We start from the raw sequence: 57,671 nt of genomic DNA, 5'->3' as shown, positions 1-57,671 counted from the left end.
CCGCGCCGAAGTCCTCGGCCAGCTCCACCGCGGTCGGCGCGCGCAGCGGCACGACGATCGGTTCCCACCGCTGCCGCGCATACGCAGTGAGCAGCTCGCCGGAATTCCACCGCCGGCGCACCTTCGCCAGCAGGTCCGTCGGGGTGGACCAGCGCGACGCCGGCACTGTCACTCCCCGACGGTGATCAGGCGGGCGAGCTGATGCGTTTCACGCTGCTGGTGGTACTCCTCGATGCTGAGACTGCGCAGCCGCGAGTTGCTGCCGGTGGGGTTGTCGACGAAGCCGACGGCGGAGACGTACGGCTCGATCACGTGGATCTTCTGTAGCGGGGTGACGATGAGCAGTTGCAGCCCGAGCCGCTGGAACAGCGCCAGCGCGAACCGTGTCGACTCGTCGGAGCCCCGGCCGAACGCCTCGTCGATGACCACGAAGCGGAAGGTCTGGCCGGAGTCGGTGGTCAGGTCGAGCTTGAACTGGTACGCCAGCGATGCGGCGAGGATGGTGTAGGCGAGCTTCTCCTTCTGCCCGCCCGACTTGCCGCCGGAGTCGCTGTAGGTTTCGTGCTCACTGTCGTCCTCCCGCCACCGCTCGGAGGCTGAGAAGACGAACCAGTTGCGCACATCGGTCACCCGCCGCGCCCACGCCTTGTCGATGTCGGTGAACCCCGGTCGGCCGCGGAACCGTTCGATGAGCTGCTTGACCTGCAGGAACTTCTGCTCGGAGTACTGGTCGCCGTCGTCTCTGGCGAGCGAGTTCTCGGTGCAGGCGCGCAGGTCGTTGATGAAGTCGCGGATCTCCACGTTGGGTGTGCGGTTGCCCTCCAGCCGGATGTACCGGCCGTCGTTGTAGTCGATGCCCACCAGCGACCGGTTGATCGTGTCGATCCGTTTCCGGATGAGGTCGGCCTGCTTGTGCAGCTGGGAGTGGAACCCGGCGATGTCGCGGATCGTGTTGGTGTTGAGATACGTCTTGAACTCATTTTCGAAGCGCGGCAGGTCGTCGCGGACCAGCCGCTCGTGCATCGTCCGGTACTCCGGCGCGGAGTGGATCGAGCTGTCCAGCTCGGCGGCCTCCACCGGGTAGGTGTTGCGGAAATCCTCCATCGCACGCACTGCCCGGTTGCTGGCCAGAGCCTGCCGGTGGGCAGCGTCGTTCCGGTCCTTGGTCAGCCGGTCCTCGGTGACGCTTCGCAGCCGGTCGTAGTCCTCTGGGCTGAACAGCGGCGTGTCGCCGGCGAGCTCGGCGATCGCCGCGTACCAGCGCTCCGCGTCCCGCGCCGCCGGCTCGCGCAGCAGCGCCTCCGCGTCGCGCCGGCCGTGCTCGGCCTGTTCCAGATGTAGCTCGGTCTGGGCGATCCGGCGCTGCAGATCGTCGCGCTCGGCGCCGCCGCTGTCAATCGCTTCGAGCACCGTCTTGAGCTGGGCGGTGACCCGCTCCAGCTCCCGGGAGGAGCGTTCGAGCTGCTGCTTCTCCTGGCGCAGCCGCCGCACTCGCTGCGCGGAGGACTGCCAGTCGATGTCGGTGAAATCGGTGAACTCGACGAGCTTGCTCAGCACGTCGAGTCGGCGGTTGAGCGCGCCGAGCCGGTCGACGACCGCGTCCCGGGCCTTCGCTGCCTGAGCCTTGTCGGTGGTGAGTACGCCCGCCTTGGCCAGCAGCGCATCGATCTTCAGCTCGATGCTCCAGCCCAGCACGTAGGTGCTGCGGTCGTCGATGCGGCTGCGGTCGTCCTTCTCGTGCCGGCCGCCGGTGTCCTTGACCTGGCCGGCCCGCGTGATCGCCCGTTCGGCGCGGCGGAACTCCTCGACCGTCTGCACACACTCGTAGCCGGCGCGGCGGCGCAGCTGGCGTTCCAGCCAGGGCCGGAATGGTGATTCCTTCAACTCCAGCTTGGCGAAGAGCTGCCGGCCGGCGTCGGCGGGCAGCGGCTCCGCCTGCCGGGGGAGGGTCGCCGGAACCCGGTAGTAGACGAGCCGGCCGCCGAGATGGTGGCGGTCGACCCAGCCGGCCACGGTCGGGTAATGCTCGTCCGGCACCAGGATCGACAGCGCGAAGCCGCGCAGCAGCCGCTCCGCCGCCCCTTCCCAGTCGGCGGCGTCGGCCCGGACCTGGATCAGCTCGCCCGCGAACGGCAGCGCCGCCTCGGGCAGCTCCAGCTCGGCGCAGATGCGCGCCCGCAGGTCCAGGTTGCGCCGGGGGATGTTGCTGCGCCGTTCCTGCAAGCTGCGCAGCTCGGCGTTCACCTCGGTCTCCTGCTGCTCCAGCTCCCGCACCCGCACCGCGGCGTCGGTCAGGTCGTTCTGCAGGGCGGCGCGCTGTTCCTCGGCGCCGGTCAGTTCGTCTGTGATCTCGCGTTGCCGGGCGGTGAACTGCTCGATCGTCTCCACCGGCGGGAGGTTCGCGTCGGTTAGCAGCCCGCTGAACCGCTCGAACCGGCGCCACCGTTCGTCGCGGGTGCCCTCGGCCTCGGTGATCTGCCGTTCCAGGTCGGCGATCCGGTCACCGCCGTGCCCGGCGCGCTCCAGCTCCAGGCGCTGCCGCTCGGTGTCGAGCTCGGCCAGCCGGGCCCGGGTGGCGGACAACTGCGCGCGCAGCTCCGCGAGCTCGACGGTGTGCGCGGCGACCCGGGCTGCGAACAACTCGGCTTTGCCCCGGGCACAGAAGTACGGCAGCGCCGCCCGCTTGGCGTCCAGCTCGCCGATCGCCTGCCCGTATGCGGCGTAGGCGTCGCAGGCGTCGAGCAGCGGCTTCAGCACGGCCAACTGCTGGCGGGCCTTGACCACCGCCTCGTGCGCCTTGGTCAGATCCTGGAAGTGCTCGACGAGGCGCCGGATCCAGCCGCCGGTGTCGAACGGCTCCAGCATGTGGTGGCGGACGAAGTCGTTGAGGTCGCCGACCGCCTTCATCGAGACGGTCTGGTGGAACAGCTCCATCGCCTGGTCCGAGGCGATGCCGAGGCGGCGCCGGAAGTCCTTGCCGTACTCCGGGAAGTGGTCGTACACCTTGGCGCCGGACTGGCGCAGCCGCCGCTTCAGCTGGCCGATCTCCGAGCCGAAGTCGGCGAAGTCGCCGGCGATCGTGAACTCCCGATCGGAGGTCACGTAGAAACGCTCCGGCTGGCCCGGGTTGCCGTCGTGCAGCCAGAACACCTGCGCCAGGCTGACCGCCGCCCCGCTGACCGGCTCGGCGAAGACACCGAGCAGCACCGAGTAGCAGGAGCCGCGGCGCAGGCCGACCGGTTCGGAGGCGCCGGTCTTCTCGTTGCGCTCCGACTTGTAGTGGCCCTGCACGTAGGAGCGCAGCGTGCGCTCCCGGGTGTCGGCGCCGGCGGCCTTGTTGTACGAGATCCGGTTGGCCGGCAGCAGCAGCGTGGTGATGGCGTCGACGACGGTGGACTTGCCGGAGCCGATGTCCCCGGTGAGCAGGGCGTTGGCGCCGTCGAGGCGCAGCGTCCAGACCCGGCCGTCGAACGTCCCCCAGTTGTGCAGCTCCAGCCGTTGCAGGCGGAACCCGGCGAGGGCCGAGGGTGTGGTCTCTCCGATCAAGGTGGCGGTCATCGGGTCGCCTCCAGCTCGGCGGCGTACTCGGCCAGCCGCGCGTCGAAGTCCGCCAGCCACTGCGCGTCGACGAAGGCCTTGATGATGCGCCGTACCTCGTACGTCGGCTCGGCGTCGTCGATGCGGCGCAGGAACCCCAGCTCCACCACCTTGCCGATATGCGTGTCGATCTGGTCGATCAGCCGGGCCTCGCTGGTCGACGTGGGCAGGAAGACCGCGCACAGGTCCACGATCTGCTGCCGGGTCAGCACCAGCCGGGTGTCGGCGTTGCTGGCGTCGAACTCGGCGAGTTTCTTACGGAGCAGCGCCAGCAGCAGGCTGACGTGGAACGACAGCGCCCGGCGAGGGATGAGCCGGGGAATCGTCGGCTGCCCGGTGGCGTCCTCGTCGCCGGGCTGGGAGCGCAGGAACGCGTACCCCTCGGCTTCGTCGACGACGACGGTGAGTCCGAGTACGGCGACGTAGTCGCGGACCTGCGCCTGCAACTGCATCAGGTGATGCCACGGCACCGGGTGCGTGTCGCGGTAGATGACCCCTTTCATCAGGTGGGCGGCGGCCACCGACAGGCTCGGTTCGTCGCTCTTGGTCGCAGCCATCACACCCCATCCAATGCCGGCACCCTGCGCACGAACGAGACGGCGGGCAGGAGCGCGGTCCGGGTCCGCCCGTCCGGGTCGTACCACCGCACCTGGTCCCGCCGGTCCTCGTCGAAGACCACGTCGAAACCCGGGTCGCGCAGCGACAGGTACGTCACCAACTCTGCCAGGCCTTGCTCCAGCGGACGGTCGGCGAGAACTTCCGGCAGGGACACCTGCGAGCTGCGGCGCAGTGCGGCGCGTACGGCGTCGGTCAGCCGGACCGGGTCGACGTGCACCTGCTCGAAGAGCCGGGAGACGTCGATGTCGGTCTCGCCGGTGTCGACCGTGCTGTCCAGCGCCTGCTTCGCCCGGGGCCGGTACAGCGGACGTTCCATCGGCAGCACGACCTGCGGTGCCGGCGCGTCGAGCTCGAAGACCAGGCCCTGCGTCGGCTGGTCGCGCAGCGCCAGGGCGTGCGCCTCGATACCGCGCAGCAGGTCCATCACCCGCCGATTCTCGAGCCACACCTGGTCGTCGAGGAACCGGCGCAGCTGCTCCGACAGCAGCCGTACCGTCGCCTGGGTGCGCTCCGCCGCGTCGAGCCAGTCGTAGTGGATGCGCCGCATCCGCGGGTCCACTTCCCCGATGACGTCGAGCGACTGCACCCGGGCGAGCAGGTCGCTGAACTCCTGCTGGCGCTGAGGCGACAGCAGGAAATCGTAGAAGGCGTGGAAGCTGCGCCCCTGGTCGGAGTCGGCGATCGCGTGCCGGCTGCCGACGACCTCGTCGAGCAGCTCACCCTTCGAGCCGCTCCAGGTGGCGATCTTTTCGCGCAGCGCCCGATCGAGGGCCCGGAAGTTCGCCTCGACCTCGCGAAAGTCGCCGAGCAGCCCGCGCGCGGTCGTCACGAACTGCTGGTACCGATCGCGCTGCGCCGCACCGTCGAGCACCTCCACCTGACCGCCGCGCACCTTGGCGATCTCGGCGTCGATCGCGTCGCGGCGCGCCTGCAGCTCCGCCAGTCGGGCGTCCGGGTCGGTCTCGGCGCCGTAGACCATCTGACGCAGCAGCTCTAGCACGATGTTGAGCCGGGACTCGGTGCCGACGAACGACCGGGCCTGCAGCGACTGCACCCACGACAGCGCCCGCTCCACCGCGGGCGTCGCGTCGAAGTGCACCTCGTCCGAATCGGGCGGATAGTACTTCCGCAGCCAGCCGACCTCCGGCTGCGACCAGTCGTCGAGGTAGGCCTTGGCGGCGCGCGGAAAGGTGCCGGCGCCGAGGCGCTCGTTGAGCGCGAACAACTCGTCCTCCAGGCGCGCGGTCAGCTCGACGCCGGAGATGGAGCGCACGTTCTCCTCGACGAACACCCGCCCCAGGAAACTCACGACGAGCGCGGCATGGTCGGCGCGCAACAGCCGCCACGCCGCGTTGTTGCGGCGCAGCCACTCGATCTCGTCGAACTCAGTCGTCACCCCATGCCCGTCCCTGGCCGGTCACCAACCGCCGCCCATGCTAGAGAGCGGGTGGGACATCCGGCCCCAGCCGGTGCTTGTCGTTGACCGACTCAGTCGCCGCCTGACGATGGCGAAGTGGGCGTCCCCTCGTGCGGGAGATTACGCGGCGCGTTCGGCGATGGCCACGACGTCGGCGCTGGGCCGAATGCGCGCCGGCCGGCCCGGACCGCCAGAGTGGCGAGCGCAGCGTTGGCGCCACCGCCGATCAGCGCTCCGATGCCGAACGGTGCCACCCGGCCAAGAACGATGATTCCCTGCTTGGTCCCGTACTTCACGACGAAGTTCCGCCCCAAGATCTTGTTGATCTGTTTGAGCGTCTCGACCGGCACCTTGGCGACTATCTGACGTCCCCAGTGTTGCCCCGTACGCTCGGCGACCTTGGTAATGGTGGCGGAGCCCGACCCGCCGAGCATGATTCCCATCACGATCGTTCTGCGGCGCTCGATCTCGTCGATCGGGACGCCATGGACCTCGGCGATCGAGAGCGCGAAAAGTGCGCTCAGCTCAAGCGAAGACAGAACTTCACCGCCGGACAGGGCCAGTGCGGCTCCCGTGCCGACACCAGGCGCGGCTGCGACTCCGCCAACCGCGGCACCCGTCCCGGTCAGGGCGCTGACATACATCCGCTCCAGAGTGCGAATCACCTCTGCCGGCGTCGCCTCCGGGTTCCGCTGGCGGGCACGGGCAATGTTCTTGCGTACCAGTCGACTCTGGACGTCGATTGCCTTATCCAGGAGGTCCAGGACCTTCTGTCCACGTACTGCTGCTTCCGGAGCGGGTTCGTCGTGGACATCTGTTCCCATGCGTACAACTCCCCCAGTTTGTTGCGTCCGGCTGAGTCTCCAATTCGACCAGTCACGCGGACCTTGCGCTAGATCGTCGAACGGTGGACGCGGCACTGCCCTACTAGCCAGAGGCTCTGGGACTGCGGGGCTTCGGTACCTGCCGGTTGAAACGAGGCTTGAGGGCCAGGACCAGGGCTTCTTTCGTACCCTCCGGGTTGTCGGTCTCCTGCCAGCGGACCTCGCGCTCGCCCAGCCAGCCGGCGATGTCCTGCGCTGTCGCCACCGTGCCCTGCTTGTCGAGGAGCTGGCCGACCTGCTCGTGCAGCACCGACGAGTCGCGGTTGCCGGTCAGGTGTTGCCGCAGGCGGTTGCGCAGGTTTCCGGTGCGGCCGACGTAGATGACCGTGCCGCCTTCGAGGACCACGTGCACGCCGGGCGCGCGGGGAGCGTCGGCGGCGGCCTCCATCGTGTACGGCCGGGGAGGCGTGAAGCCGGCCAGCAGGTCGTCGATCACGGGGTCGGGCATGCCCGGAGGCTACTCCCCCAAGTCTCCGCACGGACCGTCGTGGTCGTTGCGGCGTTGGCAGCGGCCGGCGCCGTCGAGCCGGGCGTCACACCAGATCCGGGTACGCAGGAACTGTCGGTCCTCCTCGCTGAGGGTGGTCTCGCCGAAGTCGATGGCGGTGACGTGGGCGAGTGATTCGCGCAGTGCGGTGGCGAGGATGATGGCGCCGTCGAGGCTGGTCAGCGTGGTCGGCAGGTGGATGACCCAGCGGGGTGCGCTCATCGCGGCCACCTGCTGTTCGGTGGGCCGGGCGTGGTGTGGCGGCAGCCGGTGTGGCGGGACTGCCACTGCCGCAGCGCTTGGCGGATGCGTTCGGCTTCGGTGTTCGCGGTGGCCAGCTCCCGGTGCAGGCGGTCGAGTTCGTCGGCGATCCGGTTGAGGTAGTCGTTGACCTGGTTCGGGTCGAGGCCGCGCCAGCGGGTGTCGAAGGTGGCGGCGCGGACGTGGTGTGCCTGCAGGCGTACCCCAGTCACGTAGATCATCGCTGCGGTGCCTCCTGCTCGGCGATCAACTGTTGGATCTGCCGGTCGGTGAGGCCGCGCTGGTCGAGGACCCGCTGGCCCCAGCGGTGCAGGCGGCACGGATGCGGGGCGCGGTCGTTGCGGCAGCGCAGGCCGTCCGGCCACTGCTCGGCGGCGTGCACGGTCAGCGCCTTGACGGCGAAGCCGACGTCCTCGGCGGTGACGTACGGCGGCAGCGGCAACTCGCCGAGCACCTCGTCTATCGAATCCATGTCCCTCCCTCGCGTCGGTAGGGCGCCGGGGCGGGCGGGGACGGCGCTCGTCGTTCGGGTCGACGCCACCGGAGCCCAGCACCCGCCCCGGGCCTTCATCGGAGGGTTGTGGATCAGTGCGGCGGGCCGTATGACGTGCGCGAGGTAGCCGATATGCACCGTTCGTATGCGGCGGCTCTACCGATCGTTGACGCGTTCCCGGTAGTCCCGCCACTGACGCGCGGCATCGAGCAGTGGCCCGTGGTGGGGACCGAGCGCGGCCTGCTGCTTGCGTTTCCAGAGGCGTACCAGCCCGTCGGCGAAGGCGTTCACCGCCTCGTCGGGCGCGTGCGCCCACGCCGGGACCTGTCGGGCCCACGCCTCGGCGGCGGCCGGTTCGTGGCCGGCGCGGATGAGGCGCACCAGCATGAAGGCGGTGTCGATCCACGCGGCGCCGCGCGCCGGGCTGGACCAGTCGACGAGCCGCAGCCGGTCGCCGAGGAGGAAGTTCCGCAGCGTCAGGTCGGTGTGCAGGAGCGTGTCGCCGTCGACCAGCTCGGGGGCGATGAGGTCCCGCCAACGGTCGGCGAATCGCTGCACCGGGATGGGCGGCGCCGGGGTCAGCTGGCGGCTCACTCCGCTCAGCAGCTGCGCCACCGGACGCAGGTCGGGCGATCCGGGGGCCAGATCGGGGTGGCGGCCGGCGACGTACTCGAACCCGAGGAGCAGCCAGCCCTCCTCCTCGATCGTCCAGCGAAGGCAAGGCACCACGTCGGGCAGGTGTGGATTGACGCGGGCCTCGTTGCGGTAGAGCCAGGCGCTCGGGCCGTCGATCTCGCCGCCCTTGCAGAAGATGCGGCCGGTGTCGGTGTCGATGACGGCCGCAAGGTCGCAGGACGCGCCGGTCGGTATCGAGTACGCGGCGTGGACGGTGCCGCTGTTCTGTTCGACGTGGCGGCGTACCGCGTCGGGAAGCTCGTGCCAGTGGCGACGGCGCGGCATGCGGTGGCCTCCCGACGGCGAGCGGTCCCGGGCAGTGTATGCCCGGGACTGCTGGTGAGCTGCCTATCGAGTGGGGCTGTCGGTGCAGCCGGCGTGGCACTGGCTGCACTTCGAGGTGCAGTCGGCGGCCGAGCCACCCCACAGCTCGTGGTCGAGGGCGAAGCCGGCGGCGGTGATGGCGGCGACCGTACGGGAGATCGGAGCGCCGATCGGGCTCGGGCCCGGAGGGGCGCGGATCGTGCGGGTTAGGTTCGGGCTGGTGGTGGATGAACCGGCCGGCGATGCGCTGGCAGAAGTCGGCGTACTCGCGGGTGTGCAGGATGAACGTGTGCCAGCCGATGTCCACTAGGTCACTCGGGCCGAGCGGCCCGGTGGTGGTGGCGCAGGCGGCGAGTAAGGCGAGCGCCTGGTCCATGATCCGGGCCGGCAGGTCGGGGCCCAGCTCAGGGTGATCGCGGGCGATGCGGGCGGTCAGCTGCGCGAACAGCTCGTCGGAGACGAGCGCTCGGCCGCTGCTGACCCGGTCGATGGTGAGCATCCTGCTCCTTCCGTCGGGTGGTCTTCCGCCAGGCTGCGTCGGACCGACCTCGGCTCCCATGACGCCGCGAGGATCGTCGATATACGTGGCGCGTATACCGCGAGCCCTGGAAACGGTTTGAATGGTTAGGCTCGACAGAGCGCAATGGACACAGCCACCCGCGAACGGCGAGGTTGCCGGTGACACCTGCGAAATGCCCCCGCTGCGGGGGACGCCTGGCCCGTGACAATGACAGCGGGCGCTGCGCACCCTGCCAGGCCGCCGAACGCGACCGGCTGAGCGCACCGCCGGAGGTTCCGGCGTCGTTCTGGTCGCACCCGCCGCTGAGGGCGGCCCTGGCGGAGCGGCATCTCGGGCGGGTAATCCGGGCGTACCGGCACCACCCGTACCACGGACGGGTGGCGTTGCCGCAGGCCGTGGTGGCGGGCTGGCTGGGCATCACGCAGGCGCAGCTCAGCCGGGTCGAGAACGGCCCGCCCATGGTTCACCTCGACCGGCTCACCCACTGGGCACAACTCCTGCGCATCCCGCCGTCAGCGCTGTGGTTCTCTCTCCCGGGCAGTCGTACCGTGGCGACTGTCAGGCCTGTCGACCTGGCCCCGAAGGCTCTCGAGGAAGGTGGCACCACGAAGCGTCGGCAGTTTCATGCCCTGTCCGCACTCGCTGGTCTTCATGCCAGCGGCTGCATCGACCTGCTCACTTCACGGGCCGCTGCACTCGCCAGCATCGGCATGGATCACGTGCGTTACGCCTCCACCCTTGTCGAGGAGTTCCGCAGAGCGGACGCGCAGATGGGCGCTGATGCGCTCTGCGACGTAGCGATCCATGCACACGATCAGTTGTCGTCCTGGGCGGCCAAGGCGTCGTACAGCAGATCGGTCGGCGACGCGCTGCAGAGCGCCCTGGCTGAACTGGCGATCCAGGCAGCCTGGCTCGCCATCGACGCGAACCGCCGGGCAGAAGCTCGGCCCTACCTGCATGAGGCCATCGCCCGGGCCCGGATCGCTGACGACTCCCGAGTCGAGGTACGGGCACTGGCGTGCATGTCGCTGCTCCTGCGGCAGGATCGGCCGAGCGAAGCGGCCCAGTGTGCCGAAGCCGCACTGCGTGCGGCCGCCGGATGGGCGACGCCGAGGCTCCGTACGCTGTTGCACCTCCGTGCCGCGTACGCGCAGGCCACGCTCCAGAACAGCCTCGGCTACGAACACGAGATGACCAGGGCGCGGCGTGCCTTCGACGGCGGTGCGCACGAGAACGACCTGCCGTTCATCTCCTTCGTGACGGCTCAGGAGGTCACCGGCATTCAAGGGCTTTCGTACCTCGTACTTGGCCGCGCCGATCGTGCCGCCAGCTGCTTCAGGTCCGTCACGTCAGCGCCGGCTGAAACCCACCGTCGGAACCAGCTCTACTACACGGTCCAGTTCGCTCGGGCAGCGAACCGGCAGGGTGACTTTGAGAGCGCAGCAGAGGCGGGCCTGAAGGCGCTGCCGGAAGTGGGGCGGGTGCGGTCGGGGCGAGTAAACGCGCTGCTGGCTGAAGTGCGATCCGACCTCGTGAATGCAGGCAGCTCGGTTTCCCGCGTGCGGGAGTTCGTCAGCGCATATGACGGGACGCTGGCTTGATGCGAGATGACCTGAGGCTGCGGCACTACGCGGCTGAGGAAGCTCAGCCGTTGGTTGACCAGCTCGTCGACGTCTACCTGGATGCCCATGCGAACGACGGGCCGCTCTACAACGCGGAGCGGTACCGGAAGCAGCTCGCCGCACACATGCCACGACCTGGCTGGGAGCTGGTGGCGGCGACCGTCGACGACGAGTTGGTGGGATACATCTACGGCTTCCCGTTGGCGCCTAACACCCGTTGGTGGGACGGCATCCAGGAGCCGGTCCCGGCCGGCTTCACCGACGAGACTGGCCGGTTAACTTTCGCCATCAGCGAGTTGCTGGTACGCCGCGCGTGGCAGCGACGGGGCATAGCCCGAGCTCTGCATGACGAGTTGATGAGCAGCCGGACGGAGGAGCGCGCGACCCTGCTCGTACGTCCCGACAACACCATCGCGCGCCATGCCTACACCTCCTGGGGATGGCGAAGCGTTGGGCGGCTTCAGCCGCAGTGGGCGAACGCGCCAACATATCTAATATTCACAAGAGCCACGCGTGGTTAATTCTCCCATGCACGGGCCGTCGTCGCGGCGACGGCAGCGGCCGGCGCCGTCGGCCTTGGCATCACACCAAAGTCGGGTGTCCAGGACTTGGCGGTCCGTCTCACTGGGGAAGTCTCGCCAACGTCGTTGGCGGCGGCGTAACCGAACCATGGGCCCCGAGTCGTCGGCCGGCTGAATCTAGCCCGGAAACTCTATGTTCACACAGGGGGACGATCGCCGCATGACGATACACATGCCACCAGCACTTCCCGTCCTCGTTGCTGGCTACCACGGCGAATATCAGGGGCCAGTCGCGTACATAGTGGCGTCCTGGCAAACTGCTCTCTCTCGCTGGCCCGAGGAAGCGAGCGTTCTCATCGACGATCGATGGACGCGGTCAGCATGCACCTCAGGGCGTCGAATGGTCACCCGGCACGACATCCGTAAGCTGATTGCAGTCACCGACCTCGCCGATCCACTCGGAGTTCGCAAAGCGTTCGTCCTGGTGATGACCTGGGGCTCTGGCGTGACAAACACGCGCAGCTATCGGAATGCGGCCCGAGCACTAGCAGATCAGAACGGCGCCGAGATGTTGGCGGCAACCGCGATGCTCTGCCGGGAAGGCAGGTTAGATGAAGCCTATCGGCGGTTCTCCCTGCCGGGCGTCGGTCGCTCCTTTTTCACAAAGTGGTTCGCATTCGCAGGGCGCACAAAAGAGCGTCCACGACAGCCACTCATTCTCGACGACCGAGTCTTGAGAACGCTCAACCGGACGCTTCGCATCTCAACTGTTGAGCTCGCGAATACTCGGCTCAGAAGTCGCCGATACCAAGCCTACGTCGAGCACCTCTACCTATGGACCCATTCTCTGCGCGAAGCCGGAATTGAGTGCTCAGCAGAACGGCTCGAGTGGATCCTGTTCTCTCACAATGGCGCCGACCTGCCGATTATGTGAGGGCCTCTCTGGGGGCAGGCCGCCGCGACCGGAGTACCTCACGGTGTATCACCCCCTCGCGAGGACCTGTCGAGGATCATCTCATTAGTCCAGTTAGGTCTCCATCGGTGCCTTATCGGCTCGCCATCACTCCGATGCCGTCGAGGCCATTGCGGCGGCGACGAGATCTAGCCCTTCCTGGGTCACCACAGCAAACCACTCGACCTTCTTACGGCGACCACCACCGGCGGTCTCCACGATGGGCTTTTGCCCCCTCAGTGGGTGAACGTTGTCCAGCAACGACGCCGGTACCGTCAGGCGGACCGTGACTGGAATCACCTCACTCAACTCGCCAGTCAACTCTACAAGATCCTCAGCTGCCAGTGCCTTACAATGCTTGACGGAGATTGGGCCGTTGCGATCTGGGGCGGCGGGTCCGCCTCCATGGTCCAAGACCAGTTTCGCTAGGCAGTAGGCTTGTTCAAATGAGAGACGGCGATCGACGACAGCGATCCGATGAGCAGCAACATAGGCGGGTTCGCCACCTGCTCGGGTAGTGGTCATGGCTATCTCTCTGCTCTCTATTTGTTGAATCCCACCGACGTGTCGCCGAAGATAAGCGCTCGATGGGCAGTCAGAGGCGATAGGCTGACTTGGAACTCGGACATGCACGAGCTACTCGCTCGACGTCACTGGGAATCGGCGGCGCACTCCGTCCCATGGCACTGAATCGAGCAGCATGGGAGCCTGCGACAGTGGCTGCGAATCGGCCTTCTCTCGCTCAACCACTAGCTTCCATTCTGAGTCGGTTCCGATGACGAGGAGCGGCCCTAGTTCCACCTCGATCGAGTCGTTCTCGCTGCGGACGGCCAGCTGCTGACCACCAACTTCGAGGTCACCGGAGATACCCAGCTGGGCCTGGCTGATGGCTTCTTCGAACGCATTCGCCGAAAGAAGGACCTGCCAGCGAACATCGTGAGCGTGGGCATCCACGAGCAGCTTCGGCTCATCCCAATCGCTCTCAAAGCGAGCGAATTCGAGGCTGCATCCGTCGATGTCATCGCTCGGCCCGGCCGGCACGGCGTCAAGCCACGCGGGCCTGAACCGGTCGAGCAGCTCAGTCATCGCGGCTGCCATCAAGGACCGGCGCGCGGCGAGGAACCGTGGGTAGGCGTCGGCCGTGCGGAGTTCCTCGTCGAGCGGCACGAAGTGGGCGGTCAACTCATCCGGTTCGAGCGTTGCAAAATAGACAGCAGGCGAGCGGTTGCTGATCTTGCGGTTTGCGGTAGCAGATATGAATGCCAGGTTGGCAAGGTCGTTGATTTCCGCCTTCGTGTACCGGTCCTTCAAGGTCGAGCGCGGGTGGATGTGGTGATACTCCAGCTTATGCCCATCTTCACCGCCAAGGTCGATACCTGAGCCGTGGAACCAGTCCTTCGCGCCGCGGTCCTTTGCGATCAGGAAGCTCAGGAAGAAGTAGGGGCTTGCTGTCGTTCGGCCCGCGATAGCGTGCGCCGGTACCTCGACACGTGCCCCCACAAGCCCGAGGTTACCGAGCAGCTTCTTCACCGGCTCCGACTCGCGCGCAGCCGGAATGTCTTGGCCAAGCAGAGTGTCGGTGGGACCGCTGTAGCGGTTGCGAATCGTGGCGACAAGGAACCAGTACAGGATGCCGTTGGCGGTTTCTTTGTCGAGCGGCTCATTGGGGCGCTCGCCAAGCATTACTACCAGCGGGAGCAGCACCATGATGGACGGCAGGAGACTGCTGTGCGTAACACCGAGGTTGTTCTTGAGCAGTGGCACGAGACCGCGGAGGCCTCGCCGTACGGTCTGCCAGCCCTGCTCCAACTGCTCGTCCGTCGCGGCCACAAGTCGGCTGTGCGACCATGCCGAGAGACCTCGTCCCAGCACTGCACCGGTCAAGGCGCGGGTGAGGAAGGTGACGCCAAGGTCGCCGTATCCGCGCTCCCGCCAGTACGCCGCCTCTGCCTCGAGCTTCGCCAGCACCCCGGGCCATCGAGCGCTGAGGGTGGCGAGCGCCAGGTCCGTGGTCCTCAGCGCCCGCCCACCACTGTTCACTCGCACGAAGATCTGGGCGACCTCCTCGTAGGGAAGATCGGTGATGATCTCCATGTGGTAGCCGTACTTCGGAACTGCCATGAGCCGCTGAAGCCGCTTGCCGACGAGCTTGCGGTCGACCCTGAGTTCTGAGTAGTCGAATCGTTCCAACACCTCGATGAGGTCCACGTCTGGCCGGACCAGGTCGTGCACCTTCACCCAACGTGGGTCGCGTCGGGTGGCCGCGCTCTGGTTCTGAAACTCCTCCTTCTCCACGTTGAAGACGATCTGCGCGTCTGGGTGATCGTTCATCACCCTGTGCAGCGACGTCAGCCGTTGCTGTCCGTCGAGCAAGTACAGCGGCGGGACAGCCGGCTTCGCGGTCGGCGCCTCCGCGGCGACCGCCCGGGTTTCCGGTGTCTCGGAAGTGCGCCAGAAGAGCAGCGAGCCGGACGGATATCCCCGGTACAGAGATTCGATCAGCTTCGCTACCTGTGTCGGCTTCCACACGTAGGCCCGCTGGATCTCCGGCAGCCGAATCTCGCCACTGGATACCTGAGTGACGAGGCTGGCGATGTCTCGCTCTGTCTTCTCGACGGGCATGAGATCAGTCCTTCTCGAAGCCGAACTGCTCGAACTTGAGGGTCTTCGCGTTCTCCGTCACGATGCGGACCTTGTCGTCGGGGAAGCCGTCCGATTTCTCCGCTGTAATCTCCACCCGGACCTGCAATCGGGCGCCCTCAACCGCCGCCAGATGCTGGAGGACCTCCTGCGCGATGCGGTTGAGATCCCGGCCGTACCGCTCGGGGTTGAGCTCCATAACGCCAAAGAAGCGCACGTTGTCCGGTGCCGGCGGCAGCGGCTGCACCGTTCGCTGCGACGGGACCGATGACTCGTCTCCCCCAGACTGCCCGGGTTCGTCGCCGCCATCGCCGCCGCTTACCTCACCGCCCTGCGGCAGTTTCGCCCTATCGGCTTCTTCCTGCTGCCGGGCGATTGTGGGCAACACGAGCAGAGTCGAGTCGGAGATGTGCCCGAAGTTGCCGTTGGGTGGGACCGCGAGGCCCTGGTACCGGGCGCTCTGCTCGTCAAAACTCTGCGCCAGCGCGAACCCTTCGAGGTCCCAGCTGATCTCGTCGAGCGCCGAGCGGACCGCGTCGTCAAGGACAGCCCGGTCGCGAAGACGGGTCAGGTAGGGGTAGCGGCGGTAGTAGGACCAAAGGTCGCCGACCGAAACGTGGCCGCGTTCCCACACTGCCTTTAATGGCCCGTCGAGGTCCATCCGCACGTTGCGGGCGCCGTACTTCGTGGCGAGCAGGCCGCCTTGGCGCAGCTTCGCGGTCGCCCGGTCGGCAAGGCTGGGCTGCGATCCCTCGGCCTTGACGACGTGCCACTCCGACGGACGCGCCGGATCAGGCTGCTCGGGTACGAGGAGCCAGATGTACGCCCCGGCAATGCGCAGGTCGACGGTCTGGTTCGCCGATGCCTTGCGCCGCTCGGCCATGGCCTTCTGCTGGGCGGTCAGGTTCAGCTCGTCAGTTCGCTCGCAGATATACCTCCAGGCCAGGAAGTCCCGCGCGGCGTCGGCCAGCTCTTCCATCCGCCGATCATCGGGAGCCAGGAACACCACGCTGTTGCGATTGACCCGCTGGGCGGTGCCTCGCCTGTCCAGGCACACGGTGGCGAAGCGCAATGCCTCCGAGTCGCTGTTGTCTCTTCGATGGGTGTACTGCGGGTGCAGGATCACCAGCTTCGCCTCTTCGGTGTCAGGCACCCCTCCGCTGTCCTCTGGGCAGGGGTGAACTGCCGCGAAGTCGCCGCGCGACGAGCGTTCCTTGGCCAGGCGAGGCAAGAGCTCCGCCCAAACTTCCTCGGGATGCTCCCGCAGCCGGTCGGCGTGATCCTGGGCCGTCCGTGTTACCGAGACCTGGGTGTCATACCAGTAGCGGGCGCCGTCGACGTAGAAGTAGGTCGCCCGCTGGCTGAGGACTTCAAGCGCGGAGCCGAAGTTGCCGACGGTGTCCCCCGGGACGGCGACACCGAGCCACACGTTCTGCCGCTCAATGCCCTTGTGCGCGGTATGTAAAGTCGGCGCGGCACCAACGAAGACCGTACGCGCGATGCGTCGGGTCAGCGCTCGCTGGCCGAACGTCGCCCGTTCTGCGTCGATGTGGACAGGCGTGGACCCCTCGCCGTCGATGTCGGCATCGATGATCGGCTTCCAGGCGTCGGGCAGGTACTGGGTGAGTTCGCTCGCGACGGTCGCGACGTCGAGTGGCACCGATCCGGCCATGATGAGCGGGCTGGCGTCTTGCCGCGTCCAGAGGGCATGCACGACGGCGCTCATGAGTCGCAGGACGCCCCGCGTGCGCTGGAAACGCTCCAGCGTTGACCAATCCTCGTATAGCCGATCGAACAGCTCCGGGTGTATGGGGTAGGCGGCCTTGATGCGGTCTTCGTATGCGATCTGCCCGCATTCACGCGGGAACTCACCCCGATGCTCGGCATAGAACTGAACGAACTGTCGGGCAACCGCCGCGATGTCCCCCCGCGCCGCGGCATCCGGCGGCTCGAACAGCCGCCGTCGCACGATCTCGAATGACTCGTACGCCGACGCAGGCCGCCACTGGTCGGCAACACGGCGGACGACATTCTGCAGGCGTCGTAGGGCCTCCTGCCCATTGGGACCGCCGACCTCAAGGTCGCTGCTGCCGGTGCCAGCATCTACTCCCGATGCGGTGTCTGATGCCGGAATCGAAATCACCAGGAGGGCACCGGGGATCGACTTGACGACCTCAGTCAGTGTCTGGGCGAACGTGAACTGGGTGTCGAAGGTGCCAGCCGGCAGGTCGTCCTTGCCGTAGAGGCCGCGCGCGTATGCGACCCACTCGTCGATGAGAATGAGGCACGGCGCGTACGCCGCGATCAGCTCGCCGAGAGCAGCGCCGGGGTTGGTAGACGTCTTGTCGGCTTCGGCGATCATCTCGTACGCCTGGCGACCCCCAAGTTGCCAGGCCAGCTCACCCCAAAGGGTCCGGACTTCCGTGCCGTCCTTCTTGACGCTAGACTTTCCGGGCATAAGGTGCGTGCCGACGAGCGCAACACGCTGGATCTTGCCCGGATCTGGCAGCGTGACGTCGCCGATGGCGTCCTGGACCTCCTGCGGGTACTCACTGACCGGTCGCCCCGAGCACAGGTGATACAGCGCCAGCATCGAGTGGGTCTTGCCGCCACCGAAGTTCGTCTGGAGGTTGACGATCGGGCTGGCGTTCATGTCGCCGGCGATACGGCGCGCCGCCCTGCTGAGCAGGTCACGAAGACCTTCGGTGAGGTAGGTGCGCTGGAAGAAGGCGACCGGATCACTGTATTCGCGGCTAACGTCGGAGTTCTCGGTCGCCACGTAGTGCAGGTCGGCGGCGAACTCTGCGGCGTTGTACTGCCCGCTCGCGACATCCGGGTGCGGCTTGATCACCTCACGCCACGGCTTGAGGCCTGTGCCAGGAACATTCGGCGTCGTGGCGGCCTTGACCGCCTTGCGCGTCTCGGCTTCGTACTGCGCCCGCTGATGGTCGAGACGCAGCTTGCGCACCCCTTCCGCTTGGTCGGCGGCGCCAGCAGCGGTCAGCAGCCGCTCCATCGAGTCGAGCGCCCGGTAGGTGTCATCGGGGCTGAACGAATCGTTGTGTGCCCATCGGTTGCGCACGTCGCGCAGCTCCGATGCGAAAGACAGCTCGACCCGGGACAACTGATCCTTGAAGACCCGCCACTCCTCGGTGAGCACCTTGAGCTGTACCTGCGGATCGGTCTTGCTGTAGGTCTTGGCCGAGCCATGCTTCGCTGCGTCCCGCGCCTCCAGGACCTTGATCCATTCCTGCCCGACGGGAACAGCCGCGGTCATCGCGTCATCGACAAACTTGACGAGGCCCGCCGCGAGCAGCTCGAAGCCACGGCCCACTCGGTCACGGTTGCTGATAGCCATGGTCACTCCTCGTCGTTGCTGAAGTCGAACTCGCCTTGAGCAGGCGGCGGGGTGAGCGAGCCACCGGTCCGTGCAGCCGCTGCCAGGTCGGACCAAGAGGTACCAAGCCCGTTGAACAGCAGCGCCGTCTGCGTCCACCCGCGCCTCTCACAGATGGAGAAGAGCAGATATGCGAGCTCCTTGGCGGTGTCCAGGTCGATGCGCCGGCCCGCTTGGGCCATGAGCCGCCCGGCGTCATCGGCACCCTTCTCGTTGAGCGCCTTCGCAAGCCGGACTACGACTTCCCACACGCTGATGCGCTCGTCTGTCGCCGGGTCCCAGTGCCCGGACAGCTCAGCAGGCTCAATCAATCGCGCCCTCCCAGCACGAGCCCGGAACACCCCGCCCCTTTCGAGGCCGGCAACAGACGTGTTAATGGCCCGGGAAAGGGTGTCTGCGGTCCCCGCGTCGCCTTCATCCCAGCCGTACTGCGCAAACCACTTGATGCAGAATCTGGTATCCGCGTCGAAATCCCCCTCCTGCTCGGACAACACCTCATCAAGTACATGGTTGATCAACCCAAGCGCAGTACGCACGCTCATGTCTGATCCGTCAGGCTCAACCACCTTTACGAATCGAGAAAAGACCGCCATACCAGGGCCGATCGCCGCTTGAGCAAGATCCACCGGCGCCAGAGAGCCCTGCTGCAACTCGCGCAACGCGCGAGGCAACTCTGCTTGTAGCGCTTGAATGAACGCCCGGCGGGTGATTGATCCGGCTGCCTCGGGCCGGGGCCTGCAGGCGAGCACGATGGATGACGCAAGGGCGTTGCTTCCCATGCCGCGCATCCTCGTTGCCATCTCGGTTCTGATCGGCCACGTCGCAGTCACGGACCATCCCGCCCTGAGCATTGCAGCTAGGAGCGTCTCCCAGCCAGTGGAGGCAACACCTGTGTCATCACGCTCCGCTTGCTTGAAAGCGTAAAAGACAGTGATTGGCGCTTCGAATGACGCCCCCTGGCGGGCATGAGCAAACACCCGCTCAAACCCGCTCTCGAAAAATCGCTCTGCATTCTCGTAGCCGTTATGGCGGAACGGTTCCGCCACGAGTTCCTCGGCTTTCGGGGTAAGAAGCGTCTGGAACAGTTCCGGGTACACCTCACCAAGCAGCGGCCGCAACCAAACATAGAAGAAGTCAGACAAATCGGCATAGCCGACATTGTCGTAGTAGGGGGGATCCGTAGAAACGAGCAGATTCGAAAAGTCGCGGGTAGCTGCGTCCGCTTGCCTCACCACAGCATCACCGCCAAAGACCGGAGTTCCCTCTACAGCGTTAGCGACCATCTCAAAGGCCGCCCGCACGCTCCCGGTGGCCCTACCAAGAGGATTCGCCTCGGCAAAATCCCAAAGCATCGAGATTGCCTGGCGACCGAACACGTGCTGTACCTTTTCGCCGACAGAGTTCCAGCGGCATAAACTGTTGCCCGACATCGCCACGCGATCCAGAGCCAAGGCGAAGTACAGCGTCAGAGCCTCAGCGTAGGATTTTGCCCCCTTTCCGCCTTCGCGTAATGAATCGCCCAGCGTCATCCCGGCGGCGACCGCATCAGCCTCGATCCGCTTTTGCACCTCCCTGACGACATCCATTAGCGTCTGCAACGCTAGCAGCTGACGGCGGGTGAATAGGTCGATATGCCTCAGCATTCCGTACGCTTGAACACGAAATCCGAGAGCTTGTGCAGGCAGATCTGTGTCGGGCAAGCCGCTTGGGAGAGCCACCTTCGCAGCCGCTTCATCCTCGATTGAAGGAGCGAGGTACTCTCGCCGCCTCGCACCCTCAATAACGACGGCGAGCATCTGCGAGCCAATGCGGCCCGCTTTCCCTTCAGAGCGAATGTAAGCTAAGGGAATTGCCCCGCCACACTTGATGCACACTGCGCCGGAGCGCCCAACGGTTCCGTCGATGACTGGGGCGCCCTGCGCTCTGACTTTCGTTTCTACGGTGAAGGTGACATGGGTGTCGTCGATGCGTGGAACGACAAGAGCTTCTTGGCCGCGCTTTTTTCTCAACCACCAAGAGCGAACGAGCGGCAATCGGATCTTGCATGCCGGATTGGTGCACTCGACAGTTCTCGCCCAGAGCCACGCAACGACCTTTGAAGGCGACTTTCCACCAAGCGGGTCGGGATATGTAGCCGACAGACGCTGCTGCATTTCTCTGACAATGAAATCCCCATACCATCGGATATCCGCAGCAAGTCCGCTGGCGCCAGGCCCCCCGGTAAGGCGAGATGCCGGCGGATTCGGGAAGATCGGATCCCGCCCCAACCAACGGCGCGGCACGTCTAGAAGAGCCCTGTTGATTGCGATGGCCACAGGGTTAAGGTCGCTTGACTCTACCGAAAGGCCGAGGCGTTGAGCCTCTACCGGAATCGATCCCCCCCCAGCAAACGGGTCCACAACTGTTGGTGGGGTTTCCCCACACGACCGCACAATCTCGCGCCAGGCCTCCTCCATGAGCTGGTCATCATGGGTATTCCCCCATACGACCATGCGTTCGATGAGGCGGAACAGCCGCTTTCGCTCGTCCGCTTGTGCTTCATGCGTGGGGAAAAGGTCAGGGCGAGCCGAGGGGTCGTCGACAAGTTGAGCAAAGAGCACGGCCCGGGCGGCCGCCAACGGGCGCCGCGCCCACCAAAGGTGCAGGGTGGAAGGGTGGCGATGCCGAATAGATTTTTCCCGCGCTGACTCACGATTGATTGCTTCAAGGGGAAGCGCAACCTCAATGAGCTTTCGCTTGCGGTGACTGGCGGCTTCGGTCTCCAAGTCAATTCCTCACGGCTGTTGTTCCGCACCTGATCCATGCCATCCTACGGGATAGCACTAGCAGGAAGGCGATTGGGTTACGCGAAGCCATAACTACGGCCCCCACCAGTCCGAGCTACGACACCCCTGCGATGGGTTGATTCGCGCCAAGATTTTGCTAGCTCACTATCACTGTCAGCAACCTCCAGCTGATAAACGCCTTCAAGGTCACCCTTCTGGAAACAGATCGTACGCTGTGGGTACTGCAGGCCACTCTGCGCCAGCGTTGGCAGACTTAGGCGCCAGATTCGAACACCAAAGGTAGTCCGTTTCGGCGTAAGGGGACGATCATTCCACGCACGGCCTCCACGCAGAATCGTTATCAGACGCTGTGCCGGCGATAGGGGGCCGAAGAACGCTGCCAGTTCCTCGCCGAACTCTATCTGATTGCGGGCACCACCCGACATCTCGCCTGCTTCAATCCAAAGCATCCGCGCTGACGCTACGGCCTCTGGCGCTGCGGCAATCGTGCCCAAGATGATGTCCGGATTGCTGCGGAGGAATCGCTCCCGCTCAGAGATGTAGGTGTCAAGGTTGGCCGAGGTAGCACGTAGGGCTTGAGACCAAGCCATGTCCCACCATTGATTGAACGTCTGCGCCTCGGACTTTGGGACCTTCGCCCCCCAGAAAAGGCCTGCCTCGTAATTCCGGGCGCTCGTTCCCATTGCAGACGAGGTGAGGTTGGCCGAGCCCGCAAAGATTGAGGATATCTTTGAAGTTCCGCTAAAACCAACCGCGACCACCTTCGCATGGAAAATGGACCGGCCAATGATGGCGGCCCTTATACTTTCGCCACACACCGCAAGCCGCACCTGACTGTTTGGAAGTGCAGCCAGTGCATCAATTGCTGCGGGTTCCGAGATCGCGTGATGAACCCCGACAAGCCACCTCTTGCGGGCCCCTCGCCACTGTGGTGATAGTTCCATAGCACCAATGAGGTCGGTGGCGCCCGATCGCGTAACGTAAGCGAAGCCCGCACGCACGCATGCTCGGCCGCCAGCGTGCGAAACCAGCGCACCTAACAAGTACTGCTTCAGATCGACCCCATCGCCAGGTCGCCCGATGATTGTGGTGAGCATTCTGCGCCTACCCCTCGTCGCGCTCGCTGCTATTGCCCCCCAATCAGAAGGGCGTTCGGCCTTCGGCCCAAGTTATCTGCCAGTTGACCCTGACTGCTTCGACTTGAAACGTCCCAAAGTCCAATCCTTTATAGGGCTCGTCAAGGTATCGGACACTGTCATGGCCGTTCGATTCTCGATCCACTACCACCAACGCTAATCGGTAGCGGTCGGCGTTCTTTCCGTACAGCACCTCGTTACGCGTCACAATGAAGTCCTCGGCACCTTGGATGCGTCCCTTAACTTCGATGAAGACCCAGTGACCATCCGGGGCTAGCGAGCGGATGTCGTACCCCTTATTGTTGTGCGGCATTTCCGTGGGTTCCCGGCCGAGCCTGCGCTCGGCGGCCATCACGGCAGCGACGGCCCGCCGGTCGACCTCAGCGGTGTCTTTCGCATAGGCGAGCACCGGCTTGTCGCGCCTTCCTGCGAGTCGGTCGATCAGTCCTTGCGGCACCACGAGTGCGCCACCGGCGACGATCGGCGGAAGAGGCCGTAGCGCCTCGTCGGCCTTCAGATCGGCGAGTCGCTTCTCCAGGCGTCGTTCCAGGTCCCGTGCCCGGCGGAACGCGGTCTCCGGACGAATCTTCAATGCCCGCCCGGCGGCCTGCTGGTCCAGTAGATCCGCGTGCCGCGCGTCCCAGTAGTTGATTTCCTGAGTCAAACGCTGGCGGACTTGCCGGCGCGTGCGGTCCACGGTCTCTCGGACCCGCCCCCGCACCTCGGCAAGGTGTCGACTCACACCGTGGTTCACCGCCCAATCGATGGCGAGATTCTCCGCTCCGCCGGCAAGCCAGGGCTCGCCAAGGAGCCTGTCCACCGCCGAATTCTCTTCCTCGCTGGGCGGTCGGTAGTCGAGGTAGGGTGCTGGGCCGGCCGACGACGCGGAGCCATCACGCCGAAGTTCGACGAAGTCAAAGCGCTTCGAGACGGTACGGGCAGGGCTGTGGCTGTCGACAATCTGCTGGGTCAGCGCTACGAGCAACCTCGGTTCCTCGCCGGCGTCCGCGCCATCCACCAGCACCGCGCCTTGTTTGAGCAGCGTGCCATAACGCTCGACCACCAAATCAACCACTGCATCGAGCAGGGGATGTCCCGGCGCGATGAGGTCGGCCTTCGGCTTACCGCCGATCCGCACCTGCTCACGCTCGAAGCACACCCGCTCGTAGCGGCGCAGCACAGGCCCGCCCAGGCCGATAAGCCGATCGCGGTCGCGGATCTCCGCCGGCACATGGGTGATCTCGAACCGGCCAGCTTCCCTCGTGCTCATCCGGCCACCAAGCAGTCGGCATGCCTCCGTGAAGAACGCACGTATGTAGTGCGGCTGCAGCCGGCGGGCGCGCGCCTCTTCCATATGCAGCCGCAGCTCCTGGACATCCGTCTCGGCCAGGACGTCGTGATGCAGTGCGCGCTCGGCGAGGAGCTTGTCCAGTCCTGCACTGACCTCGGCATCGATGACCTGGTTGAGCCGGGCTCGGACGTCGGGCTGGTCCCCATACCGGATCGCCTCGATGAGCAGGTCGCGCAGCGGCCGACCCTCGAACGCCTCGCCGAGCACGTCGAAGATCTTGCCGCGGTAAGCGCGTCGCTGCTGCTCCACCTTGTCGAGCAGGCGCAGGAATACGGCCCCTTCCCGGGTGTCCTCGGCGACCAGGTTCCAAAGCCGGCAGACCTCGGTCTGCCCGATCCGGTGAATACGGCCGAACCGCTGCTCGATCCGGTTGGGGTTCCACGGCAGGTCGTAGTTGACCATCAGGTGCGCCCGCTGAAGGTTGAGGCCTTCCCCTGCGGCGTCGGTCGCGACCAGCACGACCGTGTCCTTGTCCTGCGTGAAGAGCTCCTGCGCGGCCCGGCGTGCTTCCCGGCGCACCCCACCGTGGATCGCCACGACGGCCTCCTCGCGCCCGAGCAGGCCGCGGATCTGGTCTATCAGGTAGTTCAGGGTGTCGCGGTGCTCGGTGAACACAATGATTTTCCGGTGGGAGCCGTCGGCCTCGTACATCGACTGGTCGTCGAGGAGCAACGAGCGCAGCTCGGTCCACTTCCGGTCGTTGCCGGCCCGACGGACGCGGCGAGCCAGCTCCTCCAGGTCGGCCAGGATGCGGATCTCCTTGTCCAGCTCGGCGATCGTCCGCGCCGCTGACGCGGCGTCGACGATGTCATCCTCGAACTCCTCCCGCTCCTCGCCAGTGAGGTCATCCAGGTCGTCGTCGCCGACTGGGCCGCGACCGAGCAAATCGGCGATGCGCCGCTCTAGGCCCGACTCCCCCACGCCTCGTGTGGCCGCCATCTCCTGGCGCAGGACTTCCAGCCGACGGTGGCGGCGCTCAAGGGATCGGAGGATCGCCTCGGGGCTGGACGCCAACCGGCGTTGCAGGACGGTGAGGGCGAAGCCGACCGTGTTGCCCCGGCGTCCCTCGCCAGCCGCCTTGAGCTGCTCGGCACGATTCATTTCCTCGCGCACGTACTGGGTGACCGCCTCGTAAAGGTCGCGCTCGCCGTCGGAGAGCTCGTACTTGACGGTGTCAGCGACCCTTTCCGGGAAGAGCGGCTTGCCCTCGAAGGTGAGCAGCTCCTCCTTGACCATGCGGCGCATGAGCCCGTCGCTGTCGACCGAGTGGACGGCGTCGCGGTAGCGGCCCTCGAACCTGTCGGCGTCGAGCAGCGCCATGAAGAGCTGGAAGTCCTCTTCCTTGCCGGCGTGCGGGGTGGCGGTCATGAGGAGGAAGTGGCGGGCGACCCGGCCGAGGAGGCGACCGAGCTCGTAGCGCTTCGTCGTCTTGAGCTCGGAGCCGAAGTAGTGCGCCGACATGCGGTGGGCCTCGTCGACCACCACGAGGTCCCAGTCGGTCTCTTCCAGCCGCTCCTTGATGTCGTCGGCGCGGGACAGCTGGTCCATGCGGGCGATGAGCAGTGGGTGGTGCTCGAAGACCGAGCCGTCCAACGTTGCGTCGACCATCCCGCGCGTCAGCAGCTCGAAGCGCAGACCGAACTTATCGAGCAGCTCCTCCTGCCACTGATCAACTAGAGCGCCAGGGGCGACGACGAGGCACCGGGCCAGGTCACCGCGGAGCATGAGCTCCTTGATGTAGAGGCCGGCCATGATCGTCTTGCCTGCCCCAGGATCGTCGGCGAGGAGAAATCGCAGCGGGGTGCGCGGCAGAAGCTCACCGTAGACGGCCTTGATCTGGTGGGGCAGCGGGTCGAGGTCGCTGGTGGAGACGGCGAGCATGGGGTCGAACTGCGCCGCCATGCGAATGCGCAGCGCCTCGGCAGCAAGTCGGAACAGCGCCGGGTCGCCGTCGAAGGCGTATGCGCGGGACGACTCTGCCAGCGTCAGGGAGGATTCGTGGTCGCGGTACAGCAGTCGCTCACCTACCCGTCCGGAGTCGTCCCGGTAGGTGAGAGTCAGTGCGGCCGAGCCGTGCCACTTCACTGTCACGACCGTGACCACACCGTTGACGACGCCGCCGACGCGGGCACCCGGCGAAAGCTCCTCTAGCTTGACACCGAGCTGGTGGACGCCGGGCGCGACCGGTCTCCAATGCTTGTCACCCATGCCGTTTCCCTCCCCCACAGACGGCACACTGGCAATTGGTCTTCGATAGCAGCAATTAGGTGCAGACCCGATGGGCTTCGAGTTTGGCCAGGACCGCTTGGTTGGCTTCCCATCCGTCGGGGAACTTGACGGGCACATTGAGGTGGACCGGCTCGGCGGACGGGTGGGCGTCCAGCAGCCCGGCAATCCCCGCTCGGGCCACCACAATGCAGGCCTGCCGGTGCCGGGACGTCAGAACGCAGAGCCGCCCCGACTCCAGGTGGAATGCCGTCGCATCCCGCCGCCCCGAAAGCGGGTGCAGCACGATCGTCACGTCGTACTCCCGACCTTGAAGCCGGTTGGCTGTGTCCACGGTGGCGCCGGATTCGGCCTCGCCGAGATGAGCGCGGATGGCGGCGACCTGGTCCCGATGCGCAGCGCCGATCGCGATCCGATCGGCGGTGACGGGCGCCCCACCGGGCTCGCGCTCGGAGGCGGCGACTGCTCCGCGTTCCAGCAACCGCCGCGCCAAAGCGGCACACGCCGCAGCAGCCTCAGCATCGGTGCGCGGCGTGTGCCGGGCAGGTAACTCATAGAGCGCCCACCCGCTCGCCGACGCAGTCTCCAACGCCGCGTCGACCGGCCCGCCCCCGAACCCGGCCGTACTGAACGACAGCGACCGCTCACCAGGCCTCGTCCCGGCCTGGAACCCGGTGAACGGGTAGAACGCCTCGGCGACCACCGGCGCCGCCGACGGCGGCAGCCGCCATGACACCGGCAGCCGGTGCACCGGCAGGTCCGGGTTGTGCCGGAGCAGCGCGGCGACCGCAGACTGCATCGGGTCCCAGGTGAGGCCGACCCATCGTTCGGTCTCGACGGTGGAGAACGGGTCGAGCTGACCGGGGTCGCCCACGAAGAGCGCCCGCTCGAACCGGCCAGCTACCCGCAACAACGCGTCCGACCGCATCTGGTACGCCTCGTCGACGATCGCCCAGGGCCAGCAGCCCGATGATACCATCGACCACTTCGCGGCCGTACCGATGATGATCGACGGACCGCCGAGATCGGCGACCTTGGCGGCAACCCGGACCGTCGCGTACCGCTTGATCCGCTCGGTGGCGCTGTAGTCGTTCGCGGAGAGGCGGCCGATGTGCAGCTCCGGCGCCTGCTGGGCGAGCCGGTCGGTCAGGTCGTCGACCTGCTCGTTGGTCTGCGCGATGACGATTAGCGGCTCGCCGGCGCGGGCCAGCTCGATGGCGGCACGCACCACCAGGGTCGACTTGCCGGCCCCGGGCGGCGAGTCGACCACGACGCCGCGGTGCTCGCCGGAGTGCAGGTCGGCCAGCACCGCCGTGACCACCCGCTCCGCCTCGTCCCCCGCCGACCACGCCGTGCCTGCGCCGTCGGCGTTGGCGACGAAACGTGCCGCTGGCGGGACCAGGAGATCAGCCATTCGTCACCTCCCAGAGCCCGACATAGCCGTCCACCGTAACCAGGAAGACGTCAATCCGCATGGTCCGGAGAGTGCCGGCCGTCTCCGCCAGCAGCGACCGATAGCGCGGCGCGTCCGGAAAGGCCATCGCGACCTGATCGCCGCTGTGCTTCTCCCGCAGCCGCAGCACCTTCACCAGAGCGTCGGCGTACCAGTGCTTCGCCTGAAGCGTCGGCGGCGTCGGCTTCACCTCGCCGGCACGGCGCGGGTCGGCGTACGCCTTCGACGGGTAGCCCTTAACCTCGACGTGGAGGCGCTGCCCGGCCCGCTCGGCGACGACGTCGGTGCCCTGTTGCTTGGTCGCGGTGTCCGCCACCTGGAGCAGCCGCCACCCCTGCTCCTCAAGCCAACGACACAGCACGGCCTGGACGTTGCCCTCCCAGTCCCAGCTGCGTTCCGAGTTCGGCACGGGACGTGGCAGCACCACCTGGCGAGGCGGCGATGCCTCCTGGCCGCGGAGCCGGTTCACGATGATGCCGCTGCTCCGGTCCCGCGTCAGGACTCCGATCGACTCCATCTGCCGGCACCGCTGGTTGATCTGCTGGTGAAGCTTGCCGGTAGCGATTGCCAGCTCTGCGTCGGTCATTCCGCCGGGCCGAGCGCGGAGTCGAGCGATGATCTCCTCTTTCAGGGTCGGCTGACTCACGACCACTCCTCCCGGGCGTCCTCGGCGTTCGGGGCGCCGTCGTCGAAGGGTGCCGGCCGGCCGCCGTGGGTCCACGGCGTCTCCTCCCGTGACGGGAAGGCGCCCGCCGGGAAGAAGGAGTCGGTCAGCGTGGTGTAGCAGAGCCGCTCCCCCACTTCCGGCACGCTGCCCGGCGGCGGGGTCAGCGACGACCCCATCCCGCCGGTCAGCTCCAGCACCACCTCGGTGGTCCCGTTGTCGTCGCGGGCGACCGAAACGACCTTGGCCTTCTGTTTGCTGGGCCGGTCCGGCGAGTACAGCGTCGTGCCCGGGGTGACCAGCACCGGATCGGCCGTGGTCACCGTGATCCACGGGCGCAGCACGCGGCGCTTACCGCTGCTGTCCACCCGCGTCGGGTCGGCCGCGGTCACTTCGCCGACGAACGCCTCGCCGGTGAGCCGGTAGTCGGCCATCACCATCGGGTCGTCGTAGGCGCGCTGCACGTCGTACGAGGCTTGCGCCCGTTCCAGCCGGTGCAGCCGCTGCGCGGCGGCCACCGCCCCGTCGCGGCGGGGCTGCGGAAGGCCGCCCTCGTCGAGATACGCGCAGAAGTTGGTGTAGGCGTCCCGGTCCTCGGCCCAGCGGCCGGCGACCCGCGACCCGGCCGGCAGGTGGTGCAGCAGCGCGACGGCCTGCCACATCAGCCGCCAGGTTGGCTCGAGCTGCCCACGGAGGATGTCCTCCAGCTCGGCGCGCCGCCGGTTGACCAACGAGTCGACGGCGACCGCCCGGTCGTACGCGGCCATCGCCGGTGCGAGGATCTCGTTGTCGAAGCTCGGGTCGGTGGTCGGGCCGGCCGGCGGCCAGGTGACCGGATCCTCCGCGAGAGCGGCCGCCTCCGGGCCGGTCATCCCGTCCGGCGGGTCGATCCACGCCATAAGAGCGGCGAGCTGGGCGTCCTCGAGGGTGCTCTGGCCGGTGGCCCAGTGCAGGCTGAGCGCCTCGGTCATCGCCAGCAACGCGGACGATCCCGGGTGCTCGGCGCGGTCGGCGAACCAGGTGAGCCAGCGGCCGAGCAGCGGCACCGTCGGGTGCACCGGGTAGTCGCCGTCGGTGCGCCGGAACCGGGTGGAGCGGCCGAAGAGCCGGGTGAACGCGACGCCGCCGGGGTTAGGTACGAGCAGCTGGGGCGCGTTCGTGTACCGGACGCGGATGTCCTTGCCCCGGTTCGCCGCCACCGCCTCCACGTCACCACGGAAGCTCTCGACGTACGGCAGCAACACCGCGGCCAGCGAAGCGGCGAAGGCGAAGCGCTGGTCCCGGTTCCGTGGCTGCGGCACGATCAGCAGCGTCGGGTTGTCCGGGTCGTCGCCGACCATCGCGGCGAGCGGCGCGTTGGCCTCGCCGGCCATGGTGAGCGGGATGAACACCAGCGGCCGGTCAGCGATGTGCAGGTGCCGGACCAGGGTGATCCGCTGCGCGCGTTCCGCGACGACGGCTTCGGCGCGGGCGAGGCTGGTGAGCGCACTCATCCGGCCACCCCGCTGAGCAGCTCGGCCCGCAGCCGGGCGGCGGCGCGCAACAGCTCCGCGGCCTCCTGCTGGTCCTCGGCGGGCGCCCGCTCGTCGCGGGCGATGGCCAGCGCCGTCTCCACCCGCTCGATGCCGCCGAGTTCCTCGCGCACGGACTTGCCGAGGGCGGCGGTGCAGCCGCGGGCTTCGTGCCGGCAGAAGTACGCCAGCTCGCAGGCGGCCAAGCACTCGGGCGAGTACCGCGCTTCGACCTCCTGCAGGGCGGCGATCAGCGACTGCGGGGAGCGGGTGGGTACGCCCGTGTCGTCGGCCGCCAGGTCGAAGCTCAGCGTGGCCGGCAGCTCCGCGAGCAGCGCGTCGATCCGGGTCATCCGGGACAGTTGCCGGCGGAGCACGGCGAGCTGCTTGCGGACGTCGACCAGGACCGCCATCGGCTGGTTGGAGAAGTCGCGGGGGCAGACCAGCACGACGTCGTGCGAGACGACCTCCGGGTCGTGGCCGGCGTCTTCGAGCAGCTTGCGCATGGCCAGCACGTACACGGCGGACTGGATCGCGGCGGCCGCCACCTTGCCGGCGTCGGCCTGGCCGTCGATGACGGCGAAGCTCTTGATCTCGACGACGTGGAACCGGCCGGCGTGCTGGAACGCGATCAGGTCCGGCTCGAGGTAGGCCTGCTGGCCGGCGACGTCGAGCCGCAGCAGCGGGTGGTCGAAGAGCGTGCCGGCCCGGTCGGGTTCGGCGGCGGCACGGGTGAGCAGGGTGCGGGCGCGGGCGTACCGGACGTCGTTGCCCTCCCGGCCGGCCACGGACTCCAGGTCGTCGTAGGCGACCTCCTGGATCTCCAGGTCGAGCAGGTCGCGCAGCAGCCGCAGCAGTTCGGCGCAGCCGTTGGCCTTGACCTGCGCCTCGAAGGCGTTGCCGCGGGTGATGGCGAACCGGGACTGGCCGAACCGGGCCGGGTAGTCGATGTACGCGGCGAGGCGCTGCTTGTCGACGCCGGCGCAGTCCAGCACGGCCCGGCGGGCGCAGCCCGGGTTGCTGGTGAGAGCGGCGATGGTGCGGGCGTTGTGCCGGGCCGGGGCGACGCCGCCGCGGATGGTGGCCAGGCGCTGGGCGAGGTCGGTCATGCCGACCCCCGGATGACGCGCAGCCGGCTGCCGTAGAGCTGCTCCGCCTCGTCCAGCCGGCGGGCGCGGTCGGCCGCCGCGGCGCGGTCGGCCCGGTCGGCGTCGGCGTGGACGGCCAGCTCGGCCTGGGCGGCCTTGATGACGATCGCCGGGTCGACTGCCTCGTAGCCGTCGACGGCTCCGGGAATGCTGGTGGCGAACCGGCGGAGCAGGCGGGCCACCGTGAGGGTCTGCTCCGGCATCCGAGCAGCCTGCTCCGCGACCTTGATGGTGGCTGTCAGAAAGTCGACACGAGGGCTCAGTGGTCCGATGATGCGGTGCTCCAGCGGCCAGGTCGAGACGGCGAGCAGGCCGCGGGCCGGCGCGAGGTGCTCGGCGGTCAGGGCGGAGCAGAGATAGTACGGCCGGGAGTGCGGGGCGGTGCGGAACGAGCGCTCCTCGTCGCGGCGCAGGTGGGTCAGCTTGCCGGCAACGAGGCCGGGGCCGGCGGCGCCGAAGAAGGCGTTGTGCACCTCGGCGATCAGCTTCGGGGCTGCCGGGGCGCTCAGCAGGGTGAGGGCGTGGTGGACCTGGTCGCGCATCGACACCAGGGGCACCTCGACACGTGCGGGCTGGCTGTCGGCCTCCGCGCCGTCGGCGAGCTCGCTGATGGCCTGCTCCCAGTCGCGCTCGGCGGCCCGCAGTTCGGCGCGCAGTGCCTTGACGCGAGCCGTGTCGCGCGCAACCACCGCTCGTCGGACCGCCGCCCGTAGGTCGTCTATCCGACCTTCGAGGTCTTCTATGGACTCCGCCACGACGAGCATGCTACAAGTTCCAGTGTTTCCCAGCAATCCCCCGTAACCAGGATTGTTGATAAGCGGAACACTACTTACGGTGACGCCTGGAAGGGAGACCCGGATGGGCTGGGACCAGTCTCTACTCGACCAGGTTTTCGACCGGTTGGCCGAAGACGACGTGTCCGATGAGGTGGTCGACCTCGTGCTCGCGGCCTACGTCGGCGACGAGGCGCTCAGCGGCGTCCTCGCCGGCGAGCCCGTCGACCTGCCGGAGCGGGACCCGACCCAGCGGCCCCGGCCGCAGCCGCTCTACCTGGAGTCCATCACCGTCGCCGGCTTCCGCGGCGTCGGTCCACAGCAGAGCCTCCGGCTGCAGCCGCACGCCGGCCTCACCCTCGTCGTCGGCCGCAACGGCTCCGGCAAGTCCAGCTTCGCCGAGGCCGTCGAGCTCGCCCTCACGGGCGACAGCGCCCGCTGGGCCGACCGCAACAGCGTCTTCAAGGACGGCTGGCGCAACCTCCACCACGGCTCGCCCTGCGAGATCGAGGTCCAGCTCCGCGCCGAGGGGGCGAGCAAACCCATTCGGGTACGCCGGACCTGGCGCGACGAGCACACCGACACCGGCCAGGGCGTCGGCAGCGTCCTGGCCAGCGACGGTCAGCGCTACCCCGGGACGGCGGAGCTGGGGTGGCGCAAGCCGCTCGACGCGTACCGGCCGTTCCTCACCGCGAGCGACCTTGGCCGGCTCATCACCTCGAAGCCCAGCGGCCTCTTCGACGCGCTGGCGCCGATCCTCGGCATGGACCCGCTCGTCGACGCCGACGGGCGGCTGATGCAGGTCCGCCGGGTGCTGAACGAGCAGATCAACGCCGTCAAGGCTTCCCGCGCCGCTCTGCGTGAGGCGCTGAGCCTCATCGACGACCAGCGGGCCCGGGCGGCGGCCGCGCTGCTGGCGAAGCGGACCGTCGACCTCGACGCTCTCGACCAGCTGCTCGCCGACGCCGGCAGCGACACCACCGACCCGGCGGCGATCGCGGCCCGACGCCTGGTCGCCGCCACCCTCCCCGACGCCGGGTACGCCGCCGAGGTGGCGGACGAGCTCGCCACCGCCACGGCTCAGGTCGCCTGCCTCGCCACCACCCGTGCCGGCACCGCCGAGCAGGCGGCACAGTTGCTGCGGATGGCGGTCGCCTTTCACGACGACCACGGCGATGGCAGCTGCCCGGTGTGCGGCACCGGGACGCTCGACGCCGCGTGGCATGGTCGGGCCGACGAGACCCTGGTCCAGCTGCAGCGCGACACCGTGGCGGTCGAGGAGGCGCACCGGCGGCTGCGGGAGGCGCAGGCCCGGGCCGTACGGCTGCTCGACCTGGACCGGCGGATCAGCGTCCACGACCTGGACGCGATGGCCGGGGTGCTCGACCAGCCGGAGGCGGTGAAGCGGTACCGAGCCAGGGTCGACGACCTGTGTGTCGACGCGGCCTCGCTCCCTCCCGATCAGCTCGCGGCCCGCCTGCGGACCGCGTACCCGCCGCTGCTCGAGGCGTTCACCGAGGTGCAGGAGCTGACGGGTGCGTGGCTGCGGCAGCGGCACGACGCCTGGCGCGAGCACGCGGTCGCGCTGCAGGGCTGGCTCAGCCAGGCGCGGGCCGGCGTCGAGAATGACGCGAGGCTGAAGCTCGTCAACGCCGCCCGCGATTGGCTTCGGACCGCGATGGCCGCGCTGCGCGACCAGCGGTTCGAGCCGTTCGCTCAGCGCTCGCAGGAGATCTGGGAGGAGTTGCGGCAGGAGAGCAACGTCGAGCTGAGCGGGATGCGGCTCGACGGCACCAACACCCGCCGGAAGATCTCCTTCCCGGCCAAGGTCGACGGCACTACGACCTCGGCGATGGCCGTCATGAGCCAGGGCGAACTGCAGGCGCTCGGCCTGTCGGTGTTCCTTCCCCGTGCCTGCGCCGACGACAGCCCGTTCCGGTTCGTCATCATCGACGACCCGGTGCAGAGCATGGACCCGTCGAAGGTCGACGGCCTGGCGCAGGTGCTCGCCGGCCTCGCGGAGACCCGGCAGGTCGTGGTCTTCACTCACGACAACCGGCTGCCCGAGGCGGTACGTCGGCTGCGGATCGAGGCCACCATCTGGGCAGTCACCCGCCGGGACGGGTCGGAGGTCGAGATCCGGAAGAACAGCGACCCGGTCGACCGGTACCTCGCCGACGCCACCGCGATCCTCAGGGCCGAGGAACTGGCCGACAACGCGCGGTATCCCCTGGTGTCCGGCTTCTGCCGGTCGGCCCTGGAGGCCGCCTGCCACGAGCGGATCCGCCGGGAACGCATCGCGCGGGGTGAGCGGCACGGCGACGTCGAGGAACTCATCGAGAAGGCGCTGACGCTCAACCAGGTGACTGCACTGGCCCTGTTCGGGGACCTGCACCAGGGCGGCAAGGTGCTCGGCCGCCTCAACCAGTACGGCCGCTGGGCCGGTGATGCGTTCCGGGCTTGCAAGGAAGGCGTTCACGGCCCGGGCAGGTTCGACCTCGAGGTCCTCGTCCGGGTCTGCCGCCGACTCGCCGAGGAGTTGAGATGACGGCTATCACCTCGCCGCAGGACTGCCTCGACGCCGCCGACAAGCTGCTCACCAGCGTCGTGCGCGGCACCCGCGGTGCGTGGCCGCGGGCCTGCGCCTGGCTGCTGCGGCTCGCGCTCGAGGCCGCTATGGACGACTACTGGCGGCGGTCCCGCCCGGAGGTCGCCTCGATGCGCGCCCGGTCGCCGCAGTTCCTGATTCTCGACCGCGACGCCGGCCGGCAGGTCGCCGCCCGGGCGGGTTACGCGTGGGCGGCGCTGTCGCGGGCGGGGCATCACCACTGCTACGAGCTCGGGCTCACCGCCGGTGAGCTACGACGCCTGCGGGACACGGTGGCGACGGTGATCAGCGACCTCGCTCGTGCCGAGGCAACCGACAGCCGCCAGGCAAGCTAGCTCCGTCAGTCAGAAGGGCGCCACGCCGGCGTTCCATATCTTCGACAAACTGGCCCGGAGGCCGGCCGCGTCCAGATCAGCGACGTCGACGCCGGGGAACGGGTCGGCGACGTACCGCACCTGGTCGTGCTCGGGTCCGACTGTGCTGACGGTGACCAGAGCGAGCCGGTAGTGGGGGGCGGCATTCTTGCCGGTGACGATCTCGTTGTGGGTGACGTGGAAGTCCTCGGCGCCCGCGAGCCGTGCCTTGACCTTGACGCGGATCGAGGGGCCGCCGTCGGCAGGGATGGACAGGACGTCGTAGCCGGGGTTGTGGAAGGCCTGCTCCTGCGGCTCCCGGCCGAGAGAACGCTCGGCGGCGAGGACCAGATCGATACCGCGCCGCTCGACGGCCCTGGCCTCCGTGGCGTGGATCGGGGCGTCTGCCGGGATCTCGCTGCTGACCATGGACAGCGGCAGCACGAGCGCGGCGGTCATGATCCGGGGCGGCTTCGTGGCCAGCTGGGCCTGCCGATCCAGCAGCGCGAGACGGCTGTCCCGGCGGGCCTGCAGGTCCTGCGCCTTGCGCAGGAGGCTGTCGGAACTCTCCTTCGGCTTGATGCCGGCCTGCTCCTTCTCCTGGGCTGCGATGGCCTCGCCGATGAGCCGGTGCGATTCGTGCGCCAACCGCTGGTCGACCCGCGTCCGGGTGCGCTCAATCTCGGCAAGCCGGCGCGGCGAGACCTCGGCAAGGTACTGCTTGAGCTGGTGACCGATGAGCCAGGTCCGTGCCTTGGCCTCGGCGTCACCAAGCCACGCAAGCTTCTTCGCTGCGGCCACCGCGGGGGTCTGCGGGGCGGGCACGCAGTCAAGGTATGGCGCGGGGCCGGCGGGCGTGACCTGTCCGGTGGCGTCGACGTAGGCGTAGCCGAACCGTCGGGCGATCGACTCTCCGGTGCCGTCGACGACCTCCTCCACCACCCCGACCAGCAGCGTCGGCTCCTCGACCTGCGGTGAGACCAGGACAGTGCCGCGTTCGAGCGTGGGCCGGAGCTGGCTGATGGTGAGCTCGGCGACGGCGTCGTGGAGCGGATGGCCGGGGGCGAGCAGGTCGGCGCGCGGCTTGTCCTCGGCGTCGATGCGATCGAGATCGAACGTGACTCGCTCGTACCGGGTGGCGACGGGTCCGTGCTTGGTGACGGCGCGGATGGCCGGGGGCACGTGGCTGATCTCGTAGCGGCCGCGCTCGCGTCTGGTGAGCCGGCCGCCGAGGCGCTGGAACGCGAGGCGGAAGGCCCACTCGATGTAGTGCGGCTGCAGCCGTCGGGTGCGGGCCTCGTCCATGAGCTGCTGCATCTGGGTCAGGTCGGCGTCCGACATGGCGTCGTGGGTCAGTGCGCGTTCCTCGAGGAGCTCTTTTAGACCGTGGGCGACCGAGGCGTCGATGACCTGTTCCATCTTGGCCCTGGTCTCGGGGAGGTCGCCGTAGCGGATGGCTTCGATCAGCAGCTCTCGTAGCGGCGTCTCGTCGAAGGCCGACCCGAGGACGTCGAAGACCTTGCCGCCGTAGGCCTTGCGCTGTTCCTCGACCTTCTGCAGCAGCCGGGTGAACACCTCGCCCTCGCGGGTGTTGGCCGCGACCAGGTTCCACAGGCGGCACACCTCGGTCTGGCCGATGCGGTGGACGCGGCCGAAGCGCTGCTCGACGCGGTTGGGGTTCCACGGTAGGTCGTAGTTGACCATCAGGTGGGCGGCCTGGAGGTTGAGGCCCTCTCCGGCGGCGTCGGTGGCCAGGAGCACCTGGCGGGTCGGGTTCTTGGTGAACTCCTCGGTGATGGCCCGCCGGTCGGCGCGCCGGACACCGCCGTGGATGGCCTGCACCGTCTCCGGCCGGCCGAAGAGCGAGCGGATCTTGCGGGCCAGGTGGTCGAGGGTGTCGCGGTGCTCGGTGAAGATGATCAGCTTGCGGGGCTTCTCCGCGCCCGGGTGGATGAGGTCGTTGTCCTCGAGGATCTTGCGCAGCTCGACCCACTTGCGGTCGGTGTCGAGGTTGCGGACCCAGCGGGCGACGTGAATGAGCTTGTCGAGGTCGGCCAGCTCGGCGTTGAGCTCCTCAATGGTGCGGGCCGCCGTGGCCGCGTCGAGCAGCTCCTCCTCGAGCTGCTCGACCTCTTCGGCGCTGTGCTCGTCGTCGTCCAGGCCGCGCGGGTCGATCGGGAGGGGCTCGTCGACGACGCCGCGGCCGTGGATCAGGTCGTCGCGGCGGCGCTTGAGTCGTTCGGAGCGTCGGACCAGGGACCGGCAGATCGCCTCCGGGCTGGATGCCAGGCGTCGCTGAAGCACCGTGAGCGCGAAGCCGACCGTGTTGCGGCGTTTGTCGTCGAGCCGGGCGGCCCGGTTCATCCCCTCGCGCACATACTCGGTGACCCGCTCGTAGAGGTCCTGCTCGTCAGCGGTCAGCTCGTAGGGCACGGTCTGGGCGATGCGCTCGGGGAAGAGGGGCTTGCCCTCGAAGGTGAGCAGGTCCTCCTTGACCATGCGCCGCATGAGCCCGCTGGTGTCCGGGTTGTGCACGCCGGCCTTGAACCTGCCCTCGAAGCCGTCGCGCTCGAGCAGGGTGAGGAAGAGCTGGAAGTCCTCCTCCTTGCCGGCGTGCGGGGTGGCCGTCATCAGCAGCAGGTGACGGGTGCGGTCGCGTAGCCGCTCGCCGAGCTGGAAGCGCTGGGTCTTGGTCAACTTGCCGCCGAAGTAGTGCGCGCCCATCCGGTGGGCCTCGTCCACGACGACCAGGTCGAACTCGGCGTCGTCGAGCTGGGCCCGCAGGTCCTCGTTGCGCGCGAGCTGGTCCATGCGCGCGATGAGCAACGGGTACTGCGCGAACACGCTCGACCCGAGCGCGGCGTCGACCATAGCCGTGGTCAGGATGTCGAACCGCAGACCGAACTTGAAGAACAGTTCATCCTGCCACTGGTCGACCAGCCCGCCCGGCGCGACGATCAGGCAGTGCTTCACGTCGTCGCGGAGCAAGAGCTCCTTGACGTAGAGGCCAGCCATGATCGTCTTGCCGGCACCAGGGTCATCGGCCAGCAGGAACCGCAGTGGTGTGCGGTCGAGCATCTCGCCGTAGACAGCCCGGATCTGGTGGGGCAACGGCTGCACGTCGCTGGTGGCCACGGCCAACATCGGGTCGAACAACCCCGCCAGGGAGATCCGCTGAGCCTCGGCGACCAGCCGGAACTCGTCGGCATCGGCGTCGAACGGCCGGCTGCCCGCGTCGGAGGCACTGAGCTTGGCCTCGTCAGCCCGGAAGAGCACCTGCTGGCGCAGGCCCCCGCTGAGCGTCTTGAAGGTCAGCTCGAGAGCATCCGGTCCGTGCCACTGCGCGGCGATCACCGAGACCGTCTCGCCGGGCAGCACCCCGGCCACCCGGACACCGGACGCCAGATCCTCAAGCCTCACCGACTACCCCCAGATCAACAGCCTGCAGAGCTTACTGACCAGCACCGACGGCCTGGATCCGTGGAGGTCCCGTCGTGTCGGATGGGTGCCATACCATACGCTCCGCTGACCCACCGACTTCTGGGCGAGGCATGGACAAGACAGAGCGCGAGCAGATCCGCCGCCTCGTGGCGGACTTCAAACAGTGGGGTCTGCAAGCCGCGGATGTGCAGACCTGGCACCAGGCTGTCCGGGACGCCGCCAGCAGCGGCGAGCGGGAGCTGCGATCACGCAGTGTCGGAATCGACCGGGCTGGTCAGCCGACCTGGCGCGCGGTGCCACTCTGGGCCAGCGACACCGACATCGTGAGGCGCCTGCGGGAGCGCGCGAACCTTCCGCAGACGACGGCCGACGACCGGACCTTGCTGCGGCTGCTAACCAAGGACGTGCCGCGCGCCATCGCCGACGTCAGCCCGCTGCTCAACGTGCGTCGCTTTTTCCTCGGGTCGGCGCGGAAGCAGTCGGCGGAGGCCGCAGGTGAGCACCTGCATCGTCACCACTCGGCAATCAGGGAGACCGACGGCCCCGGCCGTCTCGAGCAGCTCGCCGTCTTCACCGCGCCCGTCGACCCAGCACGACTTCGGATCGATGCGCTGCTCGACCCGGCCCTTCGCCTTGATCTCGTCTCCGGGTTGACGGGCCCCGAGCCGGAGATTCTGGACCGGTCGGTTTTCGAGGGCCTGCCGGAGGCACTGGCCGCCATCGACAAGGTCGTCGCCGGCGAGGCGTCGTACCGCTCGGCTGTGCGCGATGCGGGTGAGAAGGTCAGACGTGCCGAGGTCCAACGGATCCTGCAGGAAATGCCGGTGGATGCGTTGAAGACCGCCACCCGCGATCGGCTCCGGCTGGGGCCACTCGTCGAGGCGGGCATCAGCACCGTGCAGGACGTGCTGGAGGTCGGCTCGTCCCTCCAGGCGCTCCCGGGCGTCGGGGAGACGTCAGCGCGGCGCATGGTCGGAGCAGCGCAAGCAATCTGGCAGACCACGTACGACGAGATGCCGGTCCGCATCGACATCAGCAACCGCCACCCGGAGACCACAAATCTCCTGCGTTGCCTCGCCGAATGGGACGCGTACCGGCAGACACGAGGTGCGGCTGCCGACCTCGAACGCGCAGCCGAGCTCGCACCGCTGGGCAAAGCCATCAACCGCAAGACGAGTCACCTTCTCGTGATTCCGACCCGGGCGCTTCCCGCCGCAGCAGTTCGCGAGAGCATCCAGATCGTCAAACGACGGGCCGAGCTGCTCGGCATGTCCTCCGCGTCCGGCCCGAGGAGCGTCAGCGCCGACCCTTGGGACGACTTCCTGGCCCGACCCGCCGACTACTTCGCGATGCTCTCCGAGCTCGGGTTCGTCACCGAGGACGACGACGCGTCGCACGGGGATCTCCCGGAGGAGATCATCCAGGCGGTGCGCGACCAGACCCTCAGCGGCGAACACCTCACGGCGTCGCTGCGCGGCTATCAGAGCTTCGCGGCCCGCTTCGCCCTTGTGCAGCGCAAGGTCATCATCGGGGACGAGATGGGCCTCGGTAAGACGGTCGAGGCCCTCGCCGTCCTCGCCCACCTGCGCAGCCGCGGCGAGACGCACTTCCTGGTGGTGTGCCCGGCGGCGGTGGTGACCAACTGGGTCCGCGAGGTGACCAGCAAGTCGAAGCTGCGCCCGCACCGGGTCCACGGCCCGGGGCGCGACCACGCCGCCCGGACCTGGGTACGTGACGGCGGGGTCGCCATCACCACGTACGAGACCCTCGCCTGGTGGGAGCCGGCCCTGCAGAAGGTCCCCGAGCTGGCGTGCGTCGTCGTCGACGAGGCCCACTACATCAAGAATCCGTACGCGCAACGATCCATGAGGACGCAGGAACTCATCGGTCGCGCGGACCGGGCGATCCTGCTCACCGGCACGCCGCTGGAGAACAAGGTCGACGAGTTCCGAAATCTGGCGTCCTATGTGCGCCCGGACCTCACCGTCGACGCCACGGACCTCTCGCCGAGGATGTTCCGACGGCAGGTCGCGCCCGCCTATCTGCGCCGGAACCAGGAAGACGTCCTGACCGAGCTCCCGGAGCTCATCGAGGTCGAGGAATGGCTTCCGATGTCCGCGGCGGACACCTCCCGCTACCGGGCGGCAGTCGAGCGCGGGAACTTCATGGAGATGCGCCAGGCGGCCATGCTCCAGGGGCCGCAGTCCGCGAAACTGCAACGACTCATCGAGATCGTCCGTGAGGCGGAGGAGAACGAGCGGCGGGTCATCGTCTTCTCCTACTTCAGAGACGTGCTGGATCTGGTGGCCCGATCCCTTCCGGGGCCGGTGTTCGGGCCGCTGACCGGGTCGGTGCCGGCGAGCCACCGTCAGCAGATCGTGGACCGGTTCGCATCGGCCAAGCACGGCGCCGTTCTCGTCGCGCAGATCGTGGCCGGCGGCGTCGGGCTGAACATCCAGTCCGCGTCCGTCGTCGTCATCTGCGAGCCGCAGCTCAAGCCCACCACGGAGGCCCAGGCCATCGCCCGCGCACACCGGATGGGGCAGGTGCAGTCGGTGCAGGTCCACCGGTTGCTGTCCGAAGACAGCGTCGATCAGCGAATCGTGGAACTGCTCGCCGGGAAGAAGCAGCTCTTCGACGACTTTGCCCGGGTCAGCGACCTGGCCGGTTCCACTCCCGAGGCGGTGGACCTGTCCGAGGCTGAACTCGTCCGAGAGGTCGTGGCCGCCGAACGCGAGCGCCTCTTCAACCGTGCCGCTGCCGAGGCTTAGCCTTCGTCTGCTCCTGCGGGGCGTGCGCCGCTGTCATGGACCCGACAGCAAACGCGGACGCGCCGGGTGGGACAGCGCTCAGGAGTGTTGGCGGGCTACCTTGCCGGAGTGACGGATCTTGAGCGGGGCATCTACGAGCACCTGATCACTCGCGAGCTGGCCGGCCGTCTTCAACACGTCGATTCCGCGTTGGTCCAGCGCGCCAAGCTCGATCCCGCCGACGCTCCCGACGCCCTCGCCCGCTACATCGCCACCCTGGCCCACCGTGCACTGCACGCCGTTGCCGCCGGCGACGACAAGCTGTCCCGGCAGGTGCACCTGACCAATCGCATCGCCGAGGCCATCGCCGCGCTCAGCCCGAAGGCAGCGACCGAGCAGGACCAGATAGCCGACGCCAGGAACCTTTTGCACGCCATCGCGGCCCCGCCGACGCCCCCGGCGGCACCCGCCTTTCCGGTGCGCCCCACCACGCCGCTCTCCACGGGCGCGCTGCTGGTCAACGGCCGTCACCAGCCGCGGATTGGTCACGAGGTCACCCACGAGATGACCTCCGCCGACTCCGTCGACCTGCTGTGCGCCTTCATCAAGTGGTACGGCCTGCGCATCGTCGATCCCGCCATCCGCGACCTGATCGCTCGCGGCGGCCGGCTCCGCGTCATCACCACGACCTATCTGGGCGCCACCGACCAACGAGCCCTCGACCGCCTGGCCGAGCTGGGCGCCGAGGTTAAGGTCTCCTACGAGACCCGCACCACCCGCCTGCACGCCAAGGCGTGGCTGTTCCGCCGCAACAACGGCACCAGCACCGCGTACGTCGGCTCGTCCAACCTGTCGAAGACGGCGCTGGTCGACGGCGTGGAGTGGAACGTGCGGATCTCCAACATTGAGCAGCCGCACGTCATCGACACCTTCACCGCCACCTTCGAGGACTACTGGAACGACCCGGCTTTCGAGGCGTACGACCCGACCAAGGACGCGGAGCGGCTCCGGGCGGCGCTCAGCGGGGAACGCCGCGACGAGGCGCCCACCGAGATCGCCAATCTGGACGTGCGGCCGTACCCGTACCAGGCGGAGATCCTGGCCGACCTGGACGCGGAGCGGCGGGTGCACGGGCGCTGGCGCAACCTCGTCGTGATGGCCACGGGCACCGGCAAGACCATCGTCGCCGCGCTCGACTACCGCCGGCTGCGCAAGGCGGGAGCTGTCGACTCGCTGCTTTTCGTCGCCCATCAGGAGCAGATCCTGCGGCAGAGCCTGTCGACGTTCCGCCAGGTCGTGGGCGACGGCAGTTTCGGCGAGACGCTCGTCGGGGGCAGGGAGCCTCGGCACTGGCGGCACGTCTTCGCCTCCATCCAGTCGCTGCATCGGCGGGAGATCAACCCCGAGGCGTACGACATGGTGATCGTTGACGAGTTCCACCACGCGGAGGCGCCGACGTACGCCCGGTTGTTGGAGCGGCTGCGGCCGCGCGTACTGCTGGGGCTGACCGCGACGCCCGACCGGGCCGACGGCGGCGACGTGCGGCGGTGGTTCGACGGCCGCGCGGCGGTGGAGCTGCACCTGTGGGAGGCGTTGGAGCGGCAGTTGCTGGCGCCGTTCCAGTACTTCGGGCTGCACGACGACGTGGACCTGTCGCAGCTGCGCTGGAAGCGCGGGCAGGGGTACGACCCGGCCGAGCTGGACGGCGTCTACACCGGCAATCACGCCCGGGCGCGGGCGGTGCTGCGGGCGGTGCGGGACACGGTCGACGCGGGGCGGATGCGGGCGCTGGGGTTCTGCGTGAGCATCGGGCACGCCGAGTTCATGGCCGACTGGTTCACCCAGCACGGCGTGCCGTCGGCGGCCGTGACCTCGAAGGTCGACCGCCCGGCGCAGCACGCCCTGCTGCGGGACTTCCGGGCCGGCAAGCTGCGCGTGCTGTTCACCGTGGACCTGTTCAACGAGGGCGTCGACCTGCCGATGGTCGACACGATCCTGATGTTGCGGCCCACCGAGAGCGCGACGATCTTCCTCCAGCAGCTCGGCCGGGGGCTCCGGCTCGACGACGACAAACCTTGCCTGACGGTGCTCGACTTCATCGGCGGGCAGCACGCCAACTTCCGCTTCGACCTGCGCTGGCGGGCGTTGACCGGGGTCAGCCGGCGGGCGGTGTACGAGGCGGTCGAGCAGGACTTCCCCACGCTGCCGAGCGGGTGCCACATCGAGCTGGACCGGGTGGCGAAGGAGCTCGTGCTCCGCAACCTGAAGTCGGCGCTGCCCACGTCGAAGACCGGCCTGGTGGCGGAGTTGCGGCTGCTCGGTGACGTGAGTGTGGCCGAGTTCCTGCGGGAGAGTGGCCTGGAGGTCGAGGACGTGTACCGGTCGGCGAGCGTCGGCGGCTGGACCGGCCTACGCCGGCTGGCCGGGCTGGAGACGACGCAACCGGGGCCGGACGACCGCGAGTTGGGGCGGGCCATCGGCCGGATGCTGCACATCGACGACCCGGACCGGCTGGATCTACTGGCCCGGGTGGCGGCCGGCGAGCGGCCGGACGCCGGGCGGCTGTGGGACATGCTGCACTTCGACCTGTGGGGGCCGAACGCACCCCTCGCCGAGCGCGACGAACGGTTGGCGCGGCTCTGGGCCGCACCGGCCCGCTGCGCGGAACTGCGCCAGGTGGCCGAGGTGCTCCGTGACCGGATCCACCGGGTGACCCCTCGGGCCGAGGGTGGGCTGCCGCTGCGGGTGCACGCCCGCTACAGCCGCAACGAGGCGTGCGCCGCCTTCGGGATGCCGAACCCGGGGTCGCTGCGGGAAGGCGTGAAGTGGCTGCCGGACGCCCAGGCCGACCTCTTCTTCGTCACCCTGGTCAAGTCCGCGGAGCACTACTCCCCCACCACCATGTACGCCGACCGGGCCATCACCGACGAGCTGTTCCAGTGGGAGTCCCAGAGCACCACCTCGGCGGCCTCGGCCACCGGTCAGCGCTACATCCACCACGAGAAGCGCGGCTCGACGGTGCACCTATTCGTTCGTGAGTCGAAGCTGCCCGACCGGGACCTCGGCGCACCCGCCTACCTCTACGCCGGCACCATGACCTACCGCGAGCACACCGGGGACCGGCCCATGCGCATCATCTGGCAGCTACACCGCCCACTTCCCGCCGACATGTACGCCGCCGCCCGCGCCATCGCCGCTTGAGTGGACCAGCCGATTCAGGCCGCGTCCGCTCTTGGCGCGAACCTGACTTCCAACTTCATGGTGAGGGCTCGCGCGAGGCGCTCCAGCACCGGCAGCGTCGGCACCGTTCCACCGGCCTCGAAGCGAGCCACCGCGGACTGCGTCATGCCGGCAGCTTGGGCTAGCTGACTCTGGCTCCAGCCGTTGTTCTCCCGCAGATGACGCACCTGTTGACCCAGCTCGAAGGCGATACGAGTGGCCTCATACGCCTCGGCTGCCCCTGGCTCGGCCAGCCGGCGGTCGCGTAGGTCATTCCAGTCGACGCGATCGCTCATCGCTCTACCCCCTCGTGCACCGTGTGTCGTTCCGCCACGCATCGCTCAAGCGCTCGGCGTGCCCGCTCGATCTCCCGGTCCTCTCGCATTCGCGTTTTCCGAAACACGGTCAACAGGATGATTCTCCGGTCGGAGGCTATCCAGTACGTCACGCGTACTGCCTCACGCTCCAGGTAGAACCGCAGTTCACGCAGCTTGCCGTCGAGTTGCCTCGTGTGCGGTTCGCCGAGGAGCACACCCTGGCTGGCCAAAAGATCGATGTAGAAGGCTGCTCGGGCGAAGTCAGTGGTCGAGAGTGCCTCCAACCAGTCTCGGACTTCTGGTTCCAGCTCCACGCTACCCCAGGTCATAGCATCGATGCTATGACCTCACCGAATCATGTTATGGCTTTTCGCCCGCGTGTCGGGATCAGAGCCAAATCGGGGTGCCATCGTCACCCGGATGCCACGTCGAGACCAGCCGCCATTGACGCGTGCTCGGCCGCCTGCTTCAGGCAGGTGCCGACGTCCGTCGCGTGGTACACCCGCTCGCTCGCCTCGATCCCGGCTAGGAATATCGCGTACACCGCCGCCAACCGCAACGCCGCCACCGGCCGCAACAACTCCACGGCCCGCTCCGGCTCACACCCCGGCACGCTCCCCCGCCACCGCGCACACCACTCCGCCAGCACCCGAGCGGCAGCCGCATGCTCCAGCCCTTCACTCAACCGCAGCACGTCGAACGCCGGATGCCCAACGAACGCGTCCCCCCAGTCGATCACCACGCGCTGGTCCCCGCACACCCGCACATTCCCCGGGTGCAGGTCGCCGTGCACCAACGTCTCCGGCAGCCCGCACCGCCGTACCTCGTCCAGCCGCAACTCCAGCCCCGCCAGCAGAGACTCCACCGACGAGGTGTCGTGCGCGGCAAGGTGACCGCGGATCCAGGCAGCCAAGCCGGTCCCGCGTAGATCCGGCACCCCCGCCGCCACCAGCTCCGCCACGTCCGGCACCGACCGCACCTGCACCGGGTGGTAGTCGGCGGCCATCGCCAGCCGCTCCTCGATCGGCGCCCCGTACCGGTCCTCGCCGGGCACGTGCTCCAGCAGCATCCGCCCGTCGCCGTCGTCGGCGAGCAGCGTCGAGGTGCGTCCCGGCACCGTCCGGCCGAGCCAGCGCAGCACCGCTGCCTCGTGCCGGAAGAACACCGGCACCTGCTTCAGCCACGCCGTCCCGCCCGCGCCGTCGAGCCGCCAGATCGCCGACAGGTTCCAGGTGCGCTGCTGGGTGACGGTCTCCACCGGCCGGCCGAGCCGCCGCAACTGCGCCCTCGCCCAGGCCAGGCTGCGGGCCGGTCCGCCGGGTTCGGCGTACGCGGCGCGCAGCGGGTCCGCCGCCAGTTCCGGGTCCGCCGGCCGCAGCGGCGTGGTCGGCCGGTCGCTCACCTGTCCGAGGTACGTCACCGCGCCGCCGATGGTGCCGGTGTCGTCCCCGCCGAGCAGGCGGAGCACCTGTACGTCGACCCCGTACCGCTCGCGGGCCGCCTCGACGACCGGGGCGACGTCCTGCCACCAGGGTGTGGACACCTCGAACGGCGGCAGGGCGCCCAGCGGCGCGCCGGCGGCGCCGAGCAGGACGAGGGTCACGGTGCGGCTCACGCCGGGACGCTACCGCCGGGCCACAGCGGGCGGCGAGCGCTTAATCGCGGCCAGCCCGCCAGCGTGTCCCCGCCGCCCGCCACCACCGGCCCGCGCTCGCGGCCGGCCGCTTGCGCGGCCGGTCCACGTGATGAAGGTTGGCCCCATGTCCTGGTTGCGCCGCCTTCGCTACTCCGTGCCAGGTGTCTCGCCGAGCAGGTCGTACCAGGGCTGGGACGAGTACGACGGCCCCCTGCTGTCCGGCCGTTCCACGGTCGCGGCGGCGCTTGCCCGGGCACCTCGGCGGTTCGTCGACCTCGTCGTCGAGCCGGGCGACCCGGAGTTGGCGCTCAGCCGCGACGATGTCCTGGCGGCCATCACGGTCGGCACCGGGGACGGACGGTCGTGGACCATCAGCCTCGCCGAGGAGATGAAGCCCGTGGTCGACACCGGGCCGGACGTCACCGACGACGACATCCTCCTGGCCGCGTTCGCCGCGCACCCCGAGGTGACGCTGGCACAGCACTCGGACCGGGAGTGTTTCGAGCTCGCCCTTGCCAAACCGCTGCGGGCCGACGAACTGCTCGCTCTGACCGTGGACGCCCTCTCGGCCGCACACCGGGAGCTCGCCCGTCGTCTGCGCATCGAGCTACCCGACTGACCGCCGGCCCCACGCCGATTCCTGTCGGCTGACCGGCATCCGGGACACCCGTCGCGGGTTCACGCATCGTCACCGGCGTGCCACTACGGTGGTCGATACGCCACAAGGGAGGGTGGGTCCTGGGTGTTGCGCATCAGCGTGCTCGGTCCGGTGCAGGTGACGCACGGCGACCGGTCCGTCCGGCTGGGGCCGAAGCTGGTGGAGCTGGTGGCGATTCTCCTGGTCGAGGCGGGCTCGGCGGTGCCGGCGTCCCGGGTCGTCCAGCTGCTGTGGGACGCGGCGCCGCCGGCCGGCGCCCGGGCCACGCTCCGCAGCCACGTCTCCCACCTCCGCCGAGCCCTGGAAGCCAACCCCGCCGAGCACCACCCGCTACAAGCGGAACGGGATCCGCACACGGTCTTAATAGCGGAGAGCGGCGAGCACCACCCGCCGAAAGCGAAGCGCACCTCTGCGCCGGAAGCGGCACTCGGCGAGCCCTCCGTGCCGGAGGCTGCGCTCGGGGCGCGGCCCGCGCCGCAAGCGGAACTCGGCGAGCCCTCCGCGCCGGAAGCGGCGCTCGGCGAGGGGCCCACGCGGAAGGCGGAACGCGGCCAGCGCCTGACGAATGCGGAATGGCGGGCGCGCCGGGCTTCGGGAACCGGATCTGGCCTGGCACCTGCGTCGGGCCCGACAGCGGACGCGCCGGTCATCAGGACGGTCGGCTCGGGGGCAGGCTCCGCCTACTGCCTCGACCTTCCACCCGACACGCTCGACGCAGACCGCTTCGAGCGCTGGTGCGCCGACGGCCGCCGGCTGGTCGCCGCCGGCGAGACCGCGTTGACCGAGCGCGGGGTGGCGCTGCTCCACGACGCGCTGGCGCTGTGGCGTGGCCCGGCCTTCGCCGACCTGGCCGACCGTCCGTTCGTCCGGCCACGGGCCGCGCAGCTGGAGGCGGGACGCCGGGCGGCGCGGCGCGGCTTCGCCGAGGGACTGGCCGCGCTCGGCCGGCACGCCGAGGCGATCGCGCAGCTGACCGGCGCGATCTCCGACGACCCCTACGACGAGGCCGTACGACGGCTGCTCGCGCTGTCGCTCTACGCCGAGCAGCGGGTGGACGAGGCCGCCGAGGTGTGCCGGGAGGGCGTCGTCCTGCTCGGCGAGCGCGGGCTGGACGCCCCGGAACTGCAGGAGCTTCAGCGGGACATCCTCCGCCGGCTCGTACCGTCGCCGCGTGAGGCCGCCGAGCCCGCGAAGCCGGCGCGGCCCTGTCTGCTGCCGCCCGACCCACCGCAGTTCGTCGGCCGCACCGCGGACCTCGCCGCCGCCCGCGCGCTGCTGCTTTCCCCCGCCGACGGTTCCCCGACCGTGCTGGTCAGCGGGCTGGCCGGGGTCGGCAAGACGCTCTTCGCGGTGCGCCTGGCCCACACGCTGCGCGACGACTTCCCCGACGGCCAGCTGTACGTGGACATGCGCGGCTACGACCCGGACGGCACCCCGCTCGGCGCGGGTGCGGCGGTGCGCGGCTTCCTCGACGCGCTCGCCGTGCCGCCCGACCGGGTGCCGGCGACCCTGGAGGCGCAGGCCGGGCTCTACCGGAGCCTGCTCGCCGGCCGGCGGGTGCTGGTGGTGGTGGACAACGCCCGCGACGCCGACCAGGTCCGCCCGCTGCTGCCGGGGGCTGCGGGCTGCGCCACCGTGGTGGTCAGCCGCAACCAGCTGCCCGCTTTGGTGGTGGCCGAGGGTGCTCGGCCGCTGCGGCTCGACCTGCTCACCGACGGCGAATCCCGTGAGCTGATCGGCCGCCGGCTGGGGGCCGCCCGGCTGGCTGGGGAAGCCGAGGCGGTCCGGCAGATCGTCCACGCGTGCGGGCGGCTGCCGTTGGCGTTGGCCATCGTGGCGGCCCGGGCGGCCAGCCACCCCGAGTTCGCCCTCGACGCGCTCGCCGGGGAGCTGCGCGGCGGCGGTGGCAGGCTCGATGCGTTCGCGGTGGGCGGCACCGACGTGCGGGCGGTCTTCTCCTGGTCGTACCACGGGCTCACCGCACCGGCGGCGGAGTTGTTCCGGCTGCTGGCGGCGCACCCCGGGCCGGAGGTCACGGTCGCGGCGGCGGCGAGCCTCGCCGCCGCACCCCCCGAGGAGGTACGCGCGGCGGTCCGCGAGCTGGCGGCGGCGCACCTGCTCGTCGAGCACGTCCCGGGCCGGTACGCGCTGCACGACCTGCTGCGCGCGTACGCCAGCGAGTTGGCCGACGACGGCGGGCGGCGGGCGGCGCTGCGCCGGATGCTCGACCACTACCTGCACACCGCGCTCGCCGCCGACCGGCTGCTCTGGCCGCACCGGGACCCGCTGGCGTTCCCCGCGATCGCGCCCGGCGTGCGGCCGGAGGTGTTCGCGGACCGCGACGCCGCGCTGGCCTGGTTCACCGCCGAGCACCCGGTGCTGCTCGCCGCGCTGGACCGGGCCGAGCGGGCCGGCCAGGACGGGCACGTGTGGCGGCTGGCCTGGGCGGCGGCGAACTTCCTCGCCCGGCGCGGGCACTGGCGGGACTGGGTGCGGGTGGGGCTGGCCGCGGTGGCGGCGGCGCGGCGGCAGGACGACCGGGCGGCCGAGGCCGAGGCGCACCGGATCCTCGGCGGCGCGTACGTGCGGCTGCGCGACTTCGACGCGGCGCGGGAGCGCTACGGGCGGGCGCTGGAGTTGTTCGGCGGGCTCGGTGACCTGGTCGGGCAGGGGTTCACCCGGCGCAGCCTGGGCTGGCTGTGCGAGCAGCGGGGTGACGTCCGCGCGGCGCTGGGGCACGACCTGGCGGCCCTGGAGCTGTTCGAACGCGCCGGGCACGAGCGCGGGGTGGCCAACACGCACAACTCGGTGGGCTGGTGTCACGCGCTGCTCGGCGACCACGAGCCGGCGATCGCGCACTGCCGCCGCTCGCTGGCGTTGCTGGAGCGGCTCGGCGACCCGGTCGGTATGGCCGGCGCCTGGGACAGCCTCGGGTACGCCTACCGGCAGGTCGACCCGGGTGAGGCGCTGGCCTGCTACCGGCAGGCGCTGGGGCTGTACCGGCAGCTGGGCGACCGGATGAACGAGGCGGTCACGCTGCGCCAGTTGGGCGAGGCCCAGCACGCCGGCGGCGACACCGCGGCCGCCCGGGAGTCCTGGCGGCAGGCGCTGGACATCCTCACCGACCTCGACCATCCGGACGCCGAGCGTGTCCGCGCCCTGCTGGCCGGGGCGACCACGGCCTGAGCACCGGACCGAACGGATCGGCACCCTGCTGGCCCAGGCGAACCACGGCCTGAACACCGAATCGAGCGGGTCGGCGCTCTGCTCGCCGGGGCGACCACGGCCTGAGCGCCGGGAGGGCCGGCCGCAGCTGGGCCGGCCCTCGGATAGCGGGGTGCTCAGCCGGCGTCCTCGGCCGAGGCGGTGCCGGTGGTGCCGGCCGACGGCGTCCACCGCAGGCAGGTGCTGTGGTGCTGCTCGAAGCGCTGCTGGAACGGCGCGGCAAGCGGGTGGTTGCGCAGCGCCACGATGTTCTCGTCGTTCTGCCGCAGCGCCCGGTAGGTGAGGTTGTGGCTGCCGGTGTAGAGGGTCGACTGGCTCCCCCGGCGGATGATCATGAACTTCTCGTGCATCGGGACGCCCCCGGCCTCGGTGTAGCCGCACAGGTGCACGGGCATCGCGCGGGCCAGGTCGACCAGGGCCTTCATCGGCGCGCCCGCGTCGTGCGGCCGGCCGGATTTGGCACCGGTGACGATCCGCACCTGGCAGCCGCGGCTGCGGGCCGCCTTCAGCTCCCGGACCACGGCCGCCCGCTGGATGCGGAAGTTGGCCAGGTCGATCCGGGTGCCGCCGGAGCAGTTGGTGGAGCGCAGCAGGCTGGCGATCGGGTCGTTGCTGGCGCTGCCCGGCGTACGGCCGGCGGCCTCCCGGCGGGGGAAGGTGTAGACGCGGTGCGTGCCGACGGTGGTCGTCCGCCCGTAGTTCGGGTTGTTCCGCCCGGAGCTGCCGTAGCGCATCAGGTCGTTGAAGTAGCTCAGGTAGGCGTTGTAGAGGCCGGCGTGGCTGATCGTGATGGCGTTCTCGTACGCCCGGTAGTGGTCGAGGTTCGCCGAGGAGACGTAGAGGACGTTGCTCGCCGTCCCGCCGCCGGCCAGCTGCACCCGAGAGATGGTCATGAACTTGTCGTGCAGCAGCGGCGGGTTGTGCAGCGGCGACGCCCCGGTACGGCGGGTGACGCAGCCACGGGTGGACTGGCCGTCGGCGCGGCGCTGCCCGCAGGCGACCACCCGGGCGGTCGGGATCGCCTTCAGCGCGTTGTAGTGGGCGCTGCCGACCTGGCTGCCGTTGATGACGACCCGCACCCGTACGCCCCGGGCGGCGGCCGAGCGCAACGCGTCGACGATCTCCTGCCGGTTGAAGAAGTAGAGGGTGAGCGAGAGCGTCGACCCGGGTGCGGCGGCGTTGATCAGCCGGGTGACGTGGCCGGCGACTCCGGCGTGCATGTCGCTCTCGGTCTTCTGGTTGAACCAGGCGTAGTTGCGTACCTCCGACGCAGCGATCGGCACCGCCGCCGCGGCTGCGGCCGGCGCCTCCGTGGTGGCCGGGGCGTCGGCGGTGGCCAGCGCCTCGGCGGTGGGTTCGGCCGCGCTGGCCGGGGTGATCGGCAGGGACAGCGCGGTCGTCGCGACCAGCGCCAGGGCGAGGCCGCGCCGGCCCACCCGTCGGGCCAACCGGCGCACACCTCCCCGGTCGGGGTTCACCAGCGGTTCGATCTGCATTCCGATGCCTCTCCGTTGGCCAGCGGCTGGCCCCCGTCGGTGCCGATGCCCGTTGCCCGAGGGTCGGCACAGGCCGTTCGGCCCCACGATCCAGCCGCTGGTCGGTGGCCGGGACCGGCGCGTTGCGGTGCACCCGTCCCGGATCGATGTCGACGAGGCGAGGTGGGGCGCCGGCAGGCTGCCCGGCCGGTCCGCGAGGGCTTCGAGCGCTCTGGGTGCAGTTGTTGTCGCTGGGACGACAACAACTGCACCCGAACGCCCGGGTGGCCCACTCCCCTCGTCTGCCGGGAGGGGTCGCGCCGCAGCTGGGGTTGCGACGCGCCCCTTCCGGATCGACATCCACGATTGCAGCGCCGCGTGGAAGCACCGTGGAAGCGGCGTGCAGATCGTGCTGGCGCGTGGCGGGCCGGTCCAGGGCGAGCGCCATCGCGTTCGAGGTTCGAAGACTTCCCTCAGAGTTTCGGGGCGAGCTGGCGTACCAGTGCCTGCATGCGGGTGCGGTCCGCGGCGCGGGGCGACATCTGCTTGAGCCCGGCCGCAGCGGGCGACCCGAAGAAGCGGTGCAGGACGTCGGCTGCTTGACGACCGGTGACGCTGACGGGCCAGTCAGCGGCGCGCAATCCGGCCGCATGGCCGGCGTTGGCGAGACGCCACAGGTCGACCGCGTCCTTCGCGGTGAACCGCCCGCGATATGCCAGCGCCTTCAGGCAGAGCGCGGAGGTCACGTCCGGAAGCGGCACGCGGATGGCGAGGCTGTCGCGGTTGGTGAGTTGCACGCGGAGATCGATCAGCTCGGCAGGGCGGTGCAGGGCGAGCACGAGGCCGGGAATCTCGTCGACGACCAGGTCACCGTGGCGCTGGTTGGGCACCAGCGTGCCCCGGTAGGACGGAGCCAGGATGTCGACCACCAGGCTGAGCTGCCCGCGAGCGTCCGTGTGGTCACGGCTGAACCGGTTGGCAGCCTCCCGGGACTGGTACCCGCGGTCGCGGAGGGCGGCCGGCAGGCGAGGGTCGCCGATCACTGTGGGCAGGGCCGCGAAGTCCGTGTCGGCCGTGTCCCGCATCGGCACCTGGTCGGCGACCCCGTGAGCCGCGACGAGCAGGGTGACCATGTGACCGCCGACGATGCGGTAGTCAAGATCGAGAGCAGCCGTGAGGCCAGCCAGGTCGGCGAGGGTCAGGAATCCGGCGTCGGCGGCACGGCTGGTTGATGTCAGCGAGACCGGCTTCGGCGTTGGCGGCCTGGGGTCGGCCGAAGTCGGTGGAGTCATGCGGCCGCTCCCTGCTCTCGGTGGCGACGGCGGATGAACTGCCACACCCGGTCCGCCGCTTCCTCGCTGTCAGGCCCGGGGGCGCGGCGAACGTCCCACAGGATCTGCAGTGGATCGGCGAGCGGGAGCGCGGTCGGCGAAGCCCCCGACAGCTGCGCCGGCGACCAGAGGCCGACGTCCCGAGGCACGGTGAGTTCGAGGGTGGCCTCCTCCTCACCTGCCGGAACGAAGCCGGCCCCGGTCAGATCGACGCCGGCGCGGGCGTAGAGGACCGCGCGCACCGGCGACCGCCAGGGAGCGATGGCGTCGGCGGCGACGTCACCGGAGACGGCGGGGTGCGACCCGGCAGCTTCGGTCGCAAGCACTTCGGCGACCGCACGAGCCTGCTCGATCGGCGGATCAAGGCTGTACCAGAGGGTTCGGAGCCCACCCGGCCCAGGATAGGAGTCGAGCCACCAGCGGAGGGCAGTGTCGATGTCGTGCACCGTCCAGCCTGCCGGCCCTCGGCGCACAAAACCCTGATCCGCCAGTACCCGCATGGCCTGCGAGACCCGGGGTTGGGACACACCGACAAGAGCGGCCAGCTCTCGTTGATTGGCGTACGGGCGCCCGATCATCCGCCGGACGAGGGTGAAGGTGCCCCACGGCACCGGACCAGGACGGGTGGACCGGGACACCACGGCCTGCCGGACGTTGAGCGCGATCCGCTCCGCACCGACTCGCAACACGCCTGCGACCTGTTGGTCGGCGTCGGTCAGCCAGGACCAGCCGTGGGCTTCGATGGCGGCGCGAACGGCCGGCGTGGCCGAGGGCACGACGATAAGGCATGGCGCCGGGTGGCGGTCGGCCAGCGCCGCGACGTCGCCGGGTGTCAGTGGTATCGCCGACTTGACGACGGTCAGCACTGCCACGGTTTGGCCGTACCGCAGCTCAAGCTGATCGGGGCCGCGCGGGATCAGCGTCAGGCCCACACCGACCAGTTCCCGCCACACGCCCGCCGATATAAGCATTATCCGCTCTCCTCAGATAACACTTATACACCCCGGAGGCCTGCCGCGTCCGAAAGTTGTCCGGCGTGTCGGCTCCGTCGCCGCCAGAGGTGGGGACGGACGTACACCCGCCGACAGGACCTACGTGACGGTCGTCAGCGTGGGGAACGCGGGCGGGCCAGGGTGCGGACGGTGATGAGGGAGGCGACCGCCGCCCCGGCGATCACCACGGCCATCGGCAGCGCGCTGCCCTCGCCGCCCAGCCCGACCAGCGGCGCCGCCAGCGCCCCGACCACCGACTGGATCGCGCCGAGCAGCGCGGCGGCCGTGCCGGCGTGCGCGGCGTGCCGGTCCAGGGCCAGCGCGGTGCCGTTCGGCGTGACCATGCCGAGCGACCCGACGAAGGCGAACAGCGCCACCGCCACCAGCGGCAGGCTGTCCAGCAGCGCGCCGGCGAGCACCGCGGCGGCGGCCAGCACGCTCACCCCCAGCGCGCGCATCAGCAGCGGGCGGAGTTCGAAGCGGTCGAGCAGCCGGGCGTTGAGCTGGCCGACCGCGACCAGGGCGAGCGCGTTGACGCCGAAGAGCACGCTGAACCCGGCGGCGGAGACGCCGAAGACGTCCTGGAAGACGAAGGACGACCCGGAGATGTAGGCGAACAGCCCGGCGAAGGCGAGGCCCTGGGTCAGCGCGTACCCGAGGAAGATCCGATCGGTGAAGAGCGTGCGGCCGGCGGCGGCCGTGGCGGCGAGGCCGCCGGTGCTGCGCCGCGCGGCGGGCAGCGTCTCGGGCAGCCGCCACGCGACGGCGGCGGCGAGCAGCGCGCCGATCACCGCGAGCGCGACGAAGACGGTACGCCAGTCGCCGAAGCGCAGCACCAGGCTGCCGAAGGCCGGGGCGGCCATCGGGGCGATGCCGAAGATCAGGGTGAGCCGGGAGAAGTACTTCGCGGCGTCCCGGCCGGCGTAGAGGTCGCGGACGACGGCACGGGCCACGACCACGCCCATCCCACCGGCAAACCCCTGCGCGAACCGCGCCGCGGCCAGCAGCTCCGCGCTCGGCGCGGCCGCGCAGGCCAGCGACAGCAGGGCGTACGCGCCGACGCCGGCGAGCACCGGGCGGCGGCGCCCCCAGCGGTCGCTGAGCGGGCCGGTGACCAGTTGACCGAGGGCCATGCCGACCAGGCAGGTGGTCAGCGAGAGCTGGATCCGCGCCTGGTTGGCGGCCAGGTCGCGGGTCATCTCGGGGAACGCCGGCAGGTAGGTGTCCAGGGAGAGCGGGCCGAACGCGGTGAGCGTGCCGAGCAGCACCAGCAGCACGGCGGCGGCCCGGCCGGTCGGCGCGGCGACGCGCTCGTCCGGGCGTACGGGCGGCGCGGTGGCGTGCGACATGGTTGTCCTCTCGGGGGCGGCTCGGCCCAGCTACGATAGCTCTGACTACAGAGGTATCGCGGCGTGGAGAGGGCGGACTGTGACCGACGAGATGGTCGATCGCCTCGGCGGGGCCGTCGGCGAGCTGCACCGGGCGCTGCGCCGGCGAGCCGTCCAGCGGGCCGGCCGGGTCGCTCTGCCGGACGCCCAGGTGGAGGTGCTCCGGCTGGTGCAGCGGCAGCCGGGGGTCAGCGTCCGGGAGGCCGCCGAGCGGCTGGGCACCGCGCCGAACACGGTCAGCACGCTGGTCGGCGAGCTGACCGGGGCCGGCCTGCTGCACCGGGAACGGGACCCGGCCGACCGGCGCAGCGTCCGGCTGGAGTTGACCGACGCGGCCCGGGAGCGGATCGCCGCGTACGGGCTGCACCGGCGCGAGCTGCTCACCGCCGCGCTGTCCGAACTGGACGAATCTGACCGGGCCGCAGTGCTGGCCGCCGTGTCGGCGCTGGACCGGCTCGCCGACCGGATTGCCAGCCAGCACTGAGCCGCTACCCGGCCGGTGGGGCCGGGGTCAGCGGGGCGGACCGGCCAGGATGCGGTCCCGGGCGGCGTCGACGCCGCCGCGCCACCAGCCCATCGCCTCGACCCACCAGGTCAACCCGGCGTCGACGTACGGCGCGACGATCCGTTCGGCGTTCTGCGGCGTCGTCCAGCCCTCGAGGACGACGTCGAACCCGTCCAGCGAGCCCCGCTCGGCGGCGACGAACCGGACCGCGTCGGCGAAGTCCTCGACCGGCACGGGGATCTCCCGGCCGGCGTCGCGGAAGGTCGCCATGAACCCGTCCCACCGGGCGGAGCGGCGGAAGCCGGGACGGTTGGGCCAGCGGCCGGCGCACCAGACGGGGATGCGCGGGCGCTGCACCGGGGTCGGCAGCATCCGCACCCGCTCGCCCGACGGCAGGGGCACCTCCTGGCCCGACCAGAGCGCGGCGAGCTGCTCCAGCGACTCGTCCAGGCGCCGGCCGCGCCCCCGCAGGTCGGGATCCTCGCCGAAGGCCGCGTACTCGCGGTCCATCGACCCGATGCCCGCGCCGAAGACGAGCCGACCGCCGGAGAGGGTGTCCAGGGTGGCGGTCTCCCGCGCCACGATCTGCACCCGCCGCCGGGGCAGCGCGGTCACCAGCACCCCGAGCCTGATCCGGGCCGTACGGGCGGCGATCGCGGCCGTCACCACGACCGGGTTCACCACCGGCCAATCCGGATCGTGGTAGAGCAGGTGGTCCCAGAGGAAGACGCCGTCCCAACCCCGTTCCTCAGCCGCGACGGCCAGCTCGACCAGGGTCGCGGCGTCGGCGAAGGGCCCGACGTTCGGTAGACCGACAGCGAAGCGGGGCATCGCCCCACCCTAGTCAGGACTCGTCCCCGGCGGGAGCCACGGGGGACGGGTCAGTCGACGCACAGTTCGAAGTGGACGGTGCGGCCGGTGCGCCGCCGGCCGAGCCGGTGTGCCAGCGGTACGAGCACCCCGTGCAGCAGCGGGTACTTGCGGCGCAGCGCGCGGGCGGCCGCGGCGTACTCCGCGCCGGTGAGCCGCCGGGCGGTGGCCGGCAGCGCCGCGCCGGTCGGCCGGCCTCGCCCCGTCGAGGCGGCCACGGTGACGGCCGGGTTGGCACTGATCCGCCGGGTCTTCCAGGCTCGTTCGAAGCTGCGCACGTAGGCCCGCTCGCCGGCGACGGCGATGCTCACCGGGGTGGCCACCGGGGTGCCGTCGCGGCGGTAGCTGGTCAGCGCGACAGTCTTCTGCCGGGTGAACCCGGCCCACGGCGGTGCCGCGTCCGACTCGACCCGGCCGAGCACCGAACCGAGTTCACGCCACCGCAGCACCAGGGCCCAGGCGGCCACCAGCGCGAAGGCGGCGATCAGCGCGGTCTGCCCGGTGGCGCCGCCGAGGTCCCGGTCCATGATGTGCGAGGCGGTGTGCGCGACCGCCCCGACCAGATAGCCGGCGAGCGCGACCGCCAGCCCGTCCGCCCAGATCAGCGCCAGCAGCAGGGTGGCACCGATGCCGAGTTGGAAGGCGCCGACGTCGTGGACGAAGTGCCGGTGCTCCGGGAAGTTGACCGTCGCGCTGAACGAGCCCGATGCCACCAGCGCCCACACCCCGGTCACGACCGCGGACAGACCGAGCAGGGCGGCGATGACGCGAATGATGCCTCTCATGCCCCTTCGACGGAACGGGGCCGGTCGAGGTGACATCGCCTGGGTCCCACCGGGCGCCGACGTCGAGCGGCGACCCGGACGGCAACGACGTCGAGGCCGGTCTGCCACCCGCCGCAATGATCCGGCGCTAGGTTGGCGGCATGGAGCAGCGGATCAGCCTGGTCACCCTCGGGGTCGCCGACGTGGCCCGGGCGCGGGCCTTCTACGAGCGGCTCGGCTGGCGCGGTCAGGAGGTCGAGGAGACGGTCTTCTTCCAGGCCGGTGGGCTGGCGCTGGTGCTGTGGGGCCGGGCGAAGCTGGCCGACGACGCGGGCGTCGACGACCCAGGCGGCGGGTTCGGCGGGATGACGCTGGCGCAGAACGTCCGCTCCCGCGACGAGGTGGACGACCTGCTCGCCACGGCGGTTGCTGCCGGCGCCGAGGTGACCCGCCCGGCCCGGGAGACGTTCTACGGCGGGTACGCCGGCTGTTTCGCCGACCCGGACGGTCACGTCTGGGAGATCGCCTGGAATCCGGGCTTCCCGCTCGGTCCGGACGGCACCATCACCGTGCCCGACTTCGGTGCCTGACCAGCGGATCAGGGGCTAGGCGTCGGGCAGAGCAGCGGATCCAGCAGGGGCAGTTCGAGCGGGTCCAGGCAGAGCGTGAGCAGGTTGCCGGGG

At 69.4% G+C, this 57,671-nt stretch carries 42 protein-coding genes and 1 pseudogene (1 of these 43 running past the window's edge); 12 read left to right on the top strand and 31 right to left on the bottom strand.

The window, feature by feature from the left end:
- From DLJ47_RS19190 to DLJ47_RS19145, 10 genes and pseudogenes are all read right to left on the bottom strand, one after another.
- Positions 1-172: the beginning of a Wadjet anti-phage system protein JetD domain-containing protein gene (locus tag DLJ47_RS19190; RefSeq protein WP_199235903.1), read on the bottom strand. 1,010 nt of this gene lie to the left of the window's left edge; the window shows 172 of its 1,182 coding nt (coding positions 1-172); the start codon lies at positions 170-172; its stop codon lies beyond the left edge, outside the window.
- Positions 169-3,558 (bottom strand): ATP-binding protein, encoded by a 3,390-nt coding sequence (locus DLJ47_RS19185; RefSeq protein WP_109901317.1) that lies wholly within the window; start codon positions 3,556-3,558, stop codon positions 169-171. The genes DLJ47_RS19190 and DLJ47_RS19185 overlap by 4 nt, the downstream gene beginning before the upstream one ends.
- Positions 3,555-4,154, bottom strand: coding sequence for a DUF4194 domain-containing protein (locus DLJ47_RS19180; RefSeq protein ID WP_199235902.1), 600 nt, complete (start codon positions 4,152-4,154; stop codon positions 3,555-3,557). The genes DLJ47_RS19185 and DLJ47_RS19180 overlap by 4 nt, the downstream gene beginning before the upstream one ends.
- Positions 4,154-5,611 (bottom strand): DUF3375 domain-containing protein, encoded by a 1,458-nt coding sequence (locus tag DLJ47_RS19175; protein ID WP_109901316.1) that lies wholly within the window; start codon positions 5,609-5,611, stop codon positions 4,154-4,156. The genes DLJ47_RS19180 and DLJ47_RS19175 overlap by 1 nt, the downstream gene beginning before the upstream one ends.
- Positions 5,612-5,703: 92 nt before the next feature.
- Positions 5,704-6,456 (bottom strand): hypothetical protein, encoded by a 753-nt coding sequence (locus DLJ47_RS19170; RefSeq protein ID WP_109901315.1) that lies wholly within the window; start codon positions 6,454-6,456, stop codon positions 5,704-5,706.
- A 103-nt stretch (positions 6,457-6,559) separates the two neighbouring features.
- Entirely contained in the window at positions 6,560-6,964 is a 405-nt protein-coding gene (locus DLJ47_RS19165; protein ID WP_109901314.1) for a GIY-YIG nuclease family protein, read from the bottom strand.
- 24 nt (positions 6,965-6,988) lie between these two features.
- Positions 6,989-7,225, bottom strand: a pseudogene (locus tag DLJ47_RS19160) (hypothetical protein); the annotation flags it as partial.
- Entirely contained in the window at positions 7,222-7,485 is a 264-nt protein-coding gene (locus DLJ47_RS19155; RefSeq protein ID WP_109901313.1) for a DivIVA domain-containing protein, read from the bottom strand. The pseudogene DLJ47_RS19160 and the gene DLJ47_RS19155, both read right to left, overlap by 4 nt.
- Positions 7,482-7,736, bottom strand: coding sequence for a hypothetical protein (locus DLJ47_RS19150; protein ID WP_109901312.1), 255 nt, complete (start codon positions 7,734-7,736; stop codon positions 7,482-7,484). Before DLJ47_RS19150 ends, DLJ47_RS19155 begins: the two co-directional genes overlap by 4 nt.
- 177 nt (positions 7,737-7,913) lie before the next feature.
- Positions 7,914-8,717 (bottom strand): hypothetical protein, encoded by an 804-nt coding sequence (locus DLJ47_RS19145; protein WP_109901311.1) that lies wholly within the window; start codon positions 8,715-8,717, stop codon positions 7,914-7,916.
- A 70-nt stretch (positions 8,718-8,787) separates the two neighbouring features.
- Here DLJ47_RS19145 and DLJ47_RS35830 point away from each other — a divergent pair, with 70 nt between their 5' ends.
- From DLJ47_RS35830 to DLJ47_RS35420, 4 genes are all read left to right on the top strand, one after another.
- Entirely contained in the window at positions 8,788-9,066 is a 279-nt protein-coding gene (locus DLJ47_RS35830; protein WP_158289847.1) for a hypothetical protein, read from the top strand.
- Between the two features lie 587 nt (positions 9,067-9,653).
- Entirely contained in the window at positions 9,654-10,877 is a 1,224-nt protein-coding gene (locus tag DLJ47_RS36955; protein ID WP_233257895.1) for a hypothetical protein, read from the top strand.
- Positions 10,877-11,419 carry a GNAT family N-acetyltransferase gene (locus tag DLJ47_RS19130; protein ID WP_109901310.1) on the top strand — a complete coding sequence of 181 codons (543 nt, stop codon included), beginning with the start codon at positions 10,877-10,879 and terminating at the stop codon, positions 11,417-11,419. Before DLJ47_RS36955 ends, DLJ47_RS19130 begins: the two co-directional genes overlap by 1 nt.
- A 220-nt stretch (positions 11,420-11,639) precedes the next feature.
- The gene (locus DLJ47_RS35420) at positions 11,640-12,353 is read left to right on the top strand and encodes an 8-oxoguanine DNA glycosylase OGG fold protein (protein WP_146228142.1); all 714 of its coding nucleotides are present in this window, start codon (positions 11,640-11,642) and stop codon (positions 12,351-12,353) included.
- A gap of 126 nt (positions 12,354-12,479) precedes the next feature.
- Here DLJ47_RS35420 and DLJ47_RS35415 read toward each other — a convergent pair whose 3' ends face one another.
- The 11 genes from DLJ47_RS35415 to DLJ47_RS19080 form a co-directional block, all read right to left on the bottom strand.
- On the bottom strand, positions 12,480-12,896 hold the full coding sequence (locus DLJ47_RS35415) for a hypothetical protein (protein ID WP_146228141.1): 417 nt from the start codon (positions 12,894-12,896) through the stop codon (positions 12,480-12,482).
- Between the two features lie 111 nt (positions 12,897-13,007).
- Positions 13,008-14,993, bottom strand: coding sequence for a GmrSD restriction endonuclease domain-containing protein (locus DLJ47_RS19120; protein ID WP_109901308.1), 1,986 nt, complete (start codon positions 14,991-14,993; stop codon positions 13,008-13,010).
- 4 nt (positions 14,994-14,997) lie between these two features.
- Positions 14,998-18,369: a Swt1 family HEPN domain-containing protein gene (locus DLJ47_RS19115; protein WP_109901307.1), complete on the bottom strand. Its 3,372-nt coding sequence runs from the start codon at positions 18,367-18,369 to the stop codon at positions 14,998-15,000.
- A 2-nt stretch (positions 18,370-18,371) separates the two neighbouring features.
- Positions 18,372-21,173: a DUF1156 domain-containing protein gene (locus DLJ47_RS19110; protein WP_109901306.1), complete on the bottom strand. Its 2,802-nt coding sequence runs from the start codon at positions 21,171-21,173 to the stop codon at positions 18,372-18,374.
- Between the two features lie 77 nt (positions 21,174-21,250).
- The gene (locus DLJ47_RS35410; protein WP_146228140.1) at positions 21,251-22,291 is read right to left on the bottom strand and encodes a phospholipase D family protein; all 1,041 of its coding nucleotides are present in this window, start codon (positions 22,289-22,291) and stop codon (positions 21,251-21,253) included.
- 43 nt (positions 22,292-22,334) lie between these two features.
- Complete coding sequence (locus DLJ47_RS19105; protein ID WP_109901305.1) at positions 22,335-25,889, bottom strand: helicase-related protein; 3,555 nt, start codon at positions 25,887-25,889, stop codon at positions 22,335-22,337.
- A 55-nt stretch (positions 25,890-25,944) separates the two neighbouring features.
- The gene (locus DLJ47_RS19100; protein ID WP_109901304.1) at positions 25,945-27,321 is read right to left on the bottom strand and encodes an AAA domain-containing protein; all 1,377 of its coding nucleotides are present in this window, start codon (positions 27,319-27,321) and stop codon (positions 25,945-25,947) included.
- The gene (locus DLJ47_RS19095) at positions 27,314-28,006 is read right to left on the bottom strand and encodes a hypothetical protein (RefSeq protein ID WP_146228139.1); all 693 of its coding nucleotides are present in this window, start codon (positions 28,004-28,006) and stop codon (positions 27,314-27,316) included. The genes DLJ47_RS19100 and DLJ47_RS19095 overlap by 8 nt, the downstream gene beginning before the upstream one ends.
- Positions 28,003-29,517 (bottom strand): hypothetical protein, encoded by a 1,515-nt coding sequence (locus DLJ47_RS19090; RefSeq protein ID WP_109901302.1) that lies wholly within the window; start codon positions 29,515-29,517, stop codon positions 28,003-28,005. The genes DLJ47_RS19095 and DLJ47_RS19090 overlap by 4 nt, the downstream gene beginning before the upstream one ends.
- Positions 29,514-30,644, bottom strand: a complete 1,131-nt coding sequence (locus DLJ47_RS19085) for a hypothetical protein (protein ID WP_109901301.1) — start codon at positions 30,642-30,644, stop codon at positions 29,514-29,516. Before DLJ47_RS19085 ends, DLJ47_RS19090 begins: the two co-directional genes overlap by 4 nt.
- A complete protein-coding gene (locus DLJ47_RS19080) occupies positions 30,641-31,438 on the bottom strand; it encodes a hypothetical protein (protein WP_109901332.1) in 798 nt (265 codons plus the stop codon). The genes DLJ47_RS19085 and DLJ47_RS19080 overlap by 4 nt, the downstream gene beginning before the upstream one ends.
- A 103-nt stretch (positions 31,439-31,541) precedes the next feature.
- Between DLJ47_RS19080 and DLJ47_RS37500 the strand changes: the two genes are divergently transcribed.
- Both DLJ47_RS37500 and DLJ47_RS19070 read left to right on the top strand, forming a co-directional pair.
- A complete protein-coding gene (locus DLJ47_RS37500) occupies positions 31,542-34,004 on the top strand; it encodes an AAA family ATPase (protein ID WP_109901300.1) in 2,463 nt (820 codons plus the stop codon).
- Positions 34,001-34,399 (top strand): hypothetical protein, encoded by a 399-nt coding sequence (locus DLJ47_RS19070; RefSeq protein ID WP_109901299.1) that lies wholly within the window; start codon positions 34,001-34,003, stop codon positions 34,397-34,399. The genes DLJ47_RS37500 and DLJ47_RS19070 overlap by 4 nt, the downstream gene beginning before the upstream one ends.
- A 9-nt stretch (positions 34,400-34,408) precedes the next feature.
- Here the strand turns inward: DLJ47_RS19070 and DLJ47_RS19065 are convergent, their stop codons facing one another.
- The gene (locus DLJ47_RS19065) at positions 34,409-37,837 is read right to left on the bottom strand and encodes a helicase-related protein (protein ID WP_109901298.1); all 3,429 of its coding nucleotides are present in this window, start codon (positions 37,835-37,837) and stop codon (positions 34,409-34,411) included.
- A 131-nt stretch (positions 37,838-37,968) separates the two neighbouring features.
- Between DLJ47_RS19065 and DLJ47_RS19060 the strand changes: the two genes are divergently transcribed.
- Positions 37,969-40,629 (top strand): DEAD/DEAH box helicase, encoded by a 2,661-nt coding sequence (locus DLJ47_RS19060; RefSeq protein WP_109901297.1) that lies wholly within the window; start codon positions 37,969-37,971, stop codon positions 40,627-40,629.
- Positions 40,630-40,737: 108 nt separating this feature from the next.
- On the top strand, positions 40,738-43,809 hold the full coding sequence (locus tag DLJ47_RS19055) for a DUF3427 domain-containing protein (protein ID WP_109901296.1): 3,072 nt from the start codon (positions 40,738-40,740) through the stop codon (positions 43,807-43,809).
- 14 nt (positions 43,810-43,823) lie between these two features.
- On the opposite strand, the gene DLJ47_RS19050 is transcribed toward DLJ47_RS19055, so the two are convergent.
- The 3 genes from DLJ47_RS19050 to DLJ47_RS19040 all read right to left on the bottom strand — a co-directional run bounded on the left by DLJ47_RS19050 (position 43,824) and on the right by DLJ47_RS19040 (position 45,759).
- Positions 43,824-44,123, bottom strand: a complete 300-nt coding sequence (locus tag DLJ47_RS19050; RefSeq protein WP_109901295.1) for a helix-turn-helix domain-containing protein — start codon at positions 44,121-44,123, stop codon at positions 43,824-43,826.
- Positions 44,120-44,473, bottom strand: a complete 354-nt coding sequence (locus DLJ47_RS19045) for a type II toxin-antitoxin system RelE/ParE family toxin (protein ID WP_109901294.1) — start codon at positions 44,471-44,473, stop codon at positions 44,120-44,122. The genes DLJ47_RS19050 and DLJ47_RS19045 overlap by 4 nt, the downstream gene beginning before the upstream one ends.
- An 83-nt stretch (positions 44,474-44,556) precedes the next feature.
- Positions 44,557-45,759 (bottom strand): aminoglycoside phosphotransferase family protein, encoded by a 1,203-nt coding sequence (locus tag DLJ47_RS19040; RefSeq protein ID WP_109901293.1) that lies wholly within the window; start codon positions 45,757-45,759, stop codon positions 44,557-44,559.
- A 145-nt stretch (positions 45,760-45,904) separates the two neighbouring features.
- Here DLJ47_RS19040 and DLJ47_RS19035 point away from each other — a divergent pair, with 145 nt between their 5' ends.
- Positions 45,905-46,399 (top strand): hypothetical protein, encoded by a 495-nt coding sequence (locus DLJ47_RS19035; RefSeq protein WP_146228138.1) that lies wholly within the window; start codon positions 45,905-45,907, stop codon positions 46,397-46,399.
- A gap of 123 nt (positions 46,400-46,522) precedes the next feature.
- Positions 46,523-49,624 carry a BTAD domain-containing putative transcriptional regulator gene (locus tag DLJ47_RS19030; protein ID WP_109901291.1) on the top strand — a complete coding sequence of 1,034 codons (3,102 nt, stop codon included), beginning with the start codon at positions 46,523-46,525 and terminating at the stop codon, positions 49,622-49,624.
- Between the two features lie 155 nt (positions 49,625-49,779).
- Here DLJ47_RS19030 and DLJ47_RS19025 read toward each other — a convergent pair whose 3' ends face one another.
- From DLJ47_RS19025 to DLJ47_RS19010, 4 genes are all read right to left on the bottom strand, one after another.
- Positions 49,780-51,159, bottom strand: coding sequence for a phospholipase D-like domain-containing protein (locus DLJ47_RS19025; protein WP_109901290.1), 1,380 nt, complete (start codon positions 51,157-51,159; stop codon positions 49,780-49,782).
- Positions 51,160-51,611: 452 nt separating this feature from the next.
- Positions 51,612-52,475: a hypothetical protein gene (locus DLJ47_RS19020; protein WP_146228137.1), complete on the bottom strand. Its 864-nt coding sequence runs from the start codon at positions 52,473-52,475 to the stop codon at positions 51,612-51,614.
- Positions 52,427-53,422, bottom strand: a complete 996-nt coding sequence (locus tag DLJ47_RS19015; RefSeq protein ID WP_158289846.1) for a winged helix-turn-helix transcriptional regulator — start codon at positions 53,420-53,422, stop codon at positions 52,427-52,429. The genes DLJ47_RS19020 and DLJ47_RS19015 overlap by 49 nt, the downstream gene beginning before the upstream one ends.
- Before the next feature lie 152 nt (positions 53,423-53,574).
- Positions 53,575-54,810 carry a multidrug effflux MFS transporter gene (locus DLJ47_RS19010; RefSeq protein ID WP_109901287.1) on the bottom strand — a complete coding sequence of 412 codons (1,236 nt, stop codon included), beginning with the start codon at positions 54,808-54,810 and terminating at the stop codon, positions 53,575-53,577.
- A gap of 91 nt (positions 54,811-54,901) precedes the next feature.
- Here DLJ47_RS19010 and DLJ47_RS19005 point away from each other — a divergent pair, with 91 nt between their 5' ends.
- Positions 54,902-55,333 (top strand): MarR family winged helix-turn-helix transcriptional regulator, encoded by a 432-nt coding sequence (locus DLJ47_RS19005; RefSeq protein ID WP_109901331.1) that lies wholly within the window; start codon positions 54,902-54,904, stop codon positions 55,331-55,333.
- 27 nt (positions 55,334-55,360) lie between these two features.
- Here DLJ47_RS19005 and DLJ47_RS19000 read toward each other — a convergent pair whose 3' ends face one another.
- Positions 55,361-56,185 carry an LLM class flavin-dependent oxidoreductase gene (locus DLJ47_RS19000; RefSeq protein WP_109901286.1) on the bottom strand — a complete coding sequence of 275 codons (825 nt, stop codon included), beginning with the start codon at positions 56,183-56,185 and terminating at the stop codon, positions 55,361-55,363.
- 50 nt (positions 56,186-56,235) lie between these two features.
- Positions 56,236-57,009 (bottom strand): PPOX class F420-dependent oxidoreductase, encoded by a 774-nt coding sequence (locus DLJ47_RS18995; RefSeq protein WP_199235901.1) that lies wholly within the window; start codon positions 57,007-57,009, stop codon positions 56,236-56,238.
- 140 nt (positions 57,010-57,149) lie between these two features.
- Between DLJ47_RS18995 and DLJ47_RS18990 the strand changes: the two genes are divergently transcribed.
- Positions 57,150-57,578, top strand: a complete 429-nt coding sequence (locus tag DLJ47_RS18990) for a VOC family protein (RefSeq protein WP_109901284.1) — start codon at positions 57,150-57,152, stop codon at positions 57,576-57,578.
- The last annotated feature ends 93 nt before the right edge of the window (positions 57,579-57,671 follow it).

This window comes from Micromonospora sp. S4605, from assembly GCF_003176715.1.
In the GTDB taxonomy this organism is placed as follows: Bacteria; Actinomycetota; Actinomycetes; order Mycobacteriales; family Micromonosporaceae; genus Micromonospora; species Micromonospora echinaurantiaca.
Note: the sequence above shows the minus strand (reverse complement) of the source record. Positions and strands in the feature narration are given on the sequence as shown.

Bases quoted from the DNA above. Each gene is read 5' to 3' on its own strand.
- DLJ47_RS19155 (WP_109901313.1), bottom strand. From the start codon at position 7,485: ATGATCTACGTGACTGGGGTACGCCTGCAGGCACACCACGTCCGCGCC.
- DLJ47_RS19115 (WP_109901307.1), bottom strand. From the start codon at position 18,369: ATGGCTATCAGCAACCGTGACCGAGTGGGCCGTGGCTTCGAGCTGCTC.
- DLJ47_RS19120 (WP_109901308.1), bottom strand. From the start codon at position 14,993: ATGCCCGTCGAGAAGACAGAGCGAGACATCGCCAGCCTCGTCACTCAG.
- DLJ47_RS19010 (WP_109901287.1), bottom strand. From the start codon at position 54,810: ATGTCGCACGCCACCGCGCCGCCCGTACGCCCGGACGAGCGCGTCGCC.
- DLJ47_RS19025 (WP_109901290.1), bottom strand. From the start codon at position 51,159: ATGCAGATCGAACCGCTGGTGAACCCCGACCGGGGAGGTGTGCGCCGG.
- DLJ47_RS19035 (WP_146228138.1), top strand. From the start codon at position 45,905: ATGTCCTGGTTGCGCCGCCTTCGCTACTCCGTGCCAGGTGTCTCGCCG.
- DLJ47_RS19045 (WP_109901294.1), bottom strand. From the start codon at position 44,473: ATGACCTGGGGTAGCGTGGAGCTGGAACCAGAAGTCCGAGACTGGTTG.
- DLJ47_RS19060 (WP_109901297.1), top strand. From the start codon at position 37,969: ATGGACAAGACAGAGCGCGAGCAGATCCGCCGCCTCGTGGCGGACTTC.
- DLJ47_RS19165 (WP_109901314.1), bottom strand. From the start codon at position 6,964: ATGCCCGACCCCGTGATCGACGACCTGCTGGCCGGCTTCACGCCTCCC.
- DLJ47_RS19150 (WP_109901312.1), bottom strand. From the start codon at position 7,736: ATGGATTCGATAGACGAGGTGCTCGGCGAGTTGCCGCTGCCGCCGTAC.
- DLJ47_RS35410 (WP_146228140.1), bottom strand. From the start codon at position 22,291: ATGCTCACCACAATCATCGGGCGACCTGGCGATGGGGTCGATCTGAAG.
- DLJ47_RS19100 (WP_109901304.1), bottom strand. From the start codon at position 27,321: ATGGCTGATCTCCTGGTCCCGCCAGCGGCACGTTTCGTCGCCAACGCC.
- DLJ47_RS19130 (WP_109901310.1), top strand. From the start codon at position 10,877: ATGCGAGATGACCTGAGGCTGCGGCACTACGCGGCTGAGGAAGCTCAG.
- DLJ47_RS19105 (WP_109901305.1), bottom strand. From the start codon at position 25,889: ATGGGTGACAAGCATTGGAGACCGGTCGCGCCCGGCGTCCACCAGCTC.
- DLJ47_RS18995 (WP_199235901.1), bottom strand. From the start codon at position 57,009: ATGAGAGGCATCATTCGCGTCATCGCCGCCCTGCTCGGTCTGTCCGCG.
- DLJ47_RS19005 (WP_109901331.1), top strand. From the start codon at position 54,902: ATGGTCGATCGCCTCGGCGGGGCCGTCGGCGAGCTGCACCGGGCGCTG.
- DLJ47_RS19000 (WP_109901286.1), bottom strand. From the start codon at position 56,185: ATGCCCCGCTTCGCTGTCGGTCTACCGAACGTCGGGCCCTTCGCCGAC.
- DLJ47_RS19145 (WP_109901311.1), bottom strand. From the start codon at position 8,717: ATGCCGCGCCGTCGCCACTGGCACGAGCTTCCCGACGCGGTACGCCGC.
- DLJ47_RS19180 (WP_199235902.1), bottom strand. From the start codon at position 4,154: ATGGCTGCGACCAAGAGCGACGAACCGAGCCTGTCGGTGGCCGCCGCC.
- DLJ47_RS19090 (WP_109901302.1), bottom strand. From the start codon at position 29,517: ATGAGTGCGCTCACCAGCCTCGCCCGCGCCGAAGCCGTCGTCGCGGAA.
- DLJ47_RS19185 (WP_109901317.1), bottom strand. From the start codon at position 3,558: ATGACCGCCACCTTGATCGGAGAGACCACACCCTCGGCCCTCGCCGGG.
- DLJ47_RS35420 (WP_146228142.1), top strand. From the start codon at position 11,640: ATGACGATACACATGCCACCAGCACTTCCCGTCCTCGTTGCTGGCTAC.
- DLJ47_RS19070 (WP_109901299.1), top strand. From the start codon at position 34,001: ATGACGGCTATCACCTCGCCGCAGGACTGCCTCGACGCCGCCGACAAG.
- DLJ47_RS19085 (WP_109901301.1), bottom strand. From the start codon at position 30,644: ATGACCGACCTCGCCCAGCGCCTGGCCACCATCCGCGGCGGCGTCGCC.
- DLJ47_RS19050 (WP_109901295.1), bottom strand. From the start codon at position 44,123: ATGAGCGATCGCGTCGACTGGAATGACCTACGCGACCGCCGGCTGGCC.
- DLJ47_RS35415 (WP_146228141.1), bottom strand. From the start codon at position 12,896: ATGACCACTACCCGAGCAGGTGGCGAACCCGCCTATGTTGCTGCTCAT.
- DLJ47_RS19170 (WP_109901315.1), bottom strand. From the start codon at position 6,456: ATGGGAACAGATGTCCACGACGAACCCGCTCCGGAAGCAGCAGTACGT.
- DLJ47_RS18990 (WP_109901284.1), top strand. From the start codon at position 57,150: ATGGAGCAGCGGATCAGCCTGGTCACCCTCGGGGTCGCCGACGTGGCC.
- DLJ47_RS37500 (WP_109901300.1), top strand. From the start codon at position 31,542: ATGGGCTGGGACCAGTCTCTACTCGACCAGGTTTTCGACCGGTTGGCC.